Origin of the sequence: Caulobacter sp. BE254 (assembly GCF_031457295.1) — a bacterium.
GTDB lineage: Bacteria > Pseudomonadota > Alphaproteobacteria > Caulobacterales > Caulobacteraceae > Caulobacter.
Genome location: NZ_JAVDWJ010000004.1, coordinates 1 through 57409 on the forward strand (window position 1 = coordinate 1; position 57409 = coordinate 57409).

The 57409-nt window shown below is 69.2% G+C and carries 46 protein-coding genes, 1 pseudogene and 1 riboswitch (1 of these 48 cut by a window edge); of the genes and pseudogenes, 24 read left to right on the forward strand and 23 right to left on the reverse strand.

Translation table 11 applies throughout. From position 1 onward, the window contains the following. Positions 1 to 228: 228 nt before the first annotated feature. Positions 229 to 738, reverse strand: a complete 510-nt coding sequence (gene cobU, locus J2X41_RS08900; protein WP_310081260.1) for a bifunctional adenosylcobinamide kinase/adenosylcobinamide-phosphate guanylyltransferase — start codon at positions 736 to 738, stop codon at positions 229 to 231. A gap of 49 nt (positions 739 to 787) precedes the next feature. Beyond that, positions 788 to 990, forward strand: a riboswitch (cobalamin riboswitch). Between the two features lie 108 nt (positions 991 to 1098). Here cobU and J2X41_RS08905 point away from each other — a divergent pair. The 10 genes from J2X41_RS08905 to J2X41_RS08950 are packed head-to-tail and all read left to right on the forward strand — an operon-like array spanning position 1099 to position 10609. Next, positions 1099 to 3075 carry a TonB-dependent receptor domain-containing protein gene (locus tag J2X41_RS08905; RefSeq protein WP_310081261.1) on the forward strand — a complete coding sequence of 659 codons (1977 nt, stop codon included), beginning with the start codon at positions 1099 to 1101 and terminating at the stop codon, positions 3073 to 3075. A 2-nt stretch (positions 3076 to 3077) separates the two neighbouring features. Further along, entirely contained in the window at positions 3078 to 4064 is a 987-nt protein-coding gene (gene cobD, locus J2X41_RS08910; RefSeq protein WP_310081263.1) for a threonine-phosphate decarboxylase CobD, read from the forward strand. Further along, entirely contained in the window at positions 4061 to 4666 is a 606-nt protein-coding gene (gene cobO / locus J2X41_RS08915) for a cob(I)yrinic acid a,c-diamide adenosyltransferase (RefSeq protein WP_310081264.1), read from the forward strand. The genes cobD and cobO overlap by 4 nt, the downstream gene beginning before the upstream one ends. Continuing rightward, a complete protein-coding gene (locus J2X41_RS08920; RefSeq protein WP_310081266.1) occupies positions 4663 to 5529 on the forward strand; it encodes an ABC transporter substrate-binding protein in 867 nt (288 codons plus the stop codon). The genes cobO and J2X41_RS08920 overlap by 4 nt, the downstream gene beginning before the upstream one ends. Beyond that, a complete protein-coding gene (locus tag J2X41_RS08925) occupies positions 5526 to 6506 on the forward strand; it encodes an iron ABC transporter permease (protein WP_310081267.1) in 981 nt (326 codons plus the stop codon). The genes J2X41_RS08920 and J2X41_RS08925 overlap by 4 nt, the downstream gene beginning before the upstream one ends. Next, entirely contained in the window at positions 6503 to 7306 is an 804-nt protein-coding gene (locus tag J2X41_RS08930) for an ABC transporter ATP-binding protein (RefSeq protein WP_310081268.1), read from the forward strand. The genes J2X41_RS08925 and J2X41_RS08930 overlap by 4 nt, the downstream gene beginning before the upstream one ends. Then, complete coding sequence (cbiB, locus tag J2X41_RS08935) at positions 7299 to 8255, forward strand: adenosylcobinamide-phosphate synthase CbiB (protein WP_310081270.1); 957 nt, start codon at positions 7299 to 7301, stop codon at positions 8253 to 8255. The genes J2X41_RS08930 and cbiB overlap by 8 nt, the downstream gene beginning before the upstream one ends. 28 nt (positions 8256 to 8283) lie before the next feature. Then, entirely contained in the window at positions 8284 to 9342 is a 1059-nt protein-coding gene (gene cobT, locus J2X41_RS08940) for a nicotinate-nucleotide--dimethylbenzimidazole phosphoribosyltransferase (protein WP_310081271.1), read from the forward strand. Beyond that, positions 9342 to 10100, forward strand: a complete 759-nt coding sequence (gene cobS / locus J2X41_RS08945; protein ID WP_310081272.1) for an adenosylcobinamide-GDP ribazoletransferase — start codon at positions 9342 to 9344, stop codon at positions 10098 to 10100. The genes cobT and cobS overlap by 1 nt, the downstream gene beginning before the upstream one ends. Then, the gene (locus J2X41_RS08950) at positions 10097 to 10609 is read left to right on the forward strand and encodes a hypothetical protein (RefSeq protein ID WP_310081273.1); all 513 of its coding nucleotides are present in this window, start codon (positions 10097 to 10099) and stop codon (positions 10607 to 10609) included. Before cobS ends, J2X41_RS08950 begins: the two co-directional genes overlap by 4 nt. On the opposite strand, the gene J2X41_RS08955 is transcribed toward J2X41_RS08950, so the two are convergent. Genes J2X41_RS08955 through J2X41_RS08965 form a run of 3 tightly spaced genes read right to left on the reverse strand, consistent with a single transcriptional unit; the run spans position 10606 to position 15507 of the window. Beyond that, the gene (locus tag J2X41_RS08955; RefSeq protein WP_310081274.1) at positions 10606 to 11514 is read right to left on the reverse strand and encodes a hypothetical protein; all 909 of its coding nucleotides are present in this window, start codon (positions 11512 to 11514) and stop codon (positions 10606 to 10608) included. The genes J2X41_RS08950 and J2X41_RS08955 overlap by 4 nt on opposite strands. A gap of 49 nt (positions 11515 to 11563) precedes the next feature. Then, on the reverse strand, positions 11564 to 13903 hold the full coding sequence (locus tag J2X41_RS08960; protein ID WP_310081275.1) for a glucan 1,4-alpha-glucosidase: 2340 nt from the start codon (positions 13901 to 13903) through the stop codon (positions 11564 to 11566). Between the two features lie 41 nt (positions 13904 to 13944). Continuing rightward, positions 13945 to 15507 (reverse strand): MFS transporter, encoded by a 1563-nt coding sequence (locus J2X41_RS08965; protein ID WP_310081277.1) that lies wholly within the window; start codon positions 15505 to 15507, stop codon positions 13945 to 13947. A 361-nt stretch (positions 15508 to 15868) separates the two neighbouring features. On the opposite strand from J2X41_RS08965, the gene J2X41_RS08970 reads away from it, so the two are divergent. Next, on the forward strand, positions 15869 to 16882 hold the full coding sequence (locus J2X41_RS08970; protein ID WP_310081278.1) for a LacI family DNA-binding transcriptional regulator: 1014 nt from the start codon (positions 15869 to 15871) through the stop codon (positions 16880 to 16882). Between the two features lie 235 nt (positions 16883 to 17117). Continuing rightward, the gene (locus tag J2X41_RS08975) at positions 17118 to 18791 is read left to right on the forward strand and encodes a calcium-binding protein (RefSeq protein WP_310081279.1); all 1674 of its coding nucleotides are present in this window, start codon (positions 17118 to 17120) and stop codon (positions 18789 to 18791) included. A gap of 378 nt (positions 18792 to 19169) precedes the next feature. On the opposite strand, the gene J2X41_RS08980 is transcribed toward J2X41_RS08975, so the two are convergent. From J2X41_RS08980 to J2X41_RS08990, 3 genes are all read right to left on the reverse strand, one after another. Further along, on the reverse strand, positions 19170 to 19676 hold the full coding sequence (locus J2X41_RS08980; RefSeq protein ID WP_310081280.1) for a hypothetical protein: 507 nt from the start codon (positions 19674 to 19676) through the stop codon (positions 19170 to 19172). Between the two features lie 687 nt (positions 19677 to 20363). Beyond that, positions 20364 to 21989: an alpha-amylase family glycosyl hydrolase gene (locus J2X41_RS08985; RefSeq protein WP_310081281.1), complete on the reverse strand. Its 1626-nt coding sequence runs from the start codon at positions 21987 to 21989 to the stop codon at positions 20364 to 20366. Next, on the reverse strand, positions 21986 to 23767 hold the full coding sequence (locus tag J2X41_RS08990) for an alpha-amylase family glycosyl hydrolase (RefSeq protein WP_310081282.1): 1782 nt from the start codon (positions 23765 to 23767) through the stop codon (positions 21986 to 21988). The genes J2X41_RS08985 and J2X41_RS08990 overlap by 4 nt, the downstream gene beginning before the upstream one ends. 350 nt (positions 23768 to 24117) lie before the next feature. Here J2X41_RS08990 and J2X41_RS08995 point away from each other — a divergent pair, with 350 nt between their 5' ends. The 3 genes from J2X41_RS08995 (at position 24118) to J2X41_RS09005 (ending at position 30231) form a co-directional block, all read left to right on the forward strand. Continuing rightward, on the forward strand, positions 24118 to 26889 hold the full coding sequence (locus J2X41_RS08995) for a TonB-dependent receptor (RefSeq protein WP_404979908.1): 2772 nt from the start codon (positions 24118 to 24120) through the stop codon (positions 26887 to 26889). Positions 26890 to 27043: 154 nt separating this feature from the next. Further along, positions 27044 to 28249: a winged helix-turn-helix domain-containing protein gene (locus tag J2X41_RS09000; RefSeq protein WP_404979921.1), complete on the forward strand. Its 1206-nt coding sequence runs from the start codon at positions 27044 to 27046 to the stop codon at positions 28247 to 28249. 107 nt (positions 28250 to 28356) lie between these two features. Beyond that, the gene (locus J2X41_RS09005) at positions 28357 to 30231 is read left to right on the forward strand and encodes a DEAD/DEAH box helicase (protein ID WP_404979909.1); all 1875 of its coding nucleotides are present in this window, start codon (positions 28357 to 28359) and stop codon (positions 30229 to 30231) included. A gap of 40 nt (positions 30232 to 30271) precedes the next feature. Here the strand turns inward: J2X41_RS09005 and J2X41_RS09010 are convergent, their stop codons facing one another. Then, complete coding sequence (locus tag J2X41_RS09010) at positions 30272 to 31426, reverse strand: glycosyltransferase 61 family protein (RefSeq protein WP_310081287.1); 1155 nt, start codon at positions 31424 to 31426, stop codon at positions 30272 to 30274. Positions 31427 to 31815: 389 nt separating this feature from the next. On the opposite strand from J2X41_RS09010, the gene J2X41_RS09015 reads away from it, so the two are divergent. Next, the gene (locus J2X41_RS09015; RefSeq protein ID WP_310081289.1) at positions 31816 to 32877 is read left to right on the forward strand and encodes a diguanylate cyclase domain-containing protein; all 1062 of its coding nucleotides are present in this window, start codon (positions 31816 to 31818) and stop codon (positions 32875 to 32877) included. A 101-nt stretch (positions 32878 to 32978) separates the two neighbouring features. Beyond that, positions 32979 to 33782 carry an enoyl-CoA hydratase/isomerase gene (locus J2X41_RS09020; protein WP_310081290.1) on the forward strand — a complete coding sequence of 268 codons (804 nt, stop codon included), beginning with the start codon at positions 32979 to 32981 and terminating at the stop codon, positions 33780 to 33782. Here the strand turns inward: J2X41_RS09020 and J2X41_RS09025 are convergent. Next, positions 33779 to 34231, reverse strand: coding sequence for a type II toxin-antitoxin system RatA family toxin (locus J2X41_RS09025; protein ID WP_310081291.1), 453 nt, complete (start codon positions 34229 to 34231; stop codon positions 33779 to 33781). The two genes, J2X41_RS09020 and J2X41_RS09025, sit on opposite strands and share 4 nt — an antisense overlap. Before the next feature lie 2 nt (positions 34232 to 34233). Continuing rightward, positions 34234 to 35241, reverse strand: coding sequence for a lipoyl synthase (gene lipA, locus J2X41_RS09030; RefSeq protein WP_310081292.1), 1008 nt, complete (start codon positions 35239 to 35241; stop codon positions 34234 to 34236). A gap of 122 nt (positions 35242 to 35363) precedes the next feature. Here lipA and J2X41_RS09035 point away from each other — a divergent pair, with 122 nt between their 5' ends. The 3 genes from J2X41_RS09035 (at position 35364) to J2X41_RS09045 (ending at position 38595) form a co-directional block, all read left to right on the forward strand. Next, positions 35364 to 36368 (forward strand): alpha/beta hydrolase, encoded by a 1005-nt coding sequence (locus tag J2X41_RS09035; protein ID WP_310081293.1) that lies wholly within the window; start codon positions 35364 to 35366, stop codon positions 36366 to 36368. Between the two features lie 143 nt (positions 36369 to 36511). After that, the gene (locus J2X41_RS09040) at positions 36512 to 38065 is read left to right on the forward strand and encodes an AMP-binding protein (RefSeq protein WP_310081294.1); all 1554 of its coding nucleotides are present in this window, start codon (positions 36512 to 36514) and stop codon (positions 38063 to 38065) included. Between the two features lie 134 nt (positions 38066 to 38199). After that, positions 38200 to 38595 carry a DoxX family protein gene (locus J2X41_RS09045; protein ID WP_310081295.1) on the forward strand — a complete coding sequence of 132 codons (396 nt, stop codon included), beginning with the start codon at positions 38200 to 38202 and terminating at the stop codon, positions 38593 to 38595. A 74-nt stretch (positions 38596 to 38669) separates the two neighbouring features. Here the strand turns inward: J2X41_RS09045 and lpdA are convergent, their stop codons facing one another. The 7 genes and pseudogenes from lpdA to J2X41_RS09080 form a co-directional block, all read right to left on the reverse strand. Continuing rightward, entirely contained in the window at positions 38670 to 40070 is a 1401-nt protein-coding gene (gene lpdA / locus J2X41_RS09050; RefSeq protein WP_057182771.1) for a dihydrolipoyl dehydrogenase, read from the reverse strand. Positions 40071 to 40162: 92 nt separating this feature from the next. Then, on the reverse strand, positions 40163 to 40639 hold the full coding sequence (locus J2X41_RS09055) for a glutathione peroxidase (protein WP_310081296.1): 477 nt from the start codon (positions 40637 to 40639) through the stop codon (positions 40163 to 40165). A gap of 21 nt (positions 40640 to 40660) precedes the next feature. After that, the gene (locus J2X41_RS09060; RefSeq protein WP_310081297.1) at positions 40661 to 41980 is read right to left on the reverse strand and encodes a pyruvate dehydrogenase complex dihydrolipoamide acetyltransferase; all 1320 of its coding nucleotides are present in this window, start codon (positions 41978 to 41980) and stop codon (positions 40661 to 40663) included. A 12-nt stretch (positions 41981 to 41992) separates the two neighbouring features. After that, positions 41993 to 42076, reverse strand: a pseudogene (locus tag J2X41_RS09065) (aldehyde-activating protein); the annotation flags it as partial. Positions 42077 to 42485: 409 nt separating this feature from the next. Next, complete coding sequence (locus J2X41_RS09070) at positions 42486 to 43862, reverse strand: pyruvate dehydrogenase complex E1 component subunit beta (protein ID WP_310081298.1); 1377 nt, start codon at positions 43860 to 43862, stop codon at positions 42486 to 42488. Then, complete coding sequence (gene pdhA / locus J2X41_RS09075; RefSeq protein WP_310081299.1) at positions 43859 to 44890, reverse strand: pyruvate dehydrogenase (acetyl-transferring) E1 component subunit alpha; 1032 nt, start codon at positions 44888 to 44890, stop codon at positions 43859 to 43861. Before pdhA ends, J2X41_RS09070 begins: the two co-directional genes overlap by 4 nt. 163 nt (positions 44891 to 45053) lie before the next feature. Continuing rightward, positions 45054 to 45350, reverse strand: a complete 297-nt coding sequence (locus J2X41_RS09080) for a septum formation initiator family protein (RefSeq protein WP_310081300.1) — start codon at positions 45348 to 45350, stop codon at positions 45054 to 45056. A gap of 360 nt (positions 45351 to 45710) precedes the next feature. On the opposite strand from J2X41_RS09080, the gene J2X41_RS09085 reads away from it, so the two are divergent. Further along, a complete protein-coding gene (locus J2X41_RS09085; RefSeq protein ID WP_310081301.1) occupies positions 45711 to 46355 on the forward strand; it encodes a hypothetical protein in 645 nt (214 codons plus the stop codon). Between the two features lie 72 nt (positions 46356 to 46427). On the opposite strand, the gene eno is transcribed toward J2X41_RS09085, so the two are convergent. From eno to secG, 5 genes are all read right to left on the reverse strand, one after another. After that, entirely contained in the window at positions 46428 to 47708 is a 1281-nt protein-coding gene (gene eno / locus J2X41_RS09090) for a phosphopyruvate hydratase (RefSeq protein WP_310081303.1), read from the reverse strand. A 91-nt stretch (positions 47709 to 47799) separates the two neighbouring features. Beyond that, positions 47800 to 48828 (reverse strand): retroviral-like aspartic protease family protein, encoded by a 1029-nt coding sequence (locus J2X41_RS09095; RefSeq protein ID WP_310081304.1) that lies wholly within the window; start codon positions 48826 to 48828, stop codon positions 47800 to 47802. Positions 48829 to 49011: 183 nt separating this feature from the next. After that, entirely contained in the window at positions 49012 to 49194 is a 183-nt protein-coding gene (rpmF, locus tag J2X41_RS09100) for a 50S ribosomal protein L32 (RefSeq protein ID WP_007671126.1), read from the reverse strand. A 116-nt stretch (positions 49195 to 49310) separates the two neighbouring features. Then, complete coding sequence (locus tag J2X41_RS09105; protein ID WP_310081305.1) at positions 49311 to 50963, reverse strand: CTP synthase; 1653 nt, start codon at positions 50961 to 50963, stop codon at positions 49311 to 49313. Positions 50964 to 51040: 77 nt separating this feature from the next. Further along, positions 51041 to 51589, reverse strand: coding sequence for a preprotein translocase subunit SecG (gene secG / locus J2X41_RS09110; protein WP_310081307.1), 549 nt, complete (start codon positions 51587 to 51589; stop codon positions 51041 to 51043). A gap of 153 nt (positions 51590 to 51742) precedes the next feature. Between secG and J2X41_RS09115 the strand changes: the two genes are divergently transcribed. Next, complete coding sequence (locus tag J2X41_RS09115) at positions 51743 to 52261, forward strand: GNAT family N-acetyltransferase (protein WP_028041676.1); 519 nt, start codon at positions 51743 to 51745, stop codon at positions 52259 to 52261. Between the two features lie 856 nt (positions 52262 to 53117). On the opposite strand, the gene tpiA is transcribed toward J2X41_RS09115, so the two are convergent. Then, positions 53118 to 53879 carry a triose-phosphate isomerase gene (gene tpiA / locus J2X41_RS09120; RefSeq protein ID WP_310081309.1) on the reverse strand — a complete coding sequence of 254 codons (762 nt, stop codon included), beginning with the start codon at positions 53877 to 53879 and terminating at the stop codon, positions 53118 to 53120. A 159-nt stretch (positions 53880 to 54038) separates the two neighbouring features. Here tpiA and J2X41_RS09125 point away from each other — a divergent pair, with 159 nt between their 5' ends. Further along, positions 54039 to 56015 (forward strand): peptidyl-prolyl cis-trans isomerase, encoded by a 1977-nt coding sequence (locus J2X41_RS09125; RefSeq protein WP_310081310.1) that lies wholly within the window; start codon positions 54039 to 54041, stop codon positions 56013 to 56015. Next, positions 56012 to 57409, forward strand: the 5' portion of a protein-coding gene (trpE, locus tag J2X41_RS09130) for an anthranilate synthase component I (protein WP_310081312.1). The gene runs 138 nt beyond the window's last position; 1398 of the gene's 1536 nt are visible here — the first part of the coding sequence; the start codon lies at positions 56012 to 56014; its stop codon lies off the right edge, out of view. Before J2X41_RS09125 ends, trpE begins: the two co-directional genes overlap by 4 nt.

Consider the following 57409-nt stretch of genomic DNA (forward strand, 5'->3'; position numbering starts at 1 on the left):
CCCGCCGCGGTCCGATCGCCAGGCCCAGGCGGCCCCGCTCGGTTCCACCCCCATCGCCTGCTTGGGCCGGTACCAAGAGCCCTCCCCCGCGATGGAGACAGCGATGATTGTGCGGGAGGTTTGAGGTCCGAGGACTTGTGACGCTGAGTATTTTTCAGGGCGTTGGAAAGGCTAGAGTTCTTTGCGCCGCCAGCGGGGATAGAGCGGCGTCCATCCCCGCCCCAACGCCTATTTCAGGCGCAGAGTCAGCCCGGCCACGACCAAGGTCACCGCGTCGGCGGCCTGGGCCAGGGCTTGGTGCAGCCGCCCCGCCTCGTCGCGGAACCGCCGGGCCAGGGCGTTGTCCGGCACGACGCCGAAGCCGACCTCGTTGGACACCAGCCACAGCGTCCCTTCAAATCGTCCGGCCGCCTCGACCAGTCCGGCGGCCGCCGTCGCCACGTCCTGCTCGCCCAGCATCAGGTTCGACAGCCACAGGGTCAGGCAGTCGACCACGACGACGTCGTTCGCGCCCAACGGCGCCAACGCACCCGCGATATCGAGCGGCGCCTCCAGCGTCGTCCAGGCCGCACCCCGGTCCTCCTGATGGCGCGCGATGCGCTCGGCCATCTCTGGATCAAAGGCCTGGGCCGTGGCGATCATCACCAGGCGGCCGTCCGTGGCCAGGGCCTCCGCCGCCCCCTGGGCGAAGGCGCTCTTGCCGGATCGGGCTCCGCCCAGGACGAGGGTAAACGGCAAGACGCGCTCCAGATGGCCAGCCAGATTGACCGTGTGCGACGCAACATATAGTGCAGCTCTCGCGACAGGTTCCTCGAAAGAGGATGAAAAGGGAACTCGGGTGCGAAACCCGGGCTGCCCCCGCAACTGTAAGCGGCGAGCCCGCGCGTCATTAAGCCACTGACCGTCCTCTTCAAGGGAACGATTGGGAAGGCGACGCGCACCGGCCTTGACCCGCGAGCCAGGAGACCTGCCCGTCGCGGTCGTCCTTCGTCCGGCCGGGGTGCGCCGTACGATGGGGTTCTTTCCCCCGAGGCGACATCGTCAGGCCGGTCCGGATTTCCGGGCCAGCCTTCGTTGCCGCGCACGGAGGACTTGAACATGCGCCCGATTTCCATCCTGGCCCTGGTGGCCGCCCTGCCCGCCCTGGCCCTTCCGGCCTTGGCCCTGCCCACCCAGGTCCTGGCCGCCGAGCCCCTGGACGAGGCCAACGCCGTCGACCAGGTGGTCGTCACCGCCGGACGCGCCGCCGACAAGCTGTCGGAGGTCCCGGTCAGCATGACCGTGATCACCGCGCAGACCCTGCGCCAGCGCCAGGTGGTGGTGGTCTCCGACCTGCTGTCGCGCACCCCGGGCGTCACCGTCACCCGCAACGGCGGCGTCGGCGGCTCGACCCAGGTGCGCATCCGCGGCGCCGAGAGCGACCAGACCGCCGTGCTGATCGACGGCGTCAAGCTGAACGACCCGTCGGCGACCGGCGGCGGCTACAACTTCGCCACCCTGCTGGCCGGCGACGTCGACCGCATCGAGGTGCTGCGCGGCCCGCAATCGACCCTTTGGGGCAGCCAGGCCATCGGCGGCGTGGTCAGCATGATCACCAAGACGCCGGACGGCCCGCTGTCGGGCGACGCCACGGTCGAGGGCGGCTCGCGCGCCACGGCCTATGCCCGGGTCGGCGTCGGGGCCGGCGGCGCCTGGGGCGGCTGGCGCCTGGCGGCGGGGTCCTACACCACCGCCGGCGTCTCCAACTTCGACCAGGCCCTGGGCGGCAAGGAGAAGGACGGCTACCACAACGCCGCCGTCAGCGGCCGGCTGGACCTGAACGTCACGGACTGGGCCAGCTTCGACGCCCGCCTGTCCTACGCCAGGGGCCGCAACGAATTCGACGGCTTCCCGGCCCCGGCGTTCGCCTTCGCCGATACCGCCGAATACGGCAGGACCCAGGAACTGGTCAGCTATCTGGGCGCGCGCCTGTCGAACTTCGACGGCGCCCTGAACAGCCGCATCGGCTATTCGTACACCCAGACCGACCGCGACAATTACGACCCCAACCAGGCCGTCACCACCAAGACCTTCGACGCCAAGGGCACGGACAACAGCCTGGAATACCAGGGCACCTGGACGATCAGCCCGGCCTGGCGCGCGGTGTTCGGGGCCGAGACCGAGCGCACCTGGTTCCGCACCGCCGCCCCCTCCAGCTTCGACCCGAGCCCCACCTCGGACCGCCACGCGACCGGCATGGACAGCGTCTATGGCCAGCTGCGGGCCAAGCCGGTCGAGGGCCTGACCCTGACCGGCGGCGTCCGCCACGACGACCATGACACCTTCGGCAGCGCCACCACCTACCAGGCCGGCGCGACCTGGAGCCCCGACGGCGGGACCACGGTCTTCCGCGCCAACTATGGCGAGGGCTTCAAGGCCCCGTCGTTGTACCAGCTGTACAGCCCGTACGGCTCCGAAACCTTGCGGTACAAGTACAGCGACATCGTCACCGCACTGAAGCCCGAGGAGGCCAAGAGCTGGGACCTGGGCGTCGAGCACGCCGTCCTCGACGGCCGCCTGCGCGGTTCGATCACCTATTTCGACCGCGACACCACCAACCAGATCGACTTCCTGTCCAGCATCGCGGTTCCGTCCTTCGGCTTCTACGCCAACATCGCCAAGGCCCGGACCAAGGGCGTCGAGCTGGAAGGCGCGTACGAGGTCAATTCGGTCCTCACCGTTTCCGGCAACTACACCAGCATGGACCCGGTCAACCGCTCTCCCGGCTCCAACTACGGCAAGGACCTGGTGCGTCGGGCCGGCGAGACCGCCTCGGCGGACGCCGAACTGACCCTGCCGAACGGCCTGACCGGCGGCGTGACGATGCAGTATGTCGGCCACAGCTTCGACAATGCGTCCAACACCCGCCGCCTGAAGAGCTATGTGCTGACCGACGTGCGGATCGCCTATCCGATCAACGACACGTTCGAGCTTTACGGCCGGGTCGAGAACCTGTTCGACCAGCACTACGAGACCCTCTATCGCTACGGGACCCTGGGTCGCGGCGCCTTCGCCGGCGTGCGGGCGCGGTTCTAGCCGTGGCGGCGCCGGCGGCCTTCCTCGGCCACGGCGGACGCCTCGGCGCGGCGCGGGCGGCCTGGCCGAACGCGCCGACGCCGTGGCTGGACCTGTCGACGGGGATCAACCCTCATCCCTATCCCGTCCCGGTGCTGGCGCCGGAAGCCTGGTCGCGCCTGCCCGATCCGGAGTCGCTGCGGGCGCTGGAACGGGTCGCGGCCAGGGCGTTCGGGGTCGCGGATCCGGCCCGGGTCGTGGCGGCGGCCGGCAGCGAGGCGCTGATCCGCCTGCTGCCGCGCCTGCTGACGGCGGCGCGGGTCGCGATCTCGGCTCGGACCTACGGCGGTCACGCCGACGCCTGGGAGGTCGCGGGCGCGGAGGTCGTCGACGCCCGCAATTCGACGGCCGACCTGCGGGTGCTGGTCAATCCGGACAATCCCAGCGGCCAGGCCCTGCCGCCCGGTCAGGTCCTGGCCCTGACGGACGGGCCGCTGCTGGTCGACGAGGCCTTCGTCGAGGTCGATCCGGCGCTGTCCGTCGCCCCGCTGGCCGGCGCGCCAGGCCGCGAGCGCCTGGTCGTCCTGCGCTCGTTCGGCAAGTTCCACGGCCTGGCCGGGGCGCGCCTGGGCTTCCTGGTCGCCGAGCCGGCCCTGGCCGCCCGCGTCCGCCAGGCGCTGGGCGACTGGCCGGTCTCCGGTCCGGCGATCACCGCCGGGCTCGCGGCCTATGCCGACACCGCCTGGGCGGCCCAGACCCGCCTGCGCCTGGCGGACGACGCCGCCCGCCTGGACGTCCTGCTGCGCCAAGCCGGCTTCGAGATCGTCGGCGGGACGACGCTGTTCCGCCTGGTCCGGGCCGCCGACGCGCCGCGCCGTTTCGAGGCCCTGGCCCGCGCCGGCATCCTCACCCGCCCCTTCCCCTGGGACGAGACCCTGATCCGCTTCGGCCTGCCCGGCCCGCAGCCGGACTGGCTCCGCCTCGCCGACGCCCTGGAGAACCTCCGATGAGCGACGATCTCAATACCAAGCACGCCCAAGCCATGAAGGCCCTCAAGGCCGAGCGCGATGCGATGATGCAGACCAAGACCCTCGAGAAGGGCCTGCTGCTGGTCCATACCGGCGACGGCAAGGGCAAGTCCTCGGCCGGCTTCGGCATGGTGGCCCGCCACCTGGGCTGGGGCCTGAAGGTCGGCGTCGTCCAGTACATCAAGGGCAAGTGGAAGACCGGCGAGCGCCTGTTCTTCAGCAAGTTCCCCGACCAGGTCCGCTACGAGGTCATGGGCGAGGGCTTCACCTGGGACACCCAGGACCGCCAGCGCGACATCGCCGCCGCCCAGGCCGCCTGGCGGGTGTCCCAGCAGATGATCGCCGATCCCAAGCTGGATTTCGTGCTGCTGGACGAGATCAACATCGCCCTGCGCTACGACTATCTCGACATCGACGAGGTGGTGGCGGCGATGAAGGCGCGGCCCAACGACAAGCATGTCTGCCTGACCGGCCGCAACGCCAAGCCGCAGTTGCTGGAGATCGCCGACCTGGTCACCGAGATGACCTTGGTCAAGCATCCGTTCGAGCAGGGCTTCAAGGCTCAGCGCGGGGTCGAGTTTTGACCCGTCTCACCCGGCGAGCGGCGGTCGGCGCCGGGCTTGTGACGGGCCTGGCGACAGGCCTGGTCGGCGGCGCGGCGAACGCCCGCGCCCTGCCCCGCGTCATCTCGCTGAACCCCTGCCTGGACTCTGTGCTGGTCCATGTCGCGGACCGTTCGCAGGTCGTGGCGCTGAGCCACTACGCCCGCGACCCGCAGCAATCCAGTATCGCCAGGCTGGCCCTCACCTACCCGATGACCTACGAGAGCGCCGAGGAGGTGATCGCCCTGCGGCCCGACGTGGTGCTGACCGCCGCCCACTCCTCGCCCGCCACCCGCGCGGCGCTGACGCGGCTGGGCATCCGCACCGAGCTGTTCAAGGTGCCCAACAGCTGGGTCGAGAACCAGGTCCAGATCCGCCGCATCGCCCAGGCCGTCGGCCATCCCGACCGCGGCGAGGCGCTGATCGCGCGGGTCGAGGCGGCGATGGCCAGCAGCGCGCCACGTCCGGGGACCCGGCCGATCACCGCCCTGGTCTTCCAGCCCAACGGCTTCGCCGCCGGCCACGGCACCCTGGTCGACGAGATGATGCGCCGCGCCGGCTTCGTGAACGTCGCCCAGCGCTATGGCCTGAAGAAGTGGGGCAATGTCTCGCTGGAGCGCCTGCTGGACGATCCGCCCGAGGTGCTGCTGGCCGGCCAGGCCGCGCCCAACGCGCCGACCTTTGCCGAGAAGGTCCTCAACCACCCGGCCCTGGCCAGCATCTCGTCGCGCATGACCCGGGCGGTGTTTCCCGAGCGGCTGCTCTATTGCGGCGGTCCGGGCCTGGTGGACACCGCCGCCGCCCTGGCCGCCGCGCGCCGGCAGGTCCTGGGAGCGGCCGCATGAACCGGCGCCTCTTGCTGCTGGCCAGCCTAGGCCTGCTGGTCCTGCTGCTGGGCGGCCTGTCGCTGACAGCCGGCCGGGTGTGGGTTCCGTGGAGCGCCTGGTCGCAGCCGGCCCACGACCCGCGCTGGGCGATCATCTTCGAGCTGCGGCTGCCTCGCACGATCCTGGCCATCGCGGTCGGCGCGGCCCTGGGGCTGTCGGGCGCGGTCATGCAGGGCTACACCCGCAACCCGCTGGCCGACCCCGGCGTGATGGGCGTGTCGTCCATGGCCGCCCTGGGCGCGGTGATGACCATGTATCTGAGCCTGGGCCTGTCCACGCCCTGGCTGCTGTTCGCGGCGGCGATGGTCGGGGCCAGCCTCGGCGTGGCCGTGATGCTGGTCCTGGCCGGCGGGACCGGCGGGACCATCACCTTCATCCTGGCCGGGGTGATCCTCAACACCGTGGCCAGCGCCGGCGTCGCCCTGGCCCTGAGCCTGGCCCCAAGCCCCTGGGCGGCGCAGGAGATCATCAATTGGCTGCTGGGCTCGCTGGCCGACCGCAGCGCCGACGACGTCTGGCGGGCCCTGCCCTTCATCGCCGTCGGCTCGGGCCTGATGCTGATGTTGGGTCGGGCGCTGGACGCCCTGACCCTGGGCGAGACCGGGGCCAAGGCGCTGGGAATCGACCTGAACCTGACGCGGGTGCTGCTGGCGGTCGGCGTCGGCCTGGCCTCGGGCGCCAGCGTGGCGGTGACCGGCATGATCGGCTTCGTCGGCCTGATCACCCCTCACCTGATGCGGCCGCTGGTCGGTCACCAGCCGGGCGCCCTGCTGGCCCCAAGCGCCCTGGCCGGGGCGGCCCTGGTGCTGGCCGCCGACATCCTGGTGCGGCTGACGCCCTCGGCCGCCGAAGTCCGCCTGGGCGTGGCCATGGCCGCCGTCGGCGGGCCGTTCTTCCTGGCCCTGCTGATCGCGATGCGCCGGAGGCTGGCATGACGAAAGATGTTGATACTGGCGCCAGCGATCTCGCCGCCGACGACCTGACGGTCGCCCTGGGCGGCCGCACGGTGCTGGCGGGCGTCAGTGCGCGGTTCCGCGCCGGCCAGGTCACGGCCATCGTCGGCCCCAACGGCGCGGGCAAGTCGACCCTGCTGGCCTGCCTGGCCGGACTGCGCCGCCCCGACGCCGGCCAGGTCCGCCTGGACGACGGTCCGATCCTGGCCCTGCCGCATCGTCAGCGCGCCCGTCGCATCGGCTTCCTGCCCCAGACGCCGGAGGTGGCCTGGGCGGTGGACGTCGAGACCCTGGTCGGCCTGGGCCGCACCCCGCACAGCGGAGCCCGCGGCCTCAGCGACGCCGACCACGCCGCCGTCCAGGCCGCCCTGGTCCGCACCCGCATGACCGGCCTGGCGCGACGCGACGTCACCACCCTGTCGGGCGGCGAGCGGGCCCGCGCCCTGCTGGCCCGGGTGCTGGCCGGCGAGCCGTCGTGGCTGCTGGCCGACGAGCCGCTGGCCGGGCTGGATCCCGGCCACCAGCTGGACGCCGTCGACCTGATGCGCGCCTTCGCGGCCGAGCCCGGCCAGGGGGTGGTGATGACCCTGCACGACCTGGGCGTGGCCCTGCGCCTGGCCGACCGGGTGCTGGTGCTGCGCGACGGGGCCCTGATCGCCGACGGCCCGCCGCTGGAGGCCCTGACGCCGGCCGTGCTGGAGCGGGCCTACGGCGTACGGACCGCCATAGTCTCCGGGGCCTGGGGACCGCTGATCGAGCTGGTCGGCCGCGTGGATGGCTGAGACGGCGCCCTGGCCCTGGGTCGTCGCCCTGGCCCTGGGCCTGGAGGCGCTGCTGGGCTATCCAGCCGCGCTGAACCGGCTGGCGGGACATCCCGTGGCCTGGCCGGCGGCGCTGATCGAGGCCCTGGAGCGGCGCTGGAACCAGCCGGCGGCGTCCGACCGGCGGCGCCGGTTGCTGGGCGTCGTCCTGGTCGTGCTGCTGGTCGCCGCCTCCGTCCTGCTCGGCGGCGCGGTGCAAGGCCTGCTGGGCGTCAGCCTGCCGGCGCTGGCGCTGTTCGCCCTGATCGCGACCGTCGGCCTGGCCCAGCGCAGCCTGCACAACCATGTCGCGGCCGTCCTGGCGCCGCTGCGGGCCGACGACCTGCCGAGCGCCCGCGTGGCCGTGGCGATGATCGTCGGCCGCGACACCGGCGGGCTCGATCCCGAGGGCGTGGCCGCCGCCGCCCTGGAGAGCCTGGCCGAAAGCTTCAACGACGGCGTGGTCGCCCCGGCCTTCTGGCTGCTGGTCGGCGGCTTGCCGGGGCTCTTCGCCTACAAGAGCGTCAACACCGCCGACAGCCTGGTCGGCCACCGGGAGGAGCGCTGGCGGATGTTCGGCTGGGCGGCGGCGCGGACCGACGACCTGATGAACCTGATCCCGGCGCGGGCGGCGGGCGGGCTGATCGCCCTCGTCGGCGGAACTGGTTGGCGGATCATGCTCCGCGACGCCCGCCGGCACGCCTCGCCCAACGCCGGCTGGCCCGAGGCCGCCATGGCCGGCGCCCTGGGCGTCCAGCTGGGCGGCGAAGCGGTCTATGACGGCGTCCCGACCGCGCGGCCGACCTTCGGCGACGGACCGCGGCCCACCGCCGCCGACCTCGAACGCGGCCTGCGCCTCTACCGCCAGGCCTGCCTGCTGCTCTGGCTGATCCCGCTGGCGATCGGCCTGATCGCCGTGCTCGCCCGATGACCCCGCCTCGTCTATCCAGGACCGCGCCATGATGACCCTGCCCGCCCTCGCCGCCGCCATCGCGCCGGTCGACGCCGCCCTCGAACCGATCCTGCGGGCCCTGCTGGACGGCAAGGCCAAGCCGCCGGGGTCGCTGGGACGGATCGAGGACCTGGCCGTGCGGATCGGCCTGGTCCAGAACCGGCCGGATCCGCGCATCGCCCGCACCGACCTCTATGTGTTCGCCGCTGACCACGGCCTGACCGACGAGGGCGTCTCGGCCTATCCGTCCAGCGTCACCGCCGCCATGGTCGGGCTGTTCCTGTCGGGCCGCTCCAGCGTCAGCGCCTTCGCCAGGGCCACGGGCGTCCAGGTCCGCGTGGTCGACGCCGGGGTCGACGCCGACCTGCCGGGCCACCCCGACCTGGTCGCCGCCAAGGTCCGGCGCGGGACCCGCAACGCCGCCCGCGAGCCGGCCCTGACCCCGGACGAGGTGCTGGCGGCGATCGCCCGGGGAGCCGACATCGCCCGCGCCGCGGCGGCCGACGGGGCCGACGTCATCGCCCTGGGCGAGATGGGTATCGGCAACAGCTCGTCGGCCGCCCTGGTCATGCACCGCCTGGCCCCCGCGCCGCTGGACGCCTGCGTCGGCCTGGGCACGGGCCACGACGCCGAGGGCCTGGCCCGCAAGCAGGCCGGCATAGCCCGCGCCGCCCAGCGCTCGGACGCTGCCGCGCCGCTGGACGTGCTGGCCCAGTTCGGTGGCTGCGAGATCGCCATGATGGCCGGGGCGGTGCTGGGCGCGGCCTCGATGCGGCGGGTGGCCCTGATCGACGGCTTCATCAGCACGGCCGCCGCCCTGGCCGCCGTCCGCCTGGTCCCCGCCGCCCTCGACTACTGCGTCTTCGCCCACGGCTCGGCCGAGCGCGGCCATCCGGCCATGCTGCAGGCCCTGGGCGTTAGGCCGCTGCTGGACCTGGACCTGCGGCTGGGCGAAGGCACGGGTGCGGCCCTGGCCGCCCCGCTGCTGGTCGCGGCCGCCAACCTGCTGACCGACGTCGCCGCGCTCGCCGATGTCCTGGCCGGGATCGAGGCGGGTCCGAACTGATGCCGCGCCAGCTGAAGCTGTTCTTCTGCGCCCTGCAGTTCCTGACCCGCCTGCCGGCCCCGTCGTTCGCCGATTTCCAGCCGGACTGGATCACTCGCGCCGCGCGCTATTTCCCACTGGTCGGGCTCCTGGTGGGCGCGATCGGGGCCGGGGTGCTGCTGGCGGCCGGACAGCTGTGGAGCGGCCCGCTGCCGGCCCTGCTGGCCGTGGCGGCGGGGGTGCTGGTCACCGGCGGCTTCCACGAGGACGGCCTGGCCGACACCGCCGACGGCCTGGGCGGCGGCCAGACCCCGGCCCGGCGGTTGGAGATCATGAAGGACAGCCGGGTCGGAACCTATGGCGTGCTGGCCCTGGGACTGACCCTGGCCCTCAAGGTCGCCGCCTTGGCGACCCTGCCCCTGGCGACCGCCGCCCTGGCCCTGGTCGCCGCCCACGGCGCCGGCCGGGTCGCCGCCGTGGCGGTCATGGTGCTAGGCCGTCACGTCAGCGATCGCGACGAGGCCAAGTACAAGCCCGCGCCGGACGGCGTGCGGCCGTTCGAGCTGCTGGTCGCCGCTGGCCTCGGCCTCTGGCCGCTGGCGCTGCTGGGCTGGCCCGGCCTGGCGGGCGCGGCGGTCGGGGCGGCCCTGGCGGCGGCCCTGGCCCTGACGGCTCGGCGGCTGATCGGCGGCCACACCGGCGACGTGCTGGGCGGGGTCGAGCAGGCCTGCGAGCTGGGCGTGCTGCTGGGGGTTTCGGCCGTGCTGGCGGCGCGATGACCCTGCTGGTCTGCCCGCTCAGCCAGGTCGAGGCCGCGCGCGCCCTGCACCGGCCCTCGCACCTGGTCAGCCTGCTGTCGCCGGCCTCGGCGGCCGAGGTCTGGCCGGTCGCTGAAGGCCTCCACCTGCGGCTGGCCTTCCACGACATCGCCGAACCCCGCGAAGGCCTCACGCCGCCCGACGCGGCGCTGGTGGCCCGACTGCTGGACTTCGCGGCCGCCTGGGACGCGGCCCGGCCGATGCTGGTCCACTGCTGGGCCGGGGTCAGCCGTTCCACGGCGGCAGCCTTCGTCATCGCCTGCCAGCGCGCGCCGCAGCGGTCCGAGCGCGAAATCGCCCAGGCCCTGCGCACCGCCGCGGCCTACGCCACGCCGAACCCATTGCTGGTCAGCCTGGCCGACGCGGCGCTGGGCCGAGACGGCCGGATGTCGGCGGCGATCGCCGAGATCGGCCGCGGCGCCGACGCCTTCGAGGGCGCGCTGTTCGAACTGCCCTTGGCTAGCGTCTAGGACGCCGGCTTTTCGACCCGCACGCGATAGGTGATGGCGTCGGTCGAGACCGCTTCGACCTGGATGGCCAGGTCGCGGATCTGGATCGTCTTGAGGTCGACGGGGAAGCGTTCCCTCTGTCCCATGGCGGGATGGATCAGGTCGTCGACGCCATAGCCGCGCACCTCGAACGTCATCTCCCCCGCCTCCAGGCCCTCGAAGGTGACGTCATAGGCGTCGCCGGCGCTGGCCGCGGGATAGTCCGCCGCCTTCGGAACCTCGATCCCCCTGGCGTAGTCGCGCGGCGGAACCAGGGGCTGGCCCGCCTTGGCCGTCTGGCGGCGGCCGAAGGTTTCGGTCCCCGGCGCGGTGGAGCGGACGATCGGCGTAGCCGGGTCGGCGGCCAGGCGATCGTACACGGCGCGGGGCGCCTCGTCGTCGGCGGCGATCAAGGCGTCGGCGAAGGTCCGGACATCGACCGCGACCGCGAAGGCGCCCTCCGCTTCCCGGCCGGCGGCATCGGCGCAGACGAAGTTCAGCTCGGCCTCGCCCAGGGTGCTGGGCTCCACCGCCGCCAGGACGGGCTTGGCGAGGCTGTCGACATCCATCTGGCGGTCGTCACGATCATAGCGGACGTTCATCGCCCATCCGCCACGGGCCTTGGCGCAGTCGGCCGCCATGTAGCTCTTGGTCATGCGCACCCCGTCTCCGGCGCCGTCGGCGATGACCTGGGTGTTCCAGTAGGACAGCAGGCCGCGTTCGCGCGCGATCGACGACACGTCGACCAGCATCACCCGGTCCTGGCCCTGGGCGACGTACCACCATTCCACCGCGCCGGCGGTTTCCACGCCGAGCGTCGCGGCGGCGGCCAGCGCGAAGGGCAGCACCGCCGACGCCCGGTTCCGGAAAGCAGGGGTGTCGGCCATGGCGGTCTCCGAGGTCTGTCTGCGCAGAAAGCGCCTGGAAATCGGGAAGTTACGACCCCGACTTCGCGTAACGCGCGGCCACCGGGTCGTAGCGGTCCCACACTTGGCCGTCGCTGACGGAGCGCAGCAGCTTGACGTATTCGGCGTGCGACCAGGCCAGCGGTGTAGCTGAGTCGGTGCCTTCGCCACGAGCATAGCCGTGCGGATTGGGTCCGATGCCGTCCCAGACCTGTTCGGGGATCAGCAGGCCCTCGTTGGCGAACAGCTCCATCGCCTTGACGTAGCGATCCCGAATCTTCCGGATCGCCGCGGCGCTCGGCTTGCCGTTCAGGCTAGCGAGGGCAAGCTCGTAGTGACCGCGCTCGCCGGTGAAGATCGGCCAGACCCGGCCCCGCTGGCCCGGCGACATCTTTCCGCCGACCCCGTAATTGGCGCCGGTCTGGGCGTCCTCGCCATAGCCGTCGACGTCGTAGCGCCGCCAGCCGGGGAACTCGCCTTTGACGCCCGGGAACCTGAAGTCGTAGCGCACGCGGTAGAGGTCGGCCCGGCTGGTGTCGTCCAGCTCCGGCAGGCTGCCGACGATGGCCGCGTCGTCGGCCCGGCGCACGCCGTAGCGGACCAGCTCCAGGAAGCCGCCGTCGACCACCTGGTCCTTGGGCGGGGCGATCTGGCCGTTGGCGGCGCCGATCGGGGCGTGGTCGTTCGGGTCCTCGTTCTGGTTCAGCCGCACATAGTAGGTCCCGTCGCCGAACGGCCCCTTGGTGGTGACCATCCGCGCCTCGACCTTGGCCGAATAGGCGTCGGCCGTGGCGCGATAGCGGGCCGCGCTGGCCCCGTCGCCGGCAAGGTCAGCGATGTCGGCGGCTGTCACCAGGCCGGCGATGGTGGCCGCCGTGGTCGAGGGCGAGTGGCCGCCCTGCTCTTCCCAGCGCTCCTGCTGGGTGAACGGCGGCGTGATGGCCTCGTGGTTCCAGCCGATCCCGACCTTGCCGCCGTCGACCAGGAAGTCGGCCGCCGGCTTGATCATCTTGCCGTAATAGGCCTTCAGGTCGGCCTCGGGCAGCCAGCCCAGCTTCCACAGCTTCCAACCCAGCATGATCGGCATGGCGGTCTGGTCCAGCTGGACCCCGACCCACTCCGTCGTGCCGTCCACCCAGGTCTTCTGCAGGAACCAGCCGCCGACGCCGCTGTTGCCCTTGGTGTCGGCCTTGACCTGCACCTGCGGCAGGTAATGGAAGGCGGCCAGCGGCGTTTGCTTGTCGCCCAGGGCCGCCAAGGCCATGGCGCACTGGTAGAAGTCGCGCGGCCAGACGGCCTTGTAGCCCGTCGAGGGCTTGGAGGCGTCGACGGTGTCGCCCCACGGGTTGGACAGCGAGGCGATCAGGGCGCCGGCATAGGTGCGGTCCTCCTGCACCTTCAGCATCAGGGCGCTGGCTTGGACCAGCTTGCCGCCGTCCTCCGACGCCTTGCGCAGGCGCGGCAGCTCGGTCAGCGAGGCCAGATAGTCCTCCCAGCCCACGCGGTCGCCCTCGCCGTTGTAGCGGGCCAGCACCTCGTCATAGCCGGTGCTCAAGGTCGCGGACGCGGCCTGGTCTGCGGCGACCGCGTCGCCGCCGAAGCCGAGGGCGAAGTCGTAGGTCGCCTCGCCCGAGGCCTGCCGCGGCAGCTCGGCGGTCAGGACGATCGCGCCCTTGGCCGAGGCCCCGCCGGTCAGGGTCGCCGCCTTCACGGCCGACAGGGCGTCGCTTCCCAGCGGCGTCGCGACGGCCTTCACGAACGACCGGGCGCCCTTCAGGCTCAGGAACGCCTTGCCCTCGTAGGCCCTCAGCGCCGAGGCGCTGGCCGCGCCGGCATCCCCGCCGCCGGTGTTGGCCATATGCGGCTCCAGCACAAGGAACGGGGTCACCGGCCCCTTCAGGGCGCGGACCGTCACCCGCACGAACAGGGCGTTCTGGTCGGGATCGGTGAAGATCCGCTTTTCGATCTCGAACCGGCCCTGCTTGTCGGTGGTGGTCACCTTGTAGGCCGGCGACAGCGGCCGGCCGGCGGCGTCGACGTGCAGATATTCGGTCCTGGAGGTGGTGTCGGCGCCCTCGACGGCCAGGCCGGTCGACGTCTTCACCGCCACCCGCAGCTGCTTGATCTGGGCCTCGTGGATCAGGCCGTACATGGTCTCGGTCAGGGTTCCGTCGGCGATCGAGAACCACACCTTCGACACCGCCCTGGTCGGGCCGCCGTCCTTGTAGGCGCCGTCGACATAGGCCTCGTACGACGCGCCGACCCCGGTCTTGGCGGCGTAGGCCCAGGTGGTCGGGGTCTCGGCGTGGGCGACCGCGGTAAGGGCCGTCACGGCCGCCGAGGCCAGGGCGAGCTTCTTCAGGCAACGCATGGAACTACCTCATGAAAGGACGGCGTCGGTCAGGACGCGGATCAGGCCTTGGACAGCGCTTGGGGCGACGGGGCCTCGGCGCGCGACGCTCGGGGTTCGCCCACGTCGCGGACAAGGAACACGCAAGCGGCGGCGACCAGCATCCCGGCCGCGCCCAGGCCCAGGGCCCAGATCGCCTCGCCGCCGAAGAAGGTCCGCAGCAGCAGGCCCAGCAGGGTCGCGGCCAGCAGCTGCGGGATGACGATGAAGAAGTTGAACAGGCCCATATAGACCCCCATCTTGCCGGCTGGCAGCGCGCCCGACAGGATCGAGTACGGGGCCGACAGGATCGACGACCAGGCGAAGCCGACGCCGATCATCGGGATCCACAACAGGCCCGGCTCGCGGATCAGCGGGATCGCCGCCAGGCCCAGCGCGCCGAGGCCAAGGCACAGGGCGTGGCAGGCCTTGCGGCCGACGGCGCGGGCCAGCGGCGGGATCACCAGGGCGGCCAGGGCGGCCACGCCGTTGTAGATGGCGAACAGCACCCCCACCCAGTCCGCGCCGTCGTTATAGGCCCGCGAGCTCGTGTCGGCGGCATGATAGTGGAAGGCCGCCACGGCCGGGGTCGTGTAGATCCACATGGCGAACAGGCCGAACCACGAGAAGAACTGCACCACCGCCAGCTGCTTCATGGTGGCGGGCATGCGGAAGAGGTCCTCGACCACTTCGGAAAAGCCGTTGGTGGTTTGGCCGGCGCGCCGCAGGAGGCCGGCGACCAGTTGCGCGACGCCGAACAGGCCGACCATGGCCGCCAGGACGTAGAGCTCCTTCTCCAGCCGCGTGGCGAAGATCGCGGCGGCCAGCAGCAGACCGGCCAGCGTCCAGGCCAGGCCGCCGGCCAGGTAGGCGCGGACGGGGCGGGTCGGCGCTTCGACGACGGCGACCAGGGCCTCGCCCTTGCGCGCCCGCTCGGTCGCCTCGAAGGCCGCCAGCTGCTCGGGGCTGTATTCGCGGGTGGTGAACACCGTCCACAGCACCGACAGCAGAAGCCCCGCCGCGCCGGCGTAGAAGGCGACATGCACCGAGGGCGGCACGCCGCCGCCTTCCGCCACGTTGCTGACCGAGAACCCGTTGGTCAGGATCCACGGCAGGGCCGAGGCCAGCACCGCGCCCGTGCCGATGAAGAAGCTCTGCATGGCGTAGCCGGTGGCGCGCTGCTCGTCGGGCAGGTTGTCGCCGACGAAGGCCCGGAACGGCTCCATGGTGATGTTGATCGAGGCGTCCATCACCCACAGGGCGGCCGCGGCGATCCACAGGACGGGGGCGTTGGGCATGACCAGCAGGGCGGCGCTGGTCAGGATCGCGCCCCAGAAGAAGTACGGCCGACGCCGGCCCAGGCGCCCCCAGGTCTTGTCGCTGAGATAGCCGATGACCGGCTGCACCAGCAGGCCGGTGGCCGGGGCGGCGATCCACAGGATGGCTAGGTGGTCCACCTGGACGCCCAGGCCCTGGAAGATTCGCGAGGTGTTGGCGTTCTGCAGGCCGAAACCGATCTGGATCCCGAAGAACCCGAAGCACATGTTCCAGATCTGGAAGCCGTTCAGCCGGGCCTTGGTCGCCATCGCTCCCCCTTTCCAAGCTCCGTTGGCCGGAACTTTGCGCAAACTTTTTCAGCGCTTTGTGGTGACCTATTTGCGCATGCGCCGATCCGGCTGGCAACGACATTTCCGAGCATTGACGGGATAATGTCGGCATTCGTTCAGGAAATGTAACACCAACCCCGCAAGGACGGGCGCAATCGGCCGCTGCCGATCCGGCGAAAAGTTGCAGAAATTTTCAGAGCTGAGCGAGTGACGCCGCCGACGCCTGGCCGACGGCGCTTGAAAACCACCGGCGCGGCGCCTTAACAAAGGTCCTGAAAAGATTTGCGGCAAAATTTGCAGCAACGGCGGCATGCAAGATTTTTGATGGCGGGGCGGGACAGTGACCAAGGGCGCGACGCGGCTGGAAGACCTGGCCAGGCTGGCCGGAGTGTCGATCTCCACGGCCTCGCGGGCGCTGAACGACAGCCCGGCGGTCAACACCCGCACCAAGCAGCTGATCTGGAAGCTGGCGCGCGAGATGGACTATCCGTTCCGCCGCTACATGCCGGCGGGCCCGATCGGCGCCGAGGGCACGATCGCCATCGTCGTGCCCCGCCCGCAGGGCCGCGAGGGCCGGCTGTCGGACCCGTTCTTCCTGGAACTGCTGGCCGGCGTCGGCGAGGCGGCGCGTGAGCGGGGATGCGACCTGATGATCAGCCACGTGGCCCCGACCAGCTTCGAGGACCTGTCGGCGGCCATGACCACCAGCCGCGCCGACGGCGTGATCTTCCTGGGCCAGAGCTGGCTGCACACCGCCTTCAACCGCCTGGCCGAGACCGAGGGTCGCTTCGTGGTCTGGGGCGCGCAGCTGCCCGACCAGGCCTATTGCTCGGTGGGCTCGGACAATCCGCTGGGCGCCAAGCGCGCCACGCTGCACCTGGCCCGCCTGGGCCGCAAGCGCATCGTCTTCCTGGGCGACACCGAAGCCCCCGAGGCCATGCAGCGCCATCGCGGCTATCTGGACGCGGTCGAGCAGTTCGGCCTGGGCGTCGATCCCGAACTGATCGTGCCGGCCCATTTCGAGGTGGAATCGGCCGAGGCCAGCGTCGATTCCCTGATCCAGCGCGGCGTGGCGTTCGACGGGGTGGTCGCCGCCTCGGACCTGATCGCCCTGGGGGCCATCCGCGCCCTGCAGCAGGCCGGCAGGTCGATCCCCGACGACGTCTCGGTGATCGGCTATGACGACGTGCCGTTCGCCCGCTATTCGCGCCCGGCGCTCAGCACCATCTCGCAAGACACCGCCAAGGCCGGCCGGCTGATGGTCTCCAAGCTGCTGGACGCCAGCGGCCAGGGCGCCAGCCGGTCCGAACGCGTGCCGACGGACCTGATCATCCGCGAGTCGTGCGGGGGGTAGAGGCGGGCGGCGGCTGGCTGGAGGCCGCTTACGACCCAACTAAGACCGTGGGAAGGTCCGTTTGCGAGATCCGTTAGATTGCGCGCAAGAGGTTGCACCAAGATCTTGAAACTCTACGCACCCTCAGGTGGCAAGTTCGAGATTGCGCGTGAAATTCCGCCGTGGAAGGCTGCACCGCCTGGCCTCCCGCCCTTTCGGCGCGAGGCTGTAGCGAGCATGTGAAAGAGCCCCATTCATGACGACTTTTTTGGCCACCGCGGGCGCAGATGCCTTCTTTGGTGGTGCTGGCGATGAAGTCAGCTACGTGAACGCACCCGCCTTCTACGACTCTCGCGGATTTCGAACGCACCAGATCATCGACTATGCGGGTCAACTGGGCGGCTCTACCGGCTGGGCCGTTGGCGACACGGTTAGCGGCGTCAATCACTTCCGTCTGTCGAACTATGGCGACTTGTTCGTCAGCCAGCTTTCTTCCACCGCGGCAATCTGGGTGGTCGGTGGCACGGGCAACGATAGCTTCTTCGCTGGTAACGGCATCAGCCACTTCGATGGTGGCGGGACCGAGAACTCGATTCTCGATCCTGTAGGAAATATGATCTCCTACGCCTACACCGGCGCGGTGATCCTCTCCTTGGATTCCTCGATCGCCAGCAGCGGTGCGGCCACGGGCGATACCTGGACCAACGTGCAGTCGTTGGAAGGCAGCGCTTATAATGACACCCTCTACAGCGTGGATGACGGCCTAGGCCACCTTCTGATTGGAGACCCGTCGGAAGGCTATGCGGGCTCGACCGGCAATGACGTCCTCGTCGGGGCGATCACCGCCGTCAACGGCGCCCAGGCCGCCGACACCTTCATTCCGGAAGGCGGCGCCGACACGATCGTGCTCGGTGCCCGGACCAACTGGATCGACTACGAAAATGCTCCGACGGGGCTCACAGTCGATCTACTGAACACCAGCGCGAACACCGGCGACGCGGCTGGCGACGTCTACAAGATTGCCAATGGCTCCCATTCGTCCAGCGCATGGCAGACCCTTACCAGTGCCCATACGACCGTGGTGGTCAATCTCACCGGATCGGACTTCAACGACAATCTCTCTGGTACGGCCGGGGACAACCACATCCTGGGCGATCCGTTGGAAGGCCTGGCGAACTACAACGCGAACGGCGCCGACACCGTACATGGCCAAGGCGGCAACGACTGGATCGAGGGCATCGGCGGTGAGGATTCGCTATATGGCGACGCCGGAAACGACCTCTTGGTCGGCGGCCTCGGCGCGGACGCGCTCTGGGGCGGAACCGGTGCCGACACCTTCCTCTATAAGACGCTGCAAGATTCGGCGGCCAGCGGCTACGACATCCTCCACGATTTCGAGAGCGGAACCGACCACCTCGACATCAGCGCCATATCCAGCATCATCTCGATTTCGCTGCTCAGCTCCGGCGGAGGGACCTTCCTCTTCTCCAACACGGTGGACGGTGCCTATTTGGAAATCGGCTCCACCGCGCCGATACAGGCTTCTGACCTGGTCGTTGGAGCGGGCGTGACCAGCATCAACATGGTCGGCGACGCAAACTTCAACATCTTGATCGGCGGCGGCCTCAATGACACCATCCAGGGCGGCGGCGGCGGCGATTGGCTGGCCGGAGGCGGCGGCGCGGATCGCTTCATCTTCACCGTGACGAGCGACAGCACCGTCGCGACTCCAGACTCGATCTTCGACTTCCAGACCGGGGTCGACAAGATCGATCTCACCGCGTTGCACATCGGCTCGGCAAGCGTGAATTGGCTCTCGTCCGGCGGATCGACTTATGTCTTCATCGACGCAAATCTTGACGCCACGAATGATATGTTGCTGCAATTAAACGGTGCGGGATCGGTGCAGGCGGGCGACTTTTTGTACTAGCTAATGGCGGAGGTCGGCATCACGCGCCGGCCTCCGATATCCAGCCCAGGTGTGAGATACCCCCATTCTCCGCAACATGCGTTGCGTTTATCTAGTCGCAAACTATCACAGCTCGATAGAAATGCCCCCGCATTGGGTCGGCCCGATGAAGGTCCGCTTGTCGGCAGGACGCTAGCAGCATACTTTCGCCCAAGGCGAACATTTAAATAGTCCGATCCTTAGGCGGCATGTCCGCTTCCAACGCCGGACCTGCGCAAGGATCTCGTCGGAGAGCTTTATCCACCTACCGATAAGAAGGCCGGCGGGTTTGGCCCGCCGGCCCTTCTATTCCAGGTCGGGCGCCGTCACCGACGCCCGACCTGTTCGAAATCGAAAATTCTACTCGCCGCCTTTATCGACGACGGAAACGGGTCCGAGATCGATCGTTTGCTTCCCCGAATTCAGGAGAAGCGCGACCTGCGTGGCGCCGACCGGATAATTGTCCGTAGCCACGAAATCGAGCGTTTGCCGGGACCACTCGGTCCCGATATCGATGGAACGTTCGCCGACGCGAGCCGCGGCCGTCCGTGTCTCGACGCGGAAGACGACCTTGGCGGGCACGTCGGATTTTACCCAGACGCTCGCTACGACATGGTCGCCTTTTGCGATTGCGCCATCGACCGGGCGGATCGCGCCAACTTCCCAGATGCCGCCCATCCCGGTCGCCTGCGCCACCACCGCCTTGCCGCCCTCGACCTTGGCGTCGTCGACGGACCGGTGCGGCCCGGCGCTGTAGATGGTCCAATCCGCCGTCGCGGCGAGGATGGGCGTGCCGGCGGTCTGCGCAGAGGCGGCCGAGGCGAGAATGAGACTGCCGGCGGCCAGAAGCGCTGCTTGAATCTTCATTTGTCTCTCTCCCTGTTTAACCGAAATCTCGGTCTGGTTGGTTACGCCATTGTCTGGCGCGACTATTTATCTGATTAATTAGCCGACGAAGGCCGCATGGACAGGCCAGTCTCGGTCTGGACGACGGACTCGGCGCGCCATCAAGGTCATATTGTGGGTATTGACCCTCACGGCACGGCGACCGACGGCGCCGCCGCCGACCGGGCAGACGAGCGCAAGAGACAGACCTTGTTTCACCCATCCCCCATCACCGTCAGGCGCCCACGACATTACTCAGACAATTTGGCTACGTAAAGCGATTGTGTCGGCCTGCCGTTGTGGGTCACCGCCATCGACTCTTCACAGGCCTTCGAGCGGGCGCGCTCGTCGGCGGCGGCTCCGCCAGGGGGCGACTTTCGTCCATCTGGTTCTGGGCGAGCGCGGAACATGGATCCGGCCCGCCCGTCGGGGGCTTCGAGCGGCGAGGTGTCAACACCGCCGACCGCCGCTTGCTCCCGGACAACGATTGCGCGGAGCGTCGGTCCTGGACGAAACGGTATCTTCTACAAAGCTTCCGGGCCCCGCCCGGGCGCTCCGTGTCCCTCCCCGAACTTCAGCGGCCCGCCGCGTGAGGCGGTCAAGTCGCGTCCAGAGTTGGGGACAGGCGCATGCGCCTTGTCCCCGTCCCAGAGCTGTCCCCGTCCGCGACTAACCTCGCCGCGCCACCAGGCCAGCCATCGGCGGCAGCGCTCCCTGCTCCCCAAGGTTGACGCCTTCGACGACGCGCCAGCCGTCCGGCAAGGCCCAATCGGCGGCCTCGAAGCCCAGGTTGAAGGCGCACAGCACCTGGTCCGCGCCCTGGCCGCGCAGGAAGACCAGCAGGGGCTCGGGAGCGTCGACCAGGGTCATGTCGCCCGTCCGCAGGCCCGGCAGCCGGCGACGCAGGGCCACGACCCGGCGGGTCAGGTTCAGGGTGGAGTCGGCGTCGCGCTCCTGGCGGTCGACGGCCAGGTCGATATGGGCCGGATCAACCGGCAGCCAGGGCTCGACCTTGGAGAAGCCGGCATGGGCGGCGACGGCGATCCACGGCATCGGCGTGCGGGCCCCGTCGCGGCCCAGGGTCTCGGGCCAGTTGGCGATGGCCTCGGGGTCGCGCAGCCGGTCATACGGCACCTGCGCCTGGGGCAGGCCCAGCTCCTCGCCCTGGTAGAGGAAGACGTTGCCGCGCAACGACACCAGCAGCAGCAGCGACATCTCGGCGAAGGCCTTGGGGTCGCGGCCCCGGGCCCAGCGCGACACCGCCCGCGGCGCGTCGTGGTTGGAGAAGGTCCAGGACGGCCAGCCCTGCCCCTCGCCGCCCGGCCACAGGGCCGCCCCCTGGCGGATCAGGGCCGGCGCCAGGGTCTCGGCGTAGAGGTAGAGGAAGCCGTAGGCGCTGTGCAGGCGGTCGGGCCCTTGCGTGTACAGCTTCATCTCGCTGTCGGCCCGCTCGCCCCCGACCTCGGCGACCATGAACCGGCCGCCGTACGACTCGCCCAGTTGGCGCAGCCGGGTCAGGAAGGCGGGGATGTCGTCGTGCGACTGGTTGTGGAAGTGGTGCTGGAAATCGAACGGCCGGGTGCGCTTGCCCTCGCCGCCCAGGATCGGCGGGTTGTCGGTCAGGGCCTGGTCGTGCATGGCGAAGTTGATGGCGTCGAAGCGGAAGCCGTCGACCCCGCGCTCCAGCCAGAACCGCGAGGCTGCGACCAGGGCGTCCTGCACCTGCGGGCTGTGGACGTTGAGGTCCGGCTGGGCCGACAGGAAGTTGTGCAGGTAATACTGGCGACGGCGCGCGTCCCAGGTCCAGGACGGGCCGCCGAACACCGACTGCCAGTTGCTGGGCGGCGAGCCGTCCGGCTTAGCGTCGGCCCAGACGTACCAGTCGGCCTTGGGATTGGTGCGGTCCTGGCGGCTGGCCTTGAACCACGGGTGCTGGTCGGAGGTGTGCGAGAACACCTGGTCGATGATCACCTTCAGGCCCAGGGCGTGAGCCCGCTCGACCAGGCGATCGAAGTCGGCCAGGGTCCCGAAGATCGGGTCGACATCCTCGTAGTTTGAAACGTCGTAGCCGAAGTCCTTCATCGGCGAGGTGAAGAACGGCGACAGCCAGATGGCGTCCACGCCCAGCGAGGCCACGTGCTCCAGATGGGCGGTGACGCCGGGCAGGTCGCCCACCCCGTCGCCGTTGGAGTCGGCGAAGCTGCGCGGATAGATCTGGTAGATCACCGCGCCGCGCCACCAGTCGCGGTCGTGGGCCGGGCCGATGGACGGTTTTGAAAGGGTCTCGACCGTCACTGGCCAGTCTCCGAAACGCAAATCGTGTAGTCGAGCGGGCCGATCTCGACCCGATAGCTGCCCGGCGCCGTGGCGGCCGCCGCGCAAGATCCATGGGCGGAGCGCCAGGCTTTTGAGGTCGCATCGACCTCGACCTGGGCCGTGATCGGCGTCAGGCCGGTGTTGAACGCCACCAGCACCTCGCGGGCCTCCGCCATCCGCGAGACCGCGAACAGGCCCGGCTTGTCGCCGGCGGCTCGCACGACCTGGCGGCCGCGCCGCAGGGCCGGCTCGGCGGTCCGCAGCCGGGCCATGGCCGAAATCGCCGGGTAGAGCGCGCCGTCGGTCGCGAAATGATCGCCGGCCGCCGAGCCGCCGTCCACCCGCCGGTCGGCGGCGTAGGCGGCGACCGTCGTCGCGAACATGTCCTGGCGGGCGTCCTTGTCGCCGCCCTCGCCGACCAATCCCTGCTCGTCGCCGTAATAGAGGACCGGGACCCCGCGGGTGAACATCAGCAGGGCGTGCGCCAGGAGCACACGCCGGGTGATCTCCTCGTCCGAGGCCTCGGGGCGGGCCAGCCGCACGAAGTGGCCGATCCGGCCCATGTCGTGATTGCCCAGGAAGGTCGGCAGCTGCAGCGTGGCCGCCTCCCCGCCCTCGTAGAGGGCGTCCTGCGCGAACAGGTGCGCCAGGACGTCAGTCCCGGCCTTGCCGTTGACGACATCGGCGACCGCACCCTGGAAGGCGAAGTCGAGCACGGCCGGATAGCCGTCCACCCGGGTGAACCTGGCCAGCATGCCGGGCTCGGTCTCGGCGACCTCGCCGAAGATGTGGAAGTTCGGAATCCCCCGGGCCTTGGCGCGGGCCAGCATGGCCGGCACGAAGGCTCGCCAGAACTCGGGATTGACGTGGCGGGCGGTGTCGATCCGGTAGCCGTCGATCCCGAAGTCGTCGATCCACTGGCCGTAGATGTCGATGAAGCCCTGCACCACGCGCGGGTTCTCGGTGGCCAGGTCGTCCAGGCCCGAGAAGTCGCCATAGGTCGAGCTTTCACCGGTGAAGCGGCTGTTTCCGCGGTTGTGGTACCAGATCGGGTCGTTCAGCCAGGCCGGTTTCTTGACGCTCGCCTCGTCCTTGGGGACGTAAGGCCTGTAGGCGAAGTCGGGCCGCGTCAGCCGCGCGAAGTTCTCCGCCGTCCGCCGCTCGGCCTGGTCGCCCAGGAAGCCGTCATTGATCGCCGCCCCCGCGACGCCGCCCTGGCGGACGAACGGATAGTCGGCCTTGGATCGGTAGTCGCAGCCGGCGACGGGGCAGTCGCGATACTGGATCACGTCGGCCGTGTGGTTGGCGACGATGTCGAGATAGACCTTGAGGCCGCGCGCATGGGCGGCGTCGACCAGGGTCTTCAACTGGGCCCGCGTGCCGAAATGCGGGTCCACGTCGGTGAAGTCGGTGATCCAGTAGCCGTGATAGCCGGCGGACTCCTGGCCCGGCGGCCCCTGGACAACCTTGTTCCAGAAGATTGGCCCCAGCCAGATGGTCGTCGCGCCCAGGCCCTGGATGTAGTCGAGCCGGGCGGTCAGGCCGGCGAGGTCGCCGCCATGATAGAAACCCTTGTCGGTCGGATCGAAGCCGGTCTTCAGGCGATCGCCGGCCAGCCCGCCACGATCATTGGCCGTGTCGCCGTTGGCGAACCGGTCGGGCAGGACGAAGTAGATCACCTCATCCTGGGGCGGGCGGTCGAGATAGGCGGCGCGAACGGCCGGCGCGGCCTCGGCCAGGCCGCCGCCCACCGCCATGGCGACGGCGAACGCGGCGCTCGCCGATCGACTCGCCCATGCCCTTCGAATCCCCAAGCCCCCTGCCCCTCTGTCTTGTTCCAGAACCGGTCAACGCCTGCCGATCCATTGATTTGCAATAATTTGCAGAAACACGGCAAGCGTGTCAATCACCCATCCGGCATGCCGGAAACCCATGTTTGCTCGGAAAATCCACTGCGAACTTATCGCTTACCGCAGGGAAAAAGCAGCACATGACATTTTGTCCATTTTTCCAGTTGCAATGGAAGGCATTTATTTGCAGTAATTTTCACAACGAAACTTGGATCACCGCGGCGGAACCGCGGGAGCCGATTGGGAGGGAGCCTCTGATGACCAATTCCACGCCGCGCCGAACGCGACTGATGAGCGGAGCCGCCACGGGCCTGGCCCTGCTGCTGGCGACCGCCGGCGCCGCCCACGCCCAGGACGCCGCCGCGCCGAGCCCCGACACCGTCGAGGAGATCACCGTCACCGGCATCCGGGCGGGCATCGAGAACGCCATCGCCCTGAAGAAGTCCTCCAGCTCGATCGTCGAGGCCGTGTCGGCCGAGGACATCGGCAAGCTGCCCGACACCTCGATCGCCGAATCCCTGGCCCGCCTGCCCGGCCTGACCGCCCAGCGCCTGGACGGCCGCGCCCAGTCGATCTCGATCCGCGGCCTGGGCCCCGACTACAACACCGTGCTGCTGAACGGCCGCGAGCAGGTCTCGACCGGCGACAACCGCGGCGTCGAGTTCGACCAGTATCCGTCGGAAATCCTCAGCGGCGTGCTGGTCTACAAGACCCCCGACGCCGCCCTGATCGGCCAGGGCCTGGCCGGCACCGCCGACCTGCAGACCATCCGCCCGCTGAAGTACGGCAAGACGGTGCTGTCGGCCAATGCTCGCTACGAGATGAACAGCGAAGACAAGCTGAACCCGGACGCCAAGGACACCGGCCACCGGCTCAGCGCCACCTTCGTCGACCAGTTCCTGAACGACACCCTGGGCGTCGCCGTCGCGGTCTCCGACATCTCGACCCCGACCCAGAGCCGCCGCTTCAACGCCTGGGGCTATCCGACCACCGCCTCGGGCGATCTCGTCATCGGCGGCGCCAAGCCGTACGTGCAGTCCAACAACCTCAAGCGCACCGGCGTGATCGGCGTGCTGGAATATAGCCCGACCGACAAGTTCCGCAGCTCGCTGGACCTCTACTATTCGAAGTTCCGCGAAAAGCAGATCCTGCGCGGCATCGAGCTGCCGCTGTTCTGGAGCTCGGCCAGCCTGCAGCCGGGCTACACCGCTCAGGACGGCCTGATCACCAACGGAACCTACACCGGCGTGAAGGGGGTCATGCGCAACGACCTCAACACCCGCCACACCACCCTGAAGTCGGCCGGCTGGAACATCGCCTACGACACCGACAACGGCTGGACCCTGGCGGCCGACCTTAGCCATTCCGACGCCAAGCGTCGCGACGTGATCTTCGAATCCTATTCGGGCACGGGTCCCTCAGGCGTCGGCGCCACCGACACCCTGACCTTCAACACCACGCCGGGCGCGGGCACCACCTTCGGCTCGGTCCTGGACTACACCAATTCCACCCTGTTCGTGCTGACCGACCCCCAGGGCTGGGGCGCCGGCGCCAACGGCGGGGCCGCCACGGGCGGGGCCGTGACCCAGGCGGGCTTCTACAACACCCCGGCGATCAAGGACGAGCTGAACGCCGTCCGCCTGAGCGCCAAGCGCGACCTGGCCTGGGGCCCGATCCACAAGGTCGAGTTCGGCTACAACGCCAGCCGCCGCGAGAAGTCCAAGGAAGTGCACGAAAGCTTCCTGACCTTCGGCGGCACCATCGCCCAGGGCGCGCCGCTGAGCCGGCCGATCCCCAAGGAAGCGCTGGTCGGCACGGTCAGCCTCGACCTGATCGGCATCAAGGCCATGCTGGCCTATGACCCGACCTACCTGCTGGACAACGGCGTCTACACCCTGGTCGCCGACCAGAGCCCGGCGGTCCAGACCCGTAACTGGGCGGTCAAGGAAGACGTGCAGGTCGCCTACGCCAAGTTCGACATCGACAGCACGGTCGGATCCATTCCGGTCACCGGCAACACCGGCCTGCAGGTGGTCCACACCGACCAGTCCTCGACCGGCACGCGGGTCAATCCGGCCGACACCGCCCATCCGACCAGCAACGACGGCGGCGACAAATACACCTATGTCCTGCCCAGCCTGAACCTGACGTTCGACCTGAGCAACGAGACCTTCCTGCGGTTCGGCGCGGCCCGCACCCTGGCCCGGGCCCGCATGGACGAACTGCGCGCCAGCCAGTCGTTCAACCAGAACCTGTCGAACCTCACCTCGACCGACCCGAACACGTCGTACTTCAGCACCGAAGGCGGCAATCCCCAGCTGCGGCCCTACATCGCCGACGGCGTCGACGTGTCGCTGGAAAAGTACTTCGGCCGCTCGGCCTATGTCTCGGCCGCCGCCTACTACAAGAAGCTGTCGAACTTCGTGAACTCCGGCGCCTCGACCATCGAGGACTTCTCGCCGTTCCTGTCGCTGCTGACGCCGACCCAGCAAGCGCAGCTGGGCACCCCCAAGGGCCTGGCCAAGGCGCCGCAGAACGGCAAGGGCGGCTATATCCGCGGCATCGAACTGTCTGCCTCGATCCAGGGCGACATCTTCTTCGAGCCGCTGCGCAACTTCGGCCTGATCATCAGCGGCTCCTATACCGACAGCTCGGTCAAGCTGGACGACAACACCGCGCCCATCGACATGCCGGGCCTGTCCAAGACGGTGATCAACACCACCTTCTATTACGAGAACAACGGCTTCAACGCCCGGATCAGCAACCGCTACCGCAGCAAGTTCCTGGGCGAGGTCGCCGGCCTCAGCGCCGCCCGGATCTACCGGACCGTCGACACCGAGTCCGTGCTCGACGCCCAGATCGGCTACGAGTTCCGCCAAGGCCCGCTCGAGGGCCTGTCGATCCTGCTGCAGGCCAACAACATCACCGACGAGCCGTTCAAGACCTACGAGAACGCCGATCCGCGCCGCACCATCGACTACCAGAAGTACGGCACCACCTACATGGCCGGGGTTTCGTACCGGTTCTAGAGAATATCCCTCCCCTGCAACGCCCCGCCGGCCCGTCCGGCGGGGCTTTTCTTTTTCTGGGAGGGGCCGCCTTGCCGACCTTGGTGACGTCCTCCGTCAGCAGCGCACGGCCCGGCGGCTTGTCACCGCACGCCCGGCCATGCTCAGTCGGGCCATGGTCGAGACCCTGTCGCACAAGCAAGCCCGCCGCATCGCCCTGGCCGCCCAGGGCTTCGCCGACGCCCGTCCCGTCCAGCCGACGCGGCGCCACCTGATCGCCACGATCGAGCGCTTGGCCCTGCTGCAGATCGACAGCGTCAACGTCGTCTCGCGCTCGCACTACCTGCCGCTGTTCTCGCGCCTGGGCGCCTATCCGCGCGCCTTGCTGGAGGACCTGGCCTGGGGCCGCAAGCCGGTGCTGTTCGAATACTGGGGCCACGAGGCCTCGCTGATGCCGCTGGACCTGCAGCCCCTGCTGCGCTGGCGGATGGAGGACGCCCGCCAGGGCGTGGGGGTCTGGAAGGGCGTCGCTCGGTTCCTGGCCGAACACCGGCCGTTCATCGACAAGGCGCTGGCGGCCATCCACGAGCGCGGCCCCCTGTCGGCCGGCGAACTGGAGCTGGGCGAACGCGGCCAGGGCGGCTGGTGGGGCTGGAGCGAGGCCAAACGGGCGACCGAATGCCTGTTCTGGGCCGGAGAGCTGACCACCGCCACCCGGCGCGGGACGTTCGAGCGCGTCTACGGCCTGCCGCAGGACGTCCTGCCCAAGGCCGTCTGGTCGGCCCCGACGCCCTCGCGCGCCCAGGCCCATCGCGTCCTGCTGCGCCGCGCGGCCGCGGCCATGGGCGTGGCCACCGAGCGCGACCTGCGGGACTATTTCCGCATGGGCCTGGCCGACGCGCGCCAGGGCGTCGCCGAGTTGGTCGAGGCCGGCGACCTGACGCCGGTGGCCGTCGAGGGCTGGGACCAGCCGGCCTATCTGGCGCCCGGCGCCCGGCGTCCGCGCAAGGTCGTCGCCAACGCCCTGCTCTCGCCGTTCGACAACCTGATCTGGTTCCGCGAACGGGCCGGGCGCTTGTTCGACATCCGGATCCGGCTGGAAATCTACACTCCCGCCGCCAAGCGCACCCACGGCTACTACGTGCTGCCGTTCCTGCAGGGCGAGGCGATCACCGCCCGGGTCGACCTCAAGGCCGACCGCAAGGCCGGCCTGCTCAGGGTGCTGTCGGCCCATCGCGAGCCCATGGCCAACGCCGAGACGCCCGCCGCCCTGGCCGCCGAACTGCGGCTGATGGCCGCGTGGCTGGGCCTTGCGGGCGTTGCGGTCGCGGCCAGCGGCGACCTGAGCCCGGCCCTGTCCGCGCAAACCGCCGACGATTGACTTTGGCGGGCCAAGGCCTATTTATCCCCAGATTCGGAGCAGGTCAGGCGAATCCGCGCCACCCGTTCGCCCAAATACGGGTGGCTCTGAATTTCAGCCAGAATGACATGACAGAATTTTCCGAACTCGGGCTTTCGCCCACGACCCTCCAAGCGGTCGCCGACACCGGCTATACGACCGCCACCCCCATCCAGGCCGCCGCCATCCCGGTGGCCCTGGCCGGACAGGACGTCCTGGGCATCGCCCAGACGGGCACCGGCAAGACCGCCGCCTTCACCCTGCCCCTGATCGACAAGCTGATGAACGGCCGCGCCAAGGCCCGCATGCCGCGCGCCCTGGTCATCGCCCCGACCCGCGAGCTGGCCGATCAGGTCGCCTCCAGCTTCGAGAAGTACGCCAAGGGCACCAAGCTCTCGTGGGCGCTGCTGATCGGCGGCGTGTCGTTCGGCGACCAGGAAAAGAAGCTCGACCGCGGCGTCGACGTGCTGATCGCCACCCCCGGCCGGCTGCTCGACCACTTCGAGCGCGGCAAGCTGCTGATGACCGGCGTGCAGTTCCTGGTGGTCGACGAAGCCGACCGCATGCTCGACATGGGCTTCATTCCGGACATCGAGCGCATCTTCAAGATGACGCCGCCCAAGAAGCAGACTCTGTTCTTCTCGGCGACCATGCCGCCGGAAATCACCCGCCTGACCAAGCAGTTCCTCAAGGATCCCGTGCGGATCGAGGCGGCTCGCCCGGCGACGACCAACGAGAACATCACCCAGCTGATGGTCAAGGTGCCCTCCTCCGATCCCAAGGCCAAGCGCCTGGCGCTGCGGGCCCTGATCGAGAAGGCCCAGATCGAGACCGGCATCGTGTTCTGCAACCGCAAGACCGAAGTCGACATTGTCGCCAAGTCGCTGAAGAGCCACGGCTTCGACGCCGCTCCGATCCACGGCGACCTCGACCAGAGCCAGCGCATGAAGACCCTGGCGGACTTCCGTTCGGGCGCCCTGAAGATCCTGGTGGCCTCGGATGTCGCCGCGCGCGGCCTGGACATCCCGGCCGTCAGCCACGTCTTCAACTACGACGTCCCGCACCACGCCGACGACTATGTCCACCGCATCGGCCGCACCGGCCGGGCGGGGCGTTCGGGCATTACCTACATGCTGGTGACCCCCGCCGACGACAAGGGCTTCGACAAGGTGGTCAAGCTGATCGGCTCGACCCCGCAGGAAGAAAAGCTCGACCTGGACTACTCCAACGCGGTGACCGTGCGCCGCGAAGGCGACAGTAAGCGCGGCGGCGGCCGTGATCGCGACCGCTCGCGTGGCGGCGAACGGGGTCGTGACCGCGATCGCAACCGCGCCCCGACCGAGCCCTCGGACGTCGCCGCCGCCAATCTCGGCGCCGCCATCGCCGGCGAGCCGATCCCCTCGGCGCCCGGCGAAGCCCTGGCCAAGCGTCCGGCGCGTTCGCGCAAGCCGCGCGGCGAAGCCGCTCCGGTCGTCGTCGCCTCCGCCGAGGTTCCGGAAGTCGAAGCGCCCGCCGGCGAGAAGCCCCGCCGCGATCGTGGTGGGTCCTCGCGCGACCGCGGCCGCCAGCCGCGCGTCGAACAGGACGCCGTCGCCGAGCAGCCGATCGTCGAAGCCGCTCCCGCCGCCGAACGGGCCCCGCGCCCGGAACGCGCCGAGGGCGATCGCCCGGTTCGCCGCGAACGCGGCCGTGACCGTGATCGCCGTCCCGAGCGGAGCGAACAGCCCCGCGTCGAGGCCGAACGCGCGCCTCGTCCCGAGCGCGCTCCGGAACGCGCCCCTGAACGCGTGGAAGCCGAGCGCCCCGCGCGCGCCAACACGCCGCTGCCGGTGCGCGGCGTCCAGCCGGTGCGCGGCCGCGAAGACGACGACGACCGTCGCGTTGTGGGTTTCGGCAACGACACCCCCGCCTTCCTGATGCGCGCCCCACCGCGCCTGGCGCCGGTCAGCGACAGCGAAGACTAGGATCAAGGGGACACGCGAGGCGCGCGTGTCCCTTTTTCGTTCAGAGCGCCGCGTCGACGAAGGCCAGGAAGTCGTCCAGCGCGAGCGCGTAGCCGAAACGAAAGCCACGGCGAAGGCGATGGCGCCAGGCCACCGTCCGCGGGTCGACCGGTGAGGCGCAGACATAGCCGCGCCATTCCGCCTCCGCGCATCGGCTGGCCGCCCAGACCCACTGGCTGGTGAAGTTCTGGGGCTGAATCTCCACGATCCTGGCGCCCGCCGGCGCGAACAGGGCGTTGGCCATCGCCGCGCCCGTCGGCCCGACCAGGACGTCCACCTCCTGCATCAACTGGATCTGGTCCGCCACGCTCAGGCGCTCGGGCCTGACGATCTCGAACCCGCGCGTGCGCAACGCCGCCTCCAGCGCGGCCTCGTTGACCATCACCCGCATCGAATGGCCTCGACGCGAAAAATAGACCCGTCGTCCGCGCGTTCGAGGCGCCGGCGCCCTGGCCAGGATCCGCGCCCGCGTCCGTCCCAGCAGGTCTCCCGGACCATGTAGATAGTGGTCCATGCTGGTGGCGTGCACGGCCGCGCCGATGCGGACCAGATCGGCCTTCACCTCTCGGACCGGCTTGCCGACCGCCATGGCGATCAAGTCCCGCTGCCACGCCTTCAGCGGCGGCGCGATCGGCGGATAGCGCTCCAGCAGCCCCTGTTCGTCCAGCGCCACCAGCGAAGGCAGGCAGTCGAGCACGAAGTGCCCGTAGTTGAAGACGCCGCCCCAGGCCAGGAACACGGCCGCTCGATCGAGGGTCGGCAGGGTGTCCGGGATCGCCAGGCGGGTGACGCCCTCCTCCACCCGGGCGCCGGGCAGGCCCGACAGGTCGGGCCATCGCTCCAGGGCCTCGCGGGCGGACGCCTTCAGCACGGTCCCGTCCGGCGACAGGATCGCGCCAAAGCCCGGCAGGTGCAGGACATCGCGGGTCAGGCACAGCGAAACGGTTCGAGCGGAGGGCGGGCGATGTTCGAACGGCCAAGCCGCTAGCGCGGGCCCGCCCAGCCCAAAGGCTTCGGTCGCCACCCCTTCCCGCTCCGGCAGTTCCAGCCGCAAGGGGCCTTGCGGCGCGCTCGTCGCCTGCTCGAAGACCGCGGCGCCTGTCGCGGGCAGGATGCTGGTCTCCTCGACGATCCGCAGCGGCGTGGTCTGGCCCATCCCGGCTTTCGATCATGGGAATCGCGGCGGGTAAAGCCGCCGGCGGCGCGTTCATTTCGTCGAAGCTGGGCTGACGACCACATGTCCCCACCTGACGGCGCGACGTTCCGCCGTCGGGACGCTTTGTCGCAGGCTCGCGGCCTTTCGAGCGGAGAGAATCCGCAAGAGCGACGATCTGGACGATTCCAGGTTGAAATTCGCGGTCGCGCTCACGATCAGGGTCCTCCGGGCGCCCCGGAGGCTCGTCTTGTGGATGATAACAATGCCGACGTTGGTGGGGACACGTAAGAGAACACCGTTCGTTCTTAACGCGGCGTTTGAACTCTTCGGCCTAGATTGGGCGTCCAAGCGCGCATCCGGGCGATGCGGCGCTGTTGGGGGAATTTAAGATGTCGGACGTCGAGACCACGCTGCGCGGCCCTGAGGCCTACAAGATCGCCGGCCGCGCCCTGAGCCTGATGGAACGTCATCAGGTGTGGCCGACCGCGTTGAACTTCGAGCTGTGGACCCACTTCGTCGCCGATCCCGACGGCGCCCTGGCCCGCGAACTGACCCGCCTGATCTCGCTGGGCGAACCGCTGACCGAGCTGGTCAGCGAAGAGCTGGCCGCCACCTACCTGCCCAAGGCCAAGCTGAACGAACAGATCCGCGACGCCGGCGACCTGCTGAGCAAGGAACTGGAGTCGGTCTCCAAGGCCATCCAGGACGCCCAGAAGAGCAACGCCACCTATGGCAAGACGCTGAACGGCGCGGCCAAGGAGCTGGACGCTTCGCAGGACGTCGACAAGATCAAGACCGTCGTCAGCGGCCTGGCCGAGGCCACCCGCCGCGTCCAGAAGGAAAACAAGTCGCTGGAGACCCGGCTGGCGGAGTCCACCGCCGAGGTCGACCGTCTGCGCGAGCACCTGGAACAGGTCCGCCGCGACGCCACCACCGACGGCCTGACCAACCTGGCCAACCGCAAGGCCTTTGACGAGGAGCTGGACCGCGCCTGTTCGGAAGCCGACGAGGCCGGCGCCAGTCTCTGCCTGGCCGTGCTCGACATCGACCACTTCAAGGGTTTCAACGACACCTGGGGCCACCAGACCGGCGACCAGGTCATCCGCTATGTCGCCAGCGTCATCGGCCGCGTCGCCGCCCCGCCCCGCTTCGCGGCCCGCTACGGCGGCGAGGAGTTCGCGATGATCTTCCCGCGCGAGTCGGCCGCCCTGGTCGCCGGCACCCTGGAAGAGATCCGCGTGGAGGTGTCCTCGCGCATGCTCAAGCGTCGCTCGACCAACGAGGACCTGGGCGCGATCACCATCTCGTCGGGCTTCGCCGAGCGTCGTCCGGGCGAGACCGGCCACTCGGTCATGGAACGGGCCGATGCGGCGCTCTACACCTCCAAGCGCGGCGGCCGCAACCGCGTCACCGCCGCCGAGAGCACGCCGGACTCGGCCAACGCGGCCTGATCTCCGACGGGCGAGTTCGCCTTCCGATAATTTTCCTGGCGTTCCCCAAGGTTAGCCGCGCCTAGACTCCGGGCGCGGCGACAAGGCCTTGGGAGGACACCATGACCTACGAGAAGATCCGGCTCGAGGCCGCCGACGGCCTGGCCGTCATCACCCTGTCCGATCCCGCCACCCTCAACGCCGCCGGCCTGGACATGGCCCGCGAACTGACCCACGCCTTCGGCTCGATCGCGGCCAGAAAGGTCGAGGCGCGGGCGGTGATCCTGACCGGCGAAGGCCGCGGCTTCTGTTCGGGCGCCAATCTGTCGGGCGGCGGCGCCGCCGGCCGCGAGCCCGACATCGACGGCAAGCCGGACGCCGGCTCGGCGCTGGAAAGCACCTACAACCCGCTGGTCGGCCTGCTGCGCGATTTCCCGCTTCCGATCGTGACGGCGGTCAACGGGGTGGCGGCCGGCATCGGCTGCTCGCTCGCCCTGCTGGGCGACATCGTCGTGGCCGCCGAGAGCGCCTACTTCCTGCAGGCGTTCCGCCGCATCGGCCTGGCGCCCGACGGCGGCTCGACCTATCTGCTGCCGCGCCTGGTCGGCAAGGCCAGGGCCATGGAGATGATGCTGCTGGGCGACAAGATCCCCGCGGCCACGGCCCTGTCATGGGGTCTGATCAACCGCTGCGTGCCCGACGGCGAGCTGATGAGCGCCGCCACCGCCATCGCCCGGGAGCTGGCCAACGGTCCGGCCGCCCTCTCGATCATCCGCAAGCTGGTCTGGGACAGCCTGGACGCCGACTGGGTGGAACAGCTGCACGCCGAGCGCCACGCCCAGAAGGCCGCCGGCAAGACGGACGACTTTGTCGAGGGCGTCAGCGCCTTCCTGCAGAAGCGTCCGGCGGCCTTCAAGGGCCGCTAGGGCCGCGGCCCGTAGATCGCCCGGGCCCGATCCTCGAAACAGCCGATCAGCGTATTGGCCGCGCGGTCGAGATTGGCGGCCAGCATGGCGTCGAGGATCTTCGACTTGAAGGCGAAGTCGATGACGAATTCCACGCTCGTTCCAGCCTCGTGCGGCAGGAAGCGCCACTGGTTCGAGAGGCGCTTGAACGGGCCGTAGAGCAGGCTGACGTCCACGCTCAGGGCCGCCGCGTCGCGCCGCACCCGGGTGGCGAACTTCTCGCGCAGGAACGAAAACCCGACCTGGGCCTCGGCGTCGACGGTCGAGACCTGGGCGTCGGCGCGGCCGTTCCAGGTGCGCATGGCCGTGATCCACGGCACGAACTGCGGATAGGCCTCGACGTCGCCGACCAGCGTGAACAGCTGCTCGGGCGCATAGGGCAGCACCCGGGTGACGACGTGACGGTGCAAGACTAGGCGCTCTTGGCGCCTGCGGACTGGGCGTCCAGCGCCCGCCGCGCGGCCTGCAGCTTGGCGAAGTCCTCGCCGGCATGGTGCGACGACCGGGTCAGGGGGCTGGCCGAGACCATCAGGAAGCCCTTGGCCCGGGCGATGGCTTCATAGGCCTTGAACTCGTCGGGCGTGACGAAGCGGTCGATGGCCGCGTGCTTGCGGGTCGGCTGCAGGTACTGGCCGATGGTGATGAAGTCGACGCCGGCGCTGCGCATGTCGTCCATCACCTGCATGACCTCCTCCTTGGTCTCGCCCAGGCCGACCATCAGGCCGGACTTGGTGAACTGGGAGGGATCGCGCTCCTTGACCCGTTCCAGCAGGCGCAGGGAGTGATAGTAACGGGCGCCGGGGCGGATCTTCAGATAGAGCCGCGGCACGGTCTCGAGGTTGTGGTTGAAGACGTCCGGGCGGGCGTCGATCACCACGTTCTCGGCCCGGTCCTTGCGCAGGAAGTCGGGGGTCAGGATCTCGATGGTCGTGCCGGGCGCGGCGGCGCGGATGGCCAGCACCACCTCGGCGAAGTGCCGGGCGCCGCCGTCGGCCAGGTCGTCGCGATCGACCGAGGTGATGACGACGTGCTTGAGGCCCATCTTGGCCACAGCCTCGGCCACCCGACGCGGCTCGTCGGCGTCCAGGGCGTTGGGCAGGCCGGTCGAGACGTTGCAGAAAGCGCAGGCCCGGGTGCAGATCTCGCCCATGATCATCATGGTCGCGTGCTTCTGGCTCCAGCACTCGCCGATGTTCGGGCAGGCCGCCTCTTCGCAGACCGTGGTCAGCTTGTGGTCGCGGACGATGCCCCGGGTCTCGTTGTAGCCGGGCGAACCGGGCGCGCGGACGCGCAGCCACTCGGGCTTGCGCAGGACCGGCGTGTCGGGGCGGTTCTGCTTTTCGGGGTGGCGGACAGCGCGGTCTTCGGAGGAGCGGGGCTCGGAAGCGCGGGCGTTCAGCGTGTCGATCAGGGTGACCATAACGGCCTAGATCGGCCTTCTTGGCCTCCGGATCAAGCATGCGTTCTTGCATGTGACGCAAAGGCGCGAAATGAGTGCCTGGAATGCGTCGCCGCCTCCCCGTTTTCGCCTGGGTTCCGCTCGTGGCCTGGTTGCTCGCCGCCTGTGGCGACCAGGGCGCCCGCGCGCCTTTCGCCGAAAGCCGCACGCCCCCTTCCCTCGATGTGCGTTTCCAGCCGCCGGCCGGCTGGGCCTGGGGCTATGTGAAGGTCGGCGACGACCTCGTGCAACGCTACGGCGTCTCCGCGCCCCACGGCGCGCCTAGAGGGCAGATCCTGATCCTGCCGGGCTATGGCGAGTCGGCCGAGACCTGGTTCGAGACGGCCCGCGACCTCAACGATCGCGACTATGTCGTCTGGATCCTGGACCGGCAGGGCCAGGGAGGGTCCGAGCGGGCCACGCCATGGCGCGACCTGGGCCACGCGACCAGCTTCGCGCCCGACGTGACGGCGACCAAGGCGATGGTCAAGGCGGTGATCCGGCCCAAGGGCCGGGACCCGTTCGCGATCCTGGGAGCCGGCGACGGCGGCTTGGTCGCCTTGCGGGCTCTGGAGGAAGGGCTGCAGGCAGACACCCTGATCCTCTCCTCGCCCAACTTCGACGTCGCCGACCTGCCGCGCCCTAAGGGCGAGCTGATCCGCCTCGCCCGTTGGGCCCGGACCTTGAAGCTGGGCTTCCTGCGCTATCCGGGCCAAGGCGGCTGGAAGCGCGAGGGGCCCGACGGTTTCGCCGCTCGGCTGACCCATGACCGCCAGCGCGGCGCCGTGCAGCAGGCGTGGCGGCTGGCCAATCCCGACCTGCGCATGGGCGCGCCAAGCTTGGCTTGGTACGCTGCCTTCTACGACGCCGTGGACGCGACGGGCCGCGACCTGGAGCGCGTGCGCACTCCCGTTGTCATGCTCGACGCCGGCCAGGACGCCAAAACCCTGCCCCAGCCCCAGAGCGCGGTCTGCGCCGCCCTGCCGCGCTGCGTCGAGACCCGCTACCCCAAGGCCCGCCACGCCTTGCACCTGGAGACGGATTCGGTGCGGGTCCCTTGGCTTCAGGCGGTCGAGGCGGCCCTGCGGGCTCCGTCCCCCAGTCCTTGAACGACAAGGGTTCGAGTGCATTTTAGAAGGACGGGTGCGCTTCCGCGCGCGTAACGGGTGTTTGCAAAGCCACACGCCGTCGCTAGGGTCCCGCTTCAATCAGACGAGGGCGCGACAGCGCGCTTCCGGGAGGTTTCGCCGGCATGCCGGTAGTTTTCAATGCGCAGGATGGCCAGAAGGCCCTCTTCGACGCCCTGCTCGACGCCCGCGACAAGTATGGCGCCAAGAAGCAGATCCTGGAGGACCAGGATCGCAATCCGCTCAGCTATACCGACCTGGTGCGCGCCAGCTTCGCGCTGGGCCGCAAGATCGCGGCCATGACCCAGCCGGGCGAACATGTTGGCATCCTGCTGCCGTCCGGGTCGGGGGCGGTGGTGACCTTCTTCGCCCTGCACGCCTTCGGGCGGGTGCCGACCATGCTCAACTTCACGGCCGGCCTGCGCAACCTGCGCGCCGCCTGTCAGCTGGCCGGCGTCAAGCGTGTGCTGACGGCCCACAAGTTCATCGAGCTGGGCAAGCTGCACGACATCGTCGACGCCCTGGAGGCGAAGGCGACGATCACCTATCTTGAGGACGTTCGCGGCACGATCGGCATCGGCGACAAGCTGTTCGCGGCCGTCGCCGGGGCCTTCCCTCGACGGTTGCGGGCCAATGCCAAGCCCTCGGATCCCGGCGTGGTGCTGTTCACCTCCGGCAGCTTCGGCGCGCCGCGCGGCGTGGTGCTGAGCCAGGCTAACCTCGTCTCGAACGCGATGCAGATCGCCGCCCACATCGACCTGGATCCGGCCTGGGTGTTCTTCAACCCGCTGCCGGTGTTCCACTGCTTTGGCCTGACAGGCGGGGTGATCCTGCCGCTGCTGACCGGCATGAAGGCGTTCCAGTACCCCTCGCCACTGCACACCAAGCAGATCCCGTCGTTGCTGAAGGACACCGGCGCCTCGGTGCTGCTGGCCACCGACACCTTCGTCAACCAATACGCTCGCGCCTCCGAAGGCGACGAGCTGGCCGGCCTGAAGTTCATCGTCTGCGGCGCCGAAAAGGTTCGGGAGGAGACCCACAACCTGATCAACGAGAAGTTCGGGAACGTGCCGGTGCTGGAAGGCTACGGCGCGACCGAGGCCTCGCCGGTGATCGCGGTCAACAAGCCCGACGACAATCGCCGGGGCACCGTGGGCGGGCTGCTGCCCGGCCAGGAGTGGAAGGTCGAGCCGGTCGAGGGCATCCCCGGGGGCGGCCGCCTGCTGGTGCGCGGCCCCAACATCATGTCGGGCTATCTGCGCGAGGATGGCGGCGTCGACGCGCCCGAGGGCGGGTGGCACGACACCGGCGACGTGGTCACCGTCACCGACGACCTGTGGATCACCATCAAGGGCCGGGTGAAGCGCTTCGCCAAGATCGGCGGCGAGATGGTCTCCCTGACCGCCGCCGAGGACCTGGCCTCGGCCGTCTGGCCCGATGGCCGCCACGCGGTGATCTCGATGCCCGACAAGAAGAAGGGCGAGAAGCTGGTCCTGGTCACCGATCGCCAGGACGCCGCCGTCACCTCGCTGGTCGCCCATGCCCAGAGCATCGGCGCGCCCGAGCTGGCGGTGCCGCGCAAGATCCTCAAGGTCCCTCAGGTGCCCGTGCTGGGCAGCGGCAAGACCGACTATGTCGCCATCCAGCGGATGGCCGACCAGGACGCCAGGGCCGCGTGATGCGCGCCCTCGGCGTCGTCTCCTTCGAAACCTCGACGGGCCAGGGCTCGTCGAGGCTTTTTCGTTTCGGACCAGGCGGCTAGCGTGCGGGCGGCGGCTTTCTTCGTCGCGGATCTTTCAACGGAGGAAACGACTTGGAACGACTGACCTTGTGGGCGCCTCGCGTCCTGAGCCTGCTGCGGATCATCGCCGCCCTGCTGTTCATGGAACACGGCCTGATGAAGCTGTTCCACTTCCCCGGCCCACAGCCCGGCGCGCCGGATCCCTTGCCGCCGATGCTGGTGGCGGCCGCCTGGCTGGAGATCGTCGGCGGGGCGCTGCTGGTGCTGGGCCTGTTCACCCGTCCGGTGGCGTTCGTCCTCTCGGGCCAGATGGCCGTGGCCTATTTCCTGGCCCACTTCTCGAAAGGTTTCTGGCCGGCCCTGAACGGCGGCGAAGCGGCGATCCTGTTCTGCTTCCTCTTCCTCTATCTCGTCTTCGCCGGACCGGGCGAATGGAGCGTGGACGCTCAACTGCGCAAGCGGCCGTAGGCCTTCTCCGTAAGTGAACGAAAAAGGGCGGCGCTCGTGGAGCGCCGCCCTTCTGTCTTGCCGATAGGCCCAGCCTAGATGTGCAGGACCCGCCCGTAGGCGTCGAGCGCGGCTTCGTGCATGGCTTCCGACATGGTCGGGTGGGCGTAGACGATGCCGTGCAGGTCTTCCTCGGTGGCTTCCAGGGTGATCGCCGTGACGAAGCCCTGGATCATCTCGGTGACCTCGTGGCCGATCATGTGCGCGCCGATCAGGGCGCCGGTCTTGCCGTCGAACACGGTCTTGACGAAGCCCTCGATCTCGCCCGCCGCCACGGCCTTGCCGTTGACGCGGAACGGGAAGCGGCCGGCCTTGACCTCGATGCCCGCAGCCTTGGCCGCGGCTTCGGTCAGGCCCACCGAGGCGACCTGCGGGTTGGCGTAGGTGCAGCCGGGGATCGGCGAGTTGACGTGCGGGGTCTTGTAGCCGGCGATGTGCTCGGCCGCGTGGATGCCCTCGTGGCTGGCCTTGTGCGCCAGCCAGGGCGGGCCGGCGGCGTCGCCGATGGCGTAGAGGCCCGGCACGTTCGTCTCGCCATGCTTGCCGGTGACCACGTGGCCGCGATCCATGTTCAGGCCGATGGCGTCCAGGCCCTCGGTGTTGGGCGCGATGCCGACGGCGACGATGCACACGGCCGCCGTCAGGGTCTCGGCCTTGCCGCCGACCTCGACGGCCACCGACACGCCGTCCTTGGTCTTTTCGACCTTGGTCACCTTGGCGCCGATGCGGAAGGTGATGCCGCGCTTCTCGAACGCCTTCTGGGCGGCCTTGGAGACCTCGGCGTCCTCGACCGGCATGATGCGGTCGACGGCCTCGACCACGGTCACCTCCGCGCCCAGGGCGCGGTAGAAGCTGGCGAACTCGATGCCGATGGCCCCCGAGCCGATGACCACCAGCGACTTGGGCATGGCCTTGGGCGCCAGGGCGTCGCGATAGGTCCAGATCTTGTCGCCGTCCGAGACCGCGCCGATCGCCGGGATGTCGCGGGCCCGGGCGCCGCTGGCCAGGATCACGCTTTTGGCCTGGATCGTCCGGCTGCCGCCAGCCTTCAGGGCCACGACCACCTTGGGCGACGGGCTGCCCTTCTCGAGCTTGGCCTCGCCCTCGACGACCTCGATCTTGTGCTTCTTCATCAGGAAGGCGATGCCCGAGGACATGGTCTTGGCCACCCCGCGCGAGCGGTCGATGATCTTGGCGAAGTCGAACGAGGCCTTCTCGACCGACAGGCCGTAGCCGGACAGGTGCGACAGCTGCTCGTAGATCTCGCCGGACTTCAGCAGCGCCTTGGTCGGGATGCAGCCCCAGTTCAGGCAGATGCCGCCCAGGTTCTCGCGCTCGATGATCGCCGTCTTCAGGCCCAGCTGGCTGGCGCGGATCGCGGCCACATAGCCGCCGGGGCCGGCCCCGATGACGACGACGTCGAATTCCGTGGACATGGTCTTCTTACCCTAGCTTGGACGCCGTTCGGGGGGAGCCGAGCGGCGTCGATCGACCAGCCTGCAAGCCGGTCCCATGGGAGTTCAATGCGTTACAGCAGCGCCTCGACGGCGAGCTTGAGGTCTTCAGGCTTGGTGGTGGGCGCGAAGCGTTCGACGACCTCGCCGTCGCGGCCGATCAGGAACTTGGTGAAGTTCCACTTGATGGCCTCGGTGCCCAGCAGCCCCTTCTGCTCGTGCTTCAGATAAGCGTAGAGCGGATGGGCCGACGGGCCGTTGACGTCGATCTTGGCCAGGACCGGGAAGGTCACGTCGTAGGTCAGCGAGCAGAAGTTCGCGATCTCCTCGGCGTTCCCGGGCTCCTGGGCCCCGAACTGGTTGCAGGGGAAGGCCAGGACCGTGAAGCCCTTGTCCTTATAGTCCCGGTACAGCGTCTCCAGCCCCTCATATTGCGGGGTGAAGCCGCACTTGCTGGCCGTGTTGACGATCAGCAGCACCTGGCCGCGATAGTCGGCCAGGCTTGCGTCCTGGCCGTCCAGCGTCTTGGCGGAATAGTCGTAGACGGACATCCCTGCCCTCCCCAGCCCGAGTTAGACGATCAGGGTCAGCGGCTCTTCGATCAGCGGCTTGAAGGCGGCCAGGAACTTGGCCCCGATCGCGCCGTCGACCACGCGGTGGTCGCAGGTCAGGGTGACGGTCATCACCGTGGCCACGGCCAGCTGACCGTCCTTGACCACCGGGCGCTGTTCGCCCGCTCCGACGCTCATGATCGCGCCCTGCGGCTCGTTGATGATCGAGGCGAAGGCCTTGATCCCGAACATGCCCAGGTTGGAGACCGAGAAGGTGCCGCCCTGGAATTCCTCGGGCTTCAGCTTCTTGGACTTGGCGCGGGCCGCCAGGTCCTTCACCTCGGCCGAGATCTGGGCCAGGCCCTTGGTCTCGGCGGCGCGGACGATCGGGGTGATCAGGCCGCCGTCGATGGCCACGGCCACGGCGATGTCGGCGTGGTGGTGCAGGGCGATGCCCTCGGGCGTGTACGAGGCGTTGGCCTCCGGCACGCGCTTGAGGGCGACGGCCACGGCCTTGATGATGATGTCGTTGACCGAGACCTTGACGCCCTGGCCTTCCAGCAGGTGGTTGATCTTGCCGCGCGCGGCCAGTAGGGCGTCGATCTCAAGATCGATCGTCAGCGGGAAGTGCGGCACGTCGCGGAAGCTGTCGGTCAGGCGGCGGGCGATGGTCTTGCGCATGCCGTCCAGCGGGACCAGGTCGTAGGAGCCGGCGGGGATGCCCATCTGCTCCAGCGACAGCACCTTGCGCGGCTCGGCGGGGGCCGAGGCGGCGGGAGCCGAGGCCGGAGCGGCCTTGGCGGCGGGCGCGCCGCCCTTCTGGGCGGCCTCGACGTCGGCCTTGACCACGCGGCCGTGGGGACCGGTGCCGGCGATCGACTTCAGGTCCAGGTTCGCGGCCGAGGCCAGGCGACGGGCCAGCGGCGAGGCGAACACGCGGTCGCCGCTCGGCGCTGCGGCCGGAGCCGGCTTGGCCGGAGCGGCGGTCTCGCCGGCGGCCTGGGCGGGCGCGGCCGGAGCCGGAGCCGCCTTCGGCGCCTCAGCGGCCGGCGCGGCCTTGGCCGGTGCCTCCTTTGAAGGGGGGGGCGCGGGGCTCTCGCCCTCGCCGGCCAGCTTGGCGATCGGGGCGTTGACCTTGACGTTCTCGGTCCCGGCGTCGACCAGGATGGCTTCGATCACGCCTTCGTCAACGGCTTCGACCTCCATCGTGGCCTTGTCGGTCTCGATCTCGGCGATCACGTCGCCGGCCTTGACGGTGTCGCCGACCTTGACGTGCCACTTGGCGAGGGTCCCCTCCTCCATGGTGGGCGACAGGGCGGGCATCAGGATGTCGATCGACATTGAGCTTCTTCCTCAAGCGTTCGGGACGGCTTCGACCAGAACGGTCGGCGTCCATTTGGCCTTGCGACGGGCAAGGCGTTGTTCGTCCGTTTCGTCGTGATAGTCCAGCCGTTCGGGCGCGCGATCGGCGAAACCCGGCAGGTCGGTCCCCACGACGTTGATGGTGGCGTAGGCCTGGCCCTCGTCCTCGATCATCGCCGCCACGTAGACGGCGCATTCCCGGCAGATCAGGAAGTCCACCGCCCGCCGCCCGAACCGGTAGCGCGTCAGCGATCCCGGCGCGGCGGTGATGTGCAGCCGGCTGCCCGGATCGCTGGTGGTCCGCGATCCTTGCCGACGGCAGAAGCTACATTGGCAAGCCCGCAGGGCCAGCTCGGCCACCGGCTTGCCGGGGTCGAGCTGCACGTGCACCGCGCCGCAGTGGCAGGAGCCGTTGAGGGTCTGGGTCATGACGGCCTCCGAGCCCGTCCACACAGGCCAGGGCCTAGGTGAACGGGCCGGATGATCACCGGTAGCAGACCGTCTTGGCCGCCTTGACGATCTTGGGGACCGACGGCAGCGACAGGGCTTCCAGGTTGGCCGCATAGGGCAGCGGCACGTCTTCCTGGTGGACCCGCAGCGGCGGGGCGTCCAGGTAGTCGAAGCCGAACTCGGTGATCCGGGCGACGATCTCGGCGCCGACGCCCATCGGGCCCCAGCCTTCCTCGACGGTCACAAGACGGTTGGTCTTCTTGACGCTTTCCAGGATCGTGTCGTGGTCCATCGGGCGGATCGTGCGCAGGTCGACGACCTCGGCCGAAATGCCTTCCTTGGCCAGTTCCTCGGCCGCCTGCAGGGCGAAGCCCACCATGCGGCTGTAGGCCACCAGGGTGACGTCCGAGCCCTGGCGACGGACCTTGGCCTTGCCGATTGGCACGATCCAGTCCTCGACGTCCGGGATGTCGAACTCGTGGCCGTACATCATCTCGTGTTCGAGGAAGACGATCGGGTTCGGGTCGCGGATGGCGGCCTTCATCAGGCCCTTGGCGTCGGCCGCGTCATAGGGCGCGACGACCTTCAGGCCGGGGACGTTGCCGTACCAGGCCGCGTAGTCCTGGCTGTGCTGGGCGCCCACTCGCGAGGCCGCGCCGTTGGGACCGCGGAACACGATGGACGACTTGATCTGGCCACCCGACATGTAGAGCGTTTTGGCGGCCGAGTTGATGATCTGGTCGATCGCCTGCATGGCGAAGTTCCAGGTCATGAACTCGACGATCGGCTTGAGGCCCGCCATGGCCGCGCCGACGCCGAGGCCGGCGAAGCCGTGCTCGGTGATCGGCGTGTCGATGACGCGCTTGTCGCCGAACTCCTGGAGCAGATCGCGCGAGACCTTGTAGGCGCCCTGGTACTGGGCGACTTCCTCGCCCATCAGGAATACCTTGTCGTCGCGGCGCATCTCCTCGGCCATGGCGTCGCGCAGGGCGTCGCGGACCGTGATCTTCTTCAGCGGCGTGCCTTCCGGGATTTCCGGGTCGGCGAAGGTCGAGGCGGCCGAGATCGGGCCGGCGGACGGAATCGGGGCCTTCTCGGGCTCGCCCGACTTGGCTTCGTCCGCGGCGGGCTTGGCGACCGGAGCCGGAGCGGCGGCCGGCTCGGCCGCGCCCTCTTCGCCCGCTAGCTTGGCGATCGGCGTATTGACCTTGACGTTCTCCGACCCGGCCGGAACCAGGATCGACTGGATCACGCCTTCGTCGACGGCTTCGACTTCCATCGTCGCCTTGTCGGTCTCGATCTCGGCGATCACGTCGCCGGCCTTGACGGTGTCGCCTTCCTTGACCAGCCACTTGGCCAGGGTCCCCTCTTCCATCGTCGGGGACAGGGCGGGCATCAGGATGTCCGTCACTGGGCGGCCTCCAGGTATACGTCGGTGTAGAGTTCGGAAGGATCGGGCTCGGGGCTGGTGCGGGCGAACTCGGCCGCCTCGGCCACGACGCGCTTCACTTCGGCGTCGACGACCTTCAGGTCGTCCTCGGTGACGCCGGCCTTGGCCAGGCGCTCCTTCAGGTGGTCGATCGGGTCGCGGGTCTGCTTGACGTTGTCGACCTCGTCCTTGGTCCGGTACTTGGCCGGGTCGGACATCGAGTGGCCGCGATAGCGATAGGTCTTCATCTCGAGGATGAACGGACCCTGGCCGCTACGGGCGTGCTCGGCGGCGCGGGCCCCGGCCTCGGCCACGGCGATCACGTCCATGCCGTCGACTTCCTCGCCCGGGATCCGGAACGAGGCGCCGCGCTTGTGGAAGGCGGTCTCCGACGCCGAACGCTCGACGCTGGTGCCCATGGCGTACTGGTTGTTCTCGATCACGTACACGACCGGCAGCTTCCACAGCTGGGCCATGTTGAAGCTCTCGTAGACCTGGCCCTGGTTGGCCGCGCCGTCGCCGAAATAGGCGAAGGCGACGTTGCCGTTGCCGCGATAGTGGTTGTTCAGCGCCAGGCCGGTGCCTAGCGACACCTGGGCGCCGACGATGCCGTGGCCGCCGTAGAAGCCGGTCTCGACGTCGAACATGTGCATCGAGCCGCCCTTGCCGCGCGACGAACCGCCCGCGCGACCGGTCAACTCGGCCATGACTTCGTTCGGATCCATGCCGGCGGCCAGCATGTGGCCGTGGTCGCGGTAACCGGTGATGATCTGGTCGCCCTTGACCTTGATCGACTGCATGCCGACGGCGATGGCTTCCTGACCGATGTACAGGTGGCAGAAGCCGCCGATCAGGCCCATGCCGTACAGTTGGCCGGCGCGCTCCTCGAAGCGGCGGATCAACAGCATGTCGTGGTAGAATTTCAGAAGCTCGTCCTTGCCGACGAAGGCGTTGACACCGGTGGCATCAGCCTTCCCCGCCGGGGCTTCACCCTTGCGCGTACGCGCCATTCAACTCTCCCTGGCCAATCTTCATCGCGGCCTACTCCTGGGCGCCCACCGGCCGAATGAACCTTCGGTTCCGCGTAGATGGGGACCCTTTGTCAAACCCGAAACGGGCCAGGCTCGCCTGATCCGCCGGCAGACGCCGAGGACCTGGTCTCCCACCAAACGCTCAGCGCGGGGTGCGGATCACATAGTCCCTGGGATCGGCGTATCCCAGGAGCGAACGCGCGCGTTCTTCCAGGAGGTCCGCCGACAAACTGCCGCTGCGTAATAGACGAGCACGGGCCTCCAGGTCCATCCTTTCGGCGCGGATCTTCTTCAACTCCAGCGTCTTGGCGGCGAGATCTGCGTTGCGCTGCGACGTCGACAACAGGCCGCGCTCCCCCGTCAGGGCGTGAAACACGAAGTAGGTGATCAGCAGAAGGAGCGCCGCGGTCGGCAGGAGAGATTGCAGTCGGGCGAACATCAGCGATTCCCAGGAGGGGAAGTTTACCCTGCCCGATCATGCTTAACGCCTTACTAAACGGGGGGTTTGCCGCGGTGGCGGCAAGTCCTCGCAAGCAGCCTGCTAACGCTTTCATTTGAGATGGTTTCAAGGGCATCTAGATACCGCGTCGCAGCATATAAACGGCCGTTTCGCGGGGTTTTCTGCGGCGCTGCGGCAGGACCTCGAAGCAGTCTTTAGAAAAATTGTTGGTGAATGGAGGCGCCGGCGCCTCCGGATCGGGCGACCGGCGGCGGGAACGTCGCGAATCGCCGCGTGCAAGGCTTTGTGAAAAGTCGGTATCGGCGTTATGTTAGCGGTAACCAAAAATTGGGGGGTCGCATGTTCGGACGTCGCGCTTTCATCCTGTCTCTCGTCGGCGCCGGCATGACGCCCGCCCTGGCCCATGGCGGCGCGGCCAAGCCACGGCGCGAACGCTCCGTCGTCGGCGACGGTCCCGAGCCGAGCGTCATCAAGGGCGACCCACCCAAGCTGGACTTCGGAGACGGGCTGCGGGTGCCGCTCGACAAGGAGGCCTTCGCCACGCTGTGGGAGGATTCCGGCCGCTGGATGACGTTCGGGCTGGGGCTCGGCCGCGCGGAAAGCGAATCCAACGCCAAGGCCGACAAGGCCGCCAGCCTGACCATGCAGATCATGTTGTTGACCCTGGCCAACGCCCCCGAGCGCCTGGAACAGGTGGACGGCCGCGGCTGGCGGTCCCGCAGCGGCAAGATCAGCGATCTGGTGATGGGCGAGGTCCCCCTGCCTGGCCAGCCTGTCCGTCCCGCGAACGGTAGCTACCTGGACAAGGGGCTGTTCGGAGGCTCTGGGCCGAGCATCACCGCCGACAACACCGCCGACCTCCAATACTCTCAGCGTTACGTCGCCGCCACGGCCTACGTCGTCAAGAAGGCCGACCTGTCGCTGGACGACGTGCGCGCCCTGGGCCGACTGGCGGACGATAAGTCCCCTGTGACGCCGCGATAGCATCACAAGACAGCGTGGCCATGCCTCGCCGTCCTGACCCGGGCGACGAGGCATGGAGAGCCGATCGGTCGCTTAGCGGCCCTTGAGCACCGCGCGGCCGGCATAGACGGCCTGATCGTCGAGGGCTTCCTCGATGCGCAGCAGCTGGTTGTACTTGGCCAGCCGGTCCGAGCGGGCCAGCGAGCCGGTCTTGATCTGACCGCAGTTGAGGGCGACGGCCAGGTCGGCGATCGTGCTGTCCTCGGTCTCGCCCGAGCGGTGGCTCATGACGCTGGTATAGGCGCTGCGGTGGGCCAGATCGACGGCGTCGATGGTCTCCGACAGGGTGCCGATCTGGTTGACCTTGATCAGGATCGAGTTGGCCAGGCCCTTGTCCAGGCCGATCTGCAGGCGCTTGGGATTGGTGACGAACAGGTCGTCGCCGACCAGTTGGACCTTCTTGCCCAGGGTGTCGGTCAGCAGCTTCCAGCCCTCGAAGTCGTCCTCCGACATGCCGTCCTCGATCGACAGGATCGGGAACTTGCCGGCCAGATTGGCCAGGTAGTCCACCATCTGGGCCGGGTCGAGGCTCTTGCCCTCGCCTTCCAGCTCGTACTTGCCGTTCTTGAAGAACTCGGTGGCGGCCACGTCCAGGCCCAGGACGAAGTCCTCGCCAGACTTGTAGCCAGCCGCCTCGCCCGCCTTGACGATGAAGGCCAGGGCGTCTTCCGCCGAGCCCAGGTTGGGGGCGAAGCCGCCCTCGTCGCCGACATTGGTGTTATGGCCGGCGTCCTTCAGGGCGTTCTTCAGGCCATGGAAGATCTCGGCGCCCATGCGCAGGGCCTCGGCGAAGGTCGCCGCGCCGGTGGGCAGGATCATGAATTCCTGGATGTCGATCGGGTTGTCGGCGTGGGCCCCGCCGTTGATGATGTTCATCATCGGCACCGGCAGCACGCGGGCCGAGACGCCGCCGACATATTTGTAGAGCGGCAGACCGGCCGATTCCGCGGCGGCCTTGGCGGTGGCCAGCGAGACGCCGAGGATGGCGTTGGCGCCCAGGCGGCTCTTGTTGGGCGTGCCGTCCAGCTCGATCATCAGGTTGTCGATGCGGCGCTGGTCTTCGGCGTCGACGCCCGACAGCGCGTCGAACAGCTCGCCGTTGACCGCATCCACGGCCGCCTTGACGCCCTTGCCGCCGTAGCGGGACTTGTCGCCGTCGCGCTTTTCGACCGCTTCGTGGGCGCCGGTGGAGGCGCCCGAGGGCACGGCGGCGCGGCCGAAGGCGCCGTCTTCCAGGACGACATCGACCTCGACCGTCGGATTGCCGCGGCTGTCCAGGATTTCGCGGGCGATGATGTCGACGATCTCGGTCATGGGAGCTCCCCTTTCAAAAGGCGCTTCCCCTTAGCGGCGCGGGCCGCCAATCGCAACCGGCGCCGACCGGACATCGGCCGAGCGGTGGGCGCTACGCCTGCAGAATCGGCGGCGCCCAGCCCTTGCCGAGACGGAATTTCACCCGGTCCGCACCGAAGTCCAGCTCGACCCGGGCGAACATCCTCAGCACGTCGACGCCCAGCAGCACGGCGGGCCGGCCGTTGAGGTTCCAGACGTCGAAGATGTGCAGGTCGGCCAGCACCAGCGGCAGGTTGGTCATCCGCAGGGCGCCCAGTTCGATCGAGCGGACGACGCGCAGTTCGCCGACCGTCGCCTCGCCCGCCGCGCCGATCAGCCGGACCGCCATGGCGGGTTCGGGCTTGCGGCGCACCCGCAGCTTGATGGCCTGCGCCAGGGCCATGTTGCCCATGCTGGCCCCGGAGCCGGAGTCGATGAAGGCCACGCAGCGCACGCCGCTGACCCGGGCGTTGGCGACCGCCAGCCGACCGAACCGGGCGTCGGCCACCACCGAGACCTCGCGAGCGCCAGGATAGGCGACCGGCATGGCGGAGCTGCGACGGACCTCCAGCCGGTTGCGGCGGAAGTCCATGATGACATTGCGGTCGTTCAGCATGTCGACGCCCAGCAGGCCGTCCACGCCCAGCCGCTCGGGCGTAAGCACCGGCAGTTCGGCGTCCTTCATGCGCGAATCGCCCGCCACCATCAGCGGCACCTTGGCCGTGGGCGTCAGGGCCGAGCCCCCTACCCCGTGCAGCATCACGTCGGGACCGCGCTCCAGGGCCAGGCGTTCGGCCAGCGTCGTCGACAGCGCGCTGCGGTCCGCGCCGGTGTCGACGACGAAGTTGAACGGCCCCTGCCCGTTGATGAAGACCTCGACCGTCATCCGGTCGGTCGCATCCAGGGCCGTGTCGAGGAAGACCGCGGGGGGCTCGCCTTCGGTCGGCGCCAGCGGAGCAGGCGGCGGCGTCGAAGGTTGCGCCATGGGCGGCGTCTGCAGCGACGCCGGCAGCAAGGCCGCGGGCGTCGCGGATCGAGCCCAGGCCTGCTCGGCCATCAGCGACAATCCCAGTCCCGCCGTGAGGTTTCGGCGTGTGAGCATGGGCGGATCTCCCTGCCCGCCAGAATAACATGGTTTTTCGACCGCGATGTCGAAATCCAGGTCGGCGGGCGCCAGGGAGGCGTTTTGTCGCTGGGCCGAAAAGCGAAAAGGCGGCGGTCCGGGGACCGCCGCCTTTCAAGCTCTATCGCCGTCTCCCGCCGGGGCGGAAGCGAAGGCGGAGACCTAGTCTTCCTTCGGCGTCAGGATCTGCTTGCCGTTGTACAGACCGGTCTTCAGGTCGACGTGGTGCGGACGGCGCAGTTCGCCCGAGTCCTTGTCTTCGACGAAGGAGTTGGCGCCCAGGGCGTGGTGCGACCGGCGCATGTTCCGGCGAGAAGGCGAAGTTTTTCTTTTAGGAACGGCCATCGAAGTGACTCTGCTCGCTGAGCGTGAAAATCGGAAGCGGCGACTCGGGCAATGCCCAGGCCGCCGCGTGAGGGCGCGCTTATGCCCGAAACTGTTCGAGGATGCAACCGCGCTTGTTAGACCAGCCGCCCCTGCTCTTTCGCCGCCGCGATGAAGCTGGCGAACAGGGGATGCGGGGCGAACGGACGGCTCTTCAGTTCGGGGTGATATTGCACCCCGATGAACCACGGATGGTCCTCGCGCTCGACGATCTCGGGCAGCACGCCGTTGGGCGAGCGGCCGGTCAGCTTCAGGCCGGCGTCCTCCATCAGGTGGGCGTAGCCGATATTGACCTCGTAGCGGTGGCGGTGGCGCTCGCTGATGTCGGTGGTGCCGTAGATCTCGGCGACCTTGCTGCCGGCGGTCAGGACGGCCTCATAGGCCCCCAGGCGCATGGTGCCGCCCAGGTCGTCGTTGCCGCGCCGCTGGACGGTCTCGTTGCCCTTGATCCACTCGGTCATGATGCCGACCACGGGACGCTCGGTGGGGCCGAACTCGCTGGACGAGGCGTCCTTGATGCCGGCGACGTTGCGCAGGGTCTCGATGACCGCCATCTGCATGCCAAAGCAGATGCCGAAGTAAGGCACCTTGCGTTCGCGGGCGAACTGGGCGGCGCGGATCTTGCCCTCGGCCCCCCGCTCGCCGAAACCGCCGGGCACCATGATGGCGTGGGCGTTCTCCAGCCGGGCCGCGGCCGCGCCGGGATCGCCTTCGAAGGTCTCGCTCTCGACCCAGTCCAGGTTGACCTTGACCTTGTTGGCTAGGCCGCCGTGGTGCAGGGCCTCTATCAGCGACTTGTAGGCGTCCTTGAGAACCGTGTACTTGCCGACCACCGCGATGGTCACCTCGCCGTCGGGGTGGTTGACGGTCTGGTCGATCGCCTCCCAGCGCGACAGATCCGGCTTGGGCGCGTCGCTCATGCCGAACACGTCCAGCACCTCGGCGTCCAGGCCTTCCTTGTGATAGTCGATCGGCACCGCGTAGATCGACGAGCTGTCCATCGCCTGGATCACAGCGCTGGGCCGCACGTTGCAGAACTGGGCGATCTTGCGCTTTTCCTCGACCGGGATGTCCTGCTCGCAGCGGCACAGCAGGATGTCGGGCTGGATGCCGATCGAGCGCAGTTCCTTGACCGAGTGCTGGGTCGGCTTGGTCTTCATCTCGCCGGCGGTCTTGATGAACGGCAGCAGGGTCAGGTGCACGTAGCAGCTCTGGCCGCGCGGCAGGTCCTGGCGCAGCTGGCGGATGGCCTCGAAGAACGGCAGGCCCTCGATGTCGCCCACCGTGCCGCCGATCTCGACCAGTACGAAGTCGACCGCCTTCTCGCCGGTCTCGTCCAGCGCCGGCGACAGGACGAAGTCCTTGATCTCGTTGGTGACGTGGGGAATCACCTGGACGGTGGCGCCCAGATAGTCGCCGCGCCGCTCCTTCTCGATGATCGTCTTGTAGATCTGGCCGGTGGTGATGTTGTCGGCCTTGGTGGCCGACACCCCGGTGAAGCGCTCGTAGTGGCCCAGGTCCAGGTCGGTCTCGGCCCCGTCGTCGGTGACGAACACCTCGCCGTGCTGATACGGGGACATCGTGCCCGGATCGACGTTGAGATAGGGGTCGAGCTTACGAAGGCGGACCTTGTAGCCACGAGCCTGCAGGAGCGCTCCGAGCGCTGCGGAGGCGAGGCCTTTTCCCAAGGAGGAAACCACGCCGCCGGTGATGAAGATGTACCGGGTCATGGGCGATCAGATTAGCCGTGATTCGACGTCGCCGGGGAAAAGACCGGCGTTCATCAACAGTAAAAAAGTCGCCGACCCTATTGGGCCGGCTGCTGCTCGGCCGGCGCCGGGGCGTTGATCACCGGAACGGGGGCGGCCGCGGCGGGCTTGGCCTCGACCTTGGGAGTCGGCGCTTGGGCCGCCGGCGCCTTGGCGGCCGGCTTGGGCGTCGAGACGGCGGGGGCCGGGGCGCTGATCGTCGGGGTCGGGGCCTCGATGGCGGCCGGAGCGGCGGTCGCGGGGGCCGGGACGGTCGTGGTCGGCGCGGGCGCGGTCGGACCGGCCGGCAGCGGGGCGGCGTTCAGGGTCTTGCTGTCCAGGCCGTCCAGCTTCAGGCGATCGACCACCGAATTGCCGGCGCCCATGCGGCCGGTCAGGATGGTCAGGGCCAGGCTGATGATCAGGAAGATCGAGAACAGGATCCAGGTCGTCCGGGTCAGCAGGTCGCCGGCGCCGCGGGCGGTCATGAAACCGCCGCCGCCGCCGCCCATGCCCAGGGCGCCGCCTTCGGAGCGCTGCATCAGCACCACGCCGATCAGGGCGATGCAAACGATGATATTGATGGTCAGCAGAACGCCGATGAGCATGTCTAAATCGATCTCGATCCGGGCGACGGACGCTTCCGCCGGGAAAAACGAAGCGGCCCCTCTATCACTTGCGACGAGCCCGCGCCATAGCTGGGGACGAACCGGCCGCACTCAAGCCCGTCCCTCAAGTCCACATCGGGTCCATCGTCGCGCATGATCCTCGAGACCGAACGCCTCAGCCTGGCGCCCCTGACCGTTGAGGACGCCCCCCTCGTCTACCCGTTCATGAGCGATCCGGAGGTGATGGCCCACTGGGACCGCGACGCCATCGAGGATCCCGACGAGGTCGAGGCCACGGTCGCCGCCCAGGTGGCCGAGATGGAGGAGCGGCGGGCGATGTACTGGGCGATCCGCCTGGGTCAGGACGGCCGCTTTCTGGGCTATTGCGAGCTGGTCGACCTGGACTGGCGCCATCATCGCGGCGAACTGGGCTTCATCATCGCCCGCGAGGGCTGGGGCCAGGGCTACGCCACCGAGGCCGCCGCCGCCCTGCTGGCCCACTGCGCCTCGTCCCTGGGCCTCAAGCGGATGATCGCCCGCACCCATGTGGGCGACGCCCGGGCCGAGAAGGTGCTGCAGAAGCTGGGCTTCGAGCAGGAAGGCTACCTGAAGGGCCATGTCGACCGCGACGGCGAACGTCGCGACTGCCGGCTGTACGGGCTGCTGTTCTAGGGGCAGGGACTGTTCTCCATAGGCTGCGGGGGCTCGCCCACTTGCCCCCTACGGACCGCTTCGCGGTCGTCTTCCCCCAGAGGGGGAAGAGCGCTCCGCCCCCTCCGGGGGCGGACAGACCGCGCAGCGGTCAGGTGGGGGCAAGTGATCACCGGCACGATCTCTCGTCCTCACGCGGCTGGCCGCTGAGCTATCGGAAAGGGACGCGGAGCGCCGGACATCGTCCGGAGTTTGGAAATGAATACCGTTTCGACGAAGCCCGATCGCTCCGCGCGGTCGTTATCCGGAAGCCCGCGGCGCTGAGCCCTGTTCGGACCTCGCCGCCTTGAAGCCTCCGACGGGCGGGCCAGGTCAACGAATCCCGGTCCCGGACCGCGAGCGCGTCACCGCCCGCCTGTTGCTCAATCAGCCCTCACGTCACGCTGTATCCGTGTTCCGAGCCCAGCCGGCACCAGAGACGCGAGGTTTGGTCCAAAAGGACCGCCGACGGAGCTTCCCGCTCGATCGCCCCCCGCCGCCGCATCGGTCGCTGGCCATGCGCCCTTTCCCTGCGTCGAGGTGAGGTCAGGATACGGCGGGTCTGGAGGGGTGAGGACCAAATCGGGTTGAGAAAGTTCAGGGCGTTGAAATCGCGGAAGTTTGTTGGCTCTGCGCCGAGGATAAGTCATTTCGAACCCTCTCCCGTGGGGAGAGGGAGGGGCCCGCCGCGCAGCGGTGGGAGGGTGAGGGCGTAAACCGCCGGCCGGCGTGCCGGCACGACCTCCGTGTGAAACCGGACAGGGTGTAACCCCTCTCCCTCCCAAGCTACGCCTGGGCCCCTCCCTCTCCCGCTGGGAGAGGGTGTGAGGCGGCGCCCCTAAGCCGCCGCGATGATCGCCAGGAAGTCCGCCGCTTTCAGCGAGGCGCCGCCGACCAGAGCGCCGCCGACCTCCGGCGTGGCCAGGATCTCGCGGGCGTTGTCGGGCTTGACCGAGCCGCCATAGAGGATCGGCACGGTCGCGCCGTGCTGGCCGAACCGCTCGACCAGGACGCCGCGCAGGGCCCGGTGGACGTGCTCGATGTCCGCCGCCGTCGGCGTGCGCCCCGTGCCGATGGCCCAGACCGGCTCGTAGGCCACGGCGAAATCCTGTCCGGCCAGCGAGACGGGCAGCGAGCCGCGCGCCATGGCGGTGACCACCGCTTCGGCCTGGCCGGCGTCGCGCTGCTCGCAGGTCTCGCCGAAGCAGACGATCGGCTCCAGGCCGGCGGCCAGGGCGGCCTCGACCTTGGCGCAGACCAGGGCGTCGCTCTCGCCATGGGCGGCGCGGCGCTCGGAATGGCCGAGAATCACCAGCCGGGCGCCGGCGTCGGCCAGCATGGCGGCCGAGACGTCGCCGGTATGGGCGCCCTCAGGGGTCGGATGACAGTCCTGGCCGCCGACGATCACCCCCTCGCCGGCCATGGCCTGGGCCATCCGGTGCAGCAGGGTCGCGGGCGGACAGATCGCCACCCGCGCGGCGGGCGGCCTGGCCGACACCGCCGCGGCGACCGCGCGGGCCTCGTCGAGCGAGGCTTCCAGGCCAAACATCTTCCAGTTTCCGGCGATCAGCGGCCGGGGCGTGGTCAGAGAAAGGGTCATGCGCCCGGTTTGGGGCCTCTGGCGGGACGGAAGTCAAGACCGCTTGGGCGCCACCGCCGCTTGCCCGGCGCCCCGGGGCTCTACTATACCCGCAACGCGCGTCCGTTCCGTCGCCCTGCGTGGAATCCGCGCGATTTTCGAAGAAGGTTTCTCCCAGTCATGCTCGCCGGCTTCCGCTCCTTCGCCAAATCGCCGTTCGCGGTGGTCCTGTTTGGTCTGCTCATCGTCAGCTTCGCGGTGTTCGGCATCAGCGACGTGTTCCGCCATCCGCCCGGCAAATGGGTGATCGCGGCCGGGTCGCGCAACATGTCGCCGGAGGACTTCAAGGCGCAGTTCGAGAACTTCCGCAAGCAACAGCAGGCCCAGGGCCAGACCATCACGCCGGACGTCGCCGTCCAGCAGGGCGTCGACCGCAAGATGCTGACCCAGCTGGCGCTGCAGGAATCCCTGGCCGAGCTGGTCCGCAAGATGGGCGTGCGCCCGTCCGACAAGCTGGTCGGCGACACCTTGCGCGAGCAGCTGGCCAGCCTGCCGCCCGGCCAGCGTCCGTTCGATCCCATCACCGGCAAGTTCGATCCGGTGATGTACCAGCGCCTGCTGGCCCAGAACGAGCTGACCCCGGCCCGCTACGAGGCCTCGCTGCGCGACGACATCGCCCAGGCCCATCTGTTCAGCGCCGTGGCCTCCAGCCTGCGCGCCCCGCGCATCTATTCGGCCCTGCAGGCCGCCTACGGCCTGGAAGGCCGCGACCTGGCCGCCTTCGCGATCAATCCCGCGACCGTCGAGAAGCCGGCCGCCCCGACCGACGCCCAGCTGCAGGCCTTCATGAAGGAGCACGCCGCCCAGCTGACCCGTCCCGAGACCCGGGTGCTGTCGGTGGCCCGCTTCAGCGCCAAGGCCCTGGAAAATACGGTGACCGTGCCCGAGGCCGACATCGTCAAGACCTACAACTTCCGCAAGGACACCCTGGGCACGGCCGAGACCCGCTCGTTCGTCCAGATCGTCGCCCCGGACGCCAAGGCCGCCGCGGTGATCGCCCAGCGCCTGGCCAAGGGCGACCAGCCGGCCATCGTCGCCAGCGCCTATGGCAAGCAGCCGGTGATGATCGACTCCAAGCCCAAGTCCGCCCTGCCCGACCGCAAGGTGGCCGACGCGGTGTTCGCCCTGGCCCCCGGCCAGGTCAGCGCCCCGATCAACGGCGACCTCGGCGTTTCGGTGGTCAAGCTGACCAAGATCAGCCCGGCGACCACGCCCAGCCTGGAGTCGCAGCGTCCGGCCATCGAGGCCGAGCTGAAGACCCAGGCCGCCCAGGCCAAGGCCTACGAGCAGACCCAGACCTATCAGGACGCCCACGACGGCGGCGCCAACCTGATCGACGCGGCCACCAAGGCCGGCGCCCTGGTGCTGACCACCTCGCCGATCGCCGCCAACGGCGCCGACCAGACCGGCCAGCCGGTCGCCGGCCTGACCCCCGACGCCCTGAAGACCGCCTTCGAGCTGCCTTCGGGCGGCGAGAGCGAACTGATCGAGGCCGGCAAGGGCGAATATTTCGCCGTCCGCGTCGAGAAGGTCATCCCCTCGGCCATGCCGCCCCTGGCCGAGATCCGCGCGCCCCTGGCCCAGCAATGGCAGCTGGACCAGCTGCTGCAGCGCATGAAGGCCAAGGCCGACGAGCTGGTGGCGCGGGTCAAGAAGGGCGAGTCGCTGGAAGCGGTCGCCGCCTCGGCCCAGACGAAGGTGCAGCGCGTGCCCAACATCACCCGCCAGAACGCTCGCCAGTTCCAGGGCCTGGGCCGCGACCTGCTGATGGGCGCCTTCGGGGCCAAGCCCGGCGTGGCGTTCGTCAGCCGCGGCCCGCAGGGCGGCTACCTGGTCGCCCTGGTCGAGAAGGTCCACCCGGGCTCGCCCGAGCAGATGGCCCAGATCACCGAGGCCGCTCGCCCGCAGACCTCGCAGGGCCTGTTCCGCGACCTCGGCATGGCCGCCCAGGAGGCCGCCCGGACCCAGCTGAAGACCAAGGTCAACCTGACCCTGGCCCGCCAGGCGATCGGCGTCGACACCAGCGCCCTCCCCGCCGAGGACGGCAAGGCTCCGGCCAAGGCCAAGGAAAAGGCTCCCAAGGGCCTGGCTCAATGAGCCTGGAGCCCACGCTCGACGCGTTCACCGCCGCCTACGAGTCCGGCAGCCCGCAGGTGGTCTGGACCCGGCTGATCGACGACCTGGAGACCCCGGTCTCGGCCTATCTGAAGATCGGCCATGGCCGCCCCTACGCCTTCCTGTTCGAGAGCGTCGAGGGCGGCGCCTGGCGCGGGCGCTATTCGATCGTGGCCATGAAGCCGGACCTGGTCTGGCGCTGCCGCGGCGACCAGGCCGAGATCGCCCAGGGCGACGACATCGCCGCCGGCCGCTTCACGCCGCAGGCCGGCGGGGCGCTGGACAGCCTGCGCGACCTGATCGCCCAGTCGCGGATCGAGCTGCCGGCCGGCCTGCCGCCGCCGTCGGCCGGGGTGTTCGGGGCCCTGGGCTACGACATGGTCCGCCTGGCCGAGCGCCTGCCGGACGTCAACGAAGACACCCTGGGCCTGCCGGACGGGATCATGACCCGGCCGTCGATCGTGGCGGTGTTCGACGCCATCGCCCAGGAGATCATCCTGGTCACCACCGCCCGGCCCCGGGCCGGGGTGTCGGCGGCCGCCGCCTACGCCGCCGCCCGGGGCCGCATCGAGAGCGTGATGGCCGACCTGCGCGGTCCGCTGAGCCAGCCGGCCCCGCGCCAGAGCCACGGCCAAGCCGAGTTCACCACGCCGGTCAGCCGCGAGGACTACGCGGTCGTGGTCGAGAAGGCGAAAGAGTACATCCGGGCCGGCGACATCTTCCAGGTGGTGCCCAGCCACCGTTTCCGCGCGCCGTTCCCGCTGGAGCCGTTCGCCCTCTACCGCTCGCTGCGGCGGACCAACCCGTCGCCGTTCCTGTACTTCTTGGACCTGGACGGCTTCAACCTGGTCGGCTCCAGCCCCGAGATCCTGGTGCGGTTGCGCGACGGCAAGATCACCATCCGCCCGATCGCCGGCACCCGTCCGCGCGGCGCCACGCCGGAGGAAGACCTGGCGCTGGAAAAGGAACTGCTGGCCGATCCCAAGGAGCGGTCCGAGCACCTGATGCTGCTGGACCTGGGCCGCAACGACGTGGGCCGGGTGGCCATGCTCAAGCACGCCGGCAGCAACGATCCGGCGGCCAAGGGCAAGCACGCCAATGTCCGGGTCACCGACAGCTTCAAGATCGAGCGCTACAGCCACGTCATGCACATCGTCTCCAATGTCGAGGGCGATGCCCCGGACGGCGTGGACCCGGTCGACGTGCTGATGGCCGCCCTGCCCGCCGGCACCCTGTCGGGCGCGCCCAAGGTGCGGGCCATGGAGATCATCGACGAGCTGGAGGTCGAGAAGCGCGGCATCGGCTACGCCGGCGCCGTGGGCTATATCGGCGCCGACGGCTCGGTCGACACCTGCATCGTGCTGCGCACGGCGCTG

Coding starts and splice junctions, on each gene's coding strand:
- J2X41_RS09055 (WP_310081296.1), bottom strand. CDS start 40,639: ATGTCCGTCTACGACTATTCCGCCAAGACGCTGGACGGCCAGGACGCA.
- J2X41_RS08980 (WP_310081280.1), bottom strand. CDS start 19,676: ATGAAGATTCAAGCAGCGCTTCTGGCCGCCGGCAGTCTCATTCTCGCC.
- J2X41_RS08960 (WP_310081275.1), bottom strand. CDS start 13,903: ATGCGTTGCCTGAAGAAGCTCGCCCTGGCCTCGGCGGCCGTGACGGCC.
- J2X41_RS09015 (WP_310081289.1), top strand. CDS start 31,816: ATGTCGGACGTCGAGACCACGCTGCGCGGCCCTGAGGCCTACAAGATC.
- J2X41_RS09000 (WP_404979921.1), top strand. CDS start 27,044: ATGGTCGAGACCCTGTCGCACAAGCAAGCCCGCCGCATCGCCCTGGCC.
- J2X41_RS09040 (WP_310081294.1), top strand. CDS start 36,512: ATGCCGGTAGTTTTCAATGCGCAGGATGGCCAGAAGGCCCTCTTCGAC.
- rpmF (WP_007671126.1), bottom strand. CDS start 49,194: ATGGCCGTTCCTAAAAGAAAAACTTCGCCTTCTCGCCGGAACATGCGC.
- J2X41_RS08965 (WP_310081277.1), bottom strand. CDS start 15,507: ATGGCGACCAAGGCCCGGCTGAACGGCTTCCAGATCTGGAACATGTGC.
- J2X41_RS08925 (WP_310081267.1), top strand. CDS start 5,526: ATGAACCGGCGCCTCTTGCTGCTGGCCAGCCTAGGCCTGCTGGTCCTG.
- eno (WP_310081303.1), bottom strand. CDS start 47,708: ATGACCGAGATCGTCGACATCATCGCCCGCGAAATCCTGGACAGCCGC.
- J2X41_RS09085 (WP_310081301.1), top strand. CDS start 45,711: ATGTTCGGACGTCGCGCTTTCATCCTGTCTCTCGTCGGCGCCGGCATG.
- J2X41_RS09080 (WP_310081300.1), bottom strand. CDS start 45,350: ATGTTCGCCCGACTGCAATCTCTCCTGCCGACCGCGGCGCTCCTTCTG.
- lipA (WP_310081292.1), bottom strand. CDS start 35,241: ATGGTCACCCTGATCGACACGCTGAACGCCCGCGCTTCCGAGCCCCGC.
- secG (WP_310081307.1), bottom strand. CDS start 51,589: ATGCTCATCGGCGTTCTGCTGACCATCAATATCATCGTTTGCATCGCC.
- cobO (WP_310081264.1), top strand. CDS start 4,061: ATGAGCGACGATCTCAATACCAAGCACGCCCAAGCCATGAAGGCCCTC.
- J2X41_RS09010 (WP_310081287.1), bottom strand. CDS start 31,426: ATGGGCCAGACCACGCCGCTGCGGATCGTCGAGGAGACCAGCATCCTG.
- J2X41_RS08955 (WP_310081274.1), bottom strand. CDS start 11,514: ATGGCCGACACCCCTGCTTTCCGGAACCGGGCGTCGGCGGTGCTGCCC.
- J2X41_RS08975 (WP_310081279.1), top strand. CDS start 17,118: ATGACGACTTTTTTGGCCACCGCGGGCGCAGATGCCTTCTTTGGTGGT.
- J2X41_RS09020 (WP_310081290.1), top strand. CDS start 32,979: ATGACCTACGAGAAGATCCGGCTCGAGGCCGCCGACGGCCTGGCCGTC.
- cbiB (WP_310081270.1), top strand. CDS start 7,299: ATGGCTGAGACGGCGCCCTGGCCCTGGGTCGTCGCCCTGGCCCTGGGC.
- cobS (WP_310081272.1), top strand. CDS start 9,342: ATGCCGCGCCAGCTGAAGCTGTTCTTCTGCGCCCTGCAGTTCCTGACC.
- J2X41_RS09060 (WP_310081297.1), bottom strand. CDS start 41,980: ATGTCGATCGACATCCTGATGCCCGCCCTGTCGCCCACCATGGAGGAG.
- J2X41_RS08995 (WP_404979908.1), top strand. CDS start 24,118: ATGACCAATTCCACGCCGCGCCGAACGCGACTGATGAGCGGAGCCGCC.
- J2X41_RS09095 (WP_310081304.1), bottom strand. CDS start 48,828: ATGCTCACACGCCGAAACCTCACGGCGGGACTGGGATTGTCGCTGATG.
- lpdA (WP_057182771.1), bottom strand. CDS start 40,070: ATGTCCACGGAATTCGACGTCGTCGTCATCGGGGCCGGCCCCGGCGGC.
- J2X41_RS08950 (WP_310081273.1), top strand. CDS start 10,097: ATGACCCTGCTGGTCTGCCCGCTCAGCCAGGTCGAGGCCGCGCGCGCC.
- J2X41_RS09005 (WP_404979909.1), top strand. CDS start 28,357: ATGACAGAATTTTCCGAACTCGGGCTTTCGCCCACGACCCTCCAAGCG.
- J2X41_RS08990 (WP_310081282.1), bottom strand. CDS start 23,767: ATGGCGGTGGGCGGCGGCCTGGCCGAGGCCGCGCCGGCCGTTCGCGCC.
- J2X41_RS09115 (WP_028041676.1), top strand. CDS start 51,743: ATGATCCTCGAGACCGAACGCCTCAGCCTGGCGCCCCTGACCGTTGAG.
- cobT (WP_310081271.1), top strand. CDS start 8,284: ATGATGACCCTGCCCGCCCTCGCCGCCGCCATCGCGCCGGTCGACGCC.
- J2X41_RS09105 (WP_310081305.1), bottom strand. CDS start 50,963: ATGACCCGGTACATCTTCATCACCGGCGGCGTGGTTTCCTCCTTGGGA.
- pdhA (WP_310081299.1), bottom strand. CDS start 44,890: ATGGCGCGTACGCGCAAGGGTGAAGCCCCGGCGGGGAAGGCTGATGCC.
- J2X41_RS08905 (WP_310081261.1), top strand. CDS start 1,099: ATGCGCCCGATTTCCATCCTGGCCCTGGTGGCCGCCCTGCCCGCCCTG.
- J2X41_RS08930 (WP_310081268.1), top strand. CDS start 6,503: ATGACGAAAGATGTTGATACTGGCGCCAGCGATCTCGCCGCCGACGAC.
- tpiA (WP_310081309.1), bottom strand. CDS start 53,879: ATGACCCTTTCTCTGACCACGCCCCGGCCGCTGATCGCCGGAAACTGG.
- J2X41_RS09125 (WP_310081310.1), top strand. CDS start 54,039: ATGCTCGCCGGCTTCCGCTCCTTCGCCAAATCGCCGTTCGCGGTGGTC.